Consider the following 55,528-nt stretch of genomic DNA (forward strand, 5'->3'; position numbering starts at 1 on the left):
CTTGTTAGGGTTTGTACTCATTGCATTGACTCTATAAAAAGCTAAACTTGGAATGTTTTTGTGAAAATCGTGCAATGTGTGATTTTCACAATAACAAATTTACTACGATGTATCGTATATTTCAACAGGAAACTATCATGAATAGTAACTTTTCTGATTTAAATCGGGGAAATCGTTTAAAAGAAGAAAGAAAACGATTAAAACTTACTCAAAAACAAGCTGCTGACATTATTGAGATGCAAGAACAAAGCTGGATACGGTTTGAAAAGCGGGGAGAACCATTTGATTTAAGAGCTCTCCAGTCTTTGGGGGAAAACGGTTTCGATATGATGTATGTGGTTTTTGGCATACATAAAAATGACGAGCTACAAAATATAAAGCCTGAGCATTTGGAAATACTCAGGCTCTTAAATAACGCCAGTGATCATAAACTAGCGAAGATTATTCAGATGATTCAATTGATGGCTTCTGAGGATTAAGCTCAATACCTTTTAAGATTTCTTGGATTTGATCATCTAATTCGTTAAAAATGGTGGATATTTGTTCCTTGGTAACCACATCGTATTCATGTGATTCGATACCTGCATCGCTTAACTTGCGAATAAATGCCACCTTATTTTTTAAACGATTCAATTCAGAATAAGCATCTTCATTTATTTGATACATTTCTATCCCCTTTAATTAAAATACTAGAGAAACCATCATTTATAAGGTCGGTCATCTCATTAAATAAAATCCAACTTTGTTCTGTATTTTCCATAATTAAAATGGCTTGAACGGCACAAATACTTAAATTATATGTATCGACCTTTTTACTGAAGTGGTAGTCGATATCTTCTCTAAGTCGTGACCATAATACATTTGTTTCCAGAAATGTCTTATATGAAACGTCACTGTCTAATAGCCTATGCAGTTTTTTTGCACTGATAAAAAGCTGGCGTTTTTTTGTTTTCGGATTTTGAACTCGGACAATTATTTTTTCTATTTTCATCGTTATTCCTCAATCTATTAAATGGTGTGGGAGAATTTGAGCCGGGGTGTGCCAATGCCATTTGATGATGTCGAGTCGGGACGATGCTGAAGCAACATAGGCGGTGATCATAGAGGCATGGTGGACCCATATTTCTAGTAATGGCTCTGTAGGGGAGATGTCCAGTTTTAAGGTGCGTAACTGGTTATAGAGTCGCCTTTGCTTGTCTGGCATGGCTTTTAATTGTTCAACCGTTGCAGGTGGGTTTTGTGGCTCTTGAGTACCAACAATTTTATCCTGGTGCGGAGCAGCTGCTGGCTTCGGTGCAGGTGTGTCGTTGACAGGGATATCGATGCAGAAAAGCGACTTTAATTTCTTATAATCGATCGTGTAGTAGTTCACCCGATCTGACTTCACATCCGATAGCTTTGCTACCTGAATCAAGCCAAGGGCGCGTAGCTTCGCTACGGCCCTTTTAATCGTTGATACGCTAAACATGCCGAGGGTTTCTTTCCATTCTTCGTAAGTATGGAACCACCATTTACGGCCTTTGTACGTTGTTAAATTTTTCTTTGTTTTGCGTTTTCTTGTTTCGTTGATCAAGAAATACAGCTTTTGGAGGAACGTGGCAGCGGTGATCCCCAGTACCTTCGCCATTTCTGGCGAGGCAATGAGGGGATATTCATTGTGTTGAAGAAGTAGTTTCATGCGACAGCCCCCCGATATAGTTCGGCATAGCAAGCTTTGCATTTTGAGGTCCATTGCTGGACCCCGTGTCTAAAACCATTTTTATTGAAGAACTCACCATCGAATGGGTAGTACTCGCCGCAACTGGAGCATAACCGTTCGGTGCCCAGCTCAGTATTAATCAAGATTCTGGACATTACACACCTGCGATTTTAAACAGGATGTAGGCGATGATCAGGATGGCTAAATATGCGAGAGAGTCGTGGAATTTTTTGAGCCTTGCAGCTTTCTTTTTTGATGCCAGATATGCAGGCAAATCATGGATAGGGGTGTGTTCGATAGGTGTGGCAGGCGTGCGTGCGTATGCACTATAAGAACGTGTGTTCATAGTCGTTTTCTCTTGGTAAGTTTTACAACTCACCACCATTCTTTCCACGGAATGGTGGCAGCCTAAGCAGGGGTGGAAATACCGCCCAAGAGTGCGGCCAGTCTTGCGACTGCCCTGAATAGACTGCCATAACGAAAGCATGACTATGCAGTGGGCAAAAAAAAGGCCGCATATAGCGACTTAGTTCTGCGCTCTTGGATGATAAGACAGGTTTCCACGCCTGCTCACAGATTTTGCTGTGATTTTTGAAATATAACGATATCTTTTTTTTAAAGCAATATCTTTTAAGAGATAAATACATATTTTGGCTATCTGCTAAACGATAAAAAAGTCAATGTGTTAGCTAATTCGATGATTATGAAGGGACAAACGTTTTTGCAACATTAGATTATGAAGGGATGGTCTGAGGGTATGGTTATGGATTATCAAGCGGCTAATGTTTCAGAATCATTTGATTATGTACTTGGGTTAATGTTTTTCATTCTTTTATCACTCTACTGCTTATTTTATTTATATAAGGAAAGATCGTACCAGTCTGGTCCTATGCAATAGATCATCATGATCCCATGGATAGTTTCACATTGAGCCAATGCATAGTGTCAAACTATTTATATAATGTAATATCAATTCTTTAATAAAAATTATGGGGAGTTTATGGACTTTATATTTGGATTAGCTGGTTTAGCATTAATTGCATTATGGGTATTGTCATTTATTGGATTACTCTTTCCGGCAAAATTTCAGAAATTTAAGAAATCGGCACCAATTACAAGAAAGGATGTATTTCTAGTTTTATTGTTTGGATCAATCATTCTTATTTTACTTATGGTCTTTAACGCGCCTGATCCTGAAAGTAATGGAACAAGTCCTGTTGCGCATTCTTTACCAGAAGCAAAGCCAGTATATGAAATCGTAGCGGATGAAAAAAGGGGGAATATCACTCGTAAAATAGAAGTCGAATTACCAACAAGATTAAATAAATCACAGTTAGAAACTATTGCGAATGAAATAAAAAATGCAGACAGTAATAAATATGAGCGCACATTTATTATGTATCGAATTAAGAGGGAGAATAGTGTCGCGGCGTGGGCTACCACGCATTTTGATCCTGATCTAAGTGTCAAATTTATTGGTTTAAGTGCGGATGATTTTAAAAAGTTATTGGCCATTAAACTGGATATTGATGGGGAAGTGGTTGGGCAATGGCTCTCACCGAATGGCCTTACTGATCACATCGATGTAATCTATAAAAAAGGTCAGCAGTACTTTAAGAAAGATTTTTATCTGGATGCGACTATGAAGCCAGACGAAATGGTGAAAGAGGGGAATACCTTCAGATATAAAGATCCAGCAGAAACACAATATTTTGTGATCAACTCCAATGGTGATCTGGAGTACAAAGGCTCAACCAGTCTGACCTTCCTAGCCAAAAAACTCGAAAATTATTGATCAGCAAATTAAATGAAGAACCACTCGATTGAGTGGTTTTTCTATGTCTTAATAAATCGTATATTATGAAATACTCACATTACTAATTAGAAGAATTTCATGAACATTGTTCAAACTCTCAAAGCATTAGGGGGCATGACCGGCTTAAAAGCTGCAATGCATAAACAAGCTATGACAGATTATTTTTGCCCTGAAAATGGTAAATGGTATATCGAGGGATATTGGTTTCATAATCCTGAAACCAGCACTTTAAGGGGTTATTCGCTTCAAGAAATTTTAAGCAAAACTCCAATGGACACCACACACTGTAATGGATCATTCCTATGCAAAATTGATATGTTAGATAGGGTATGTATATGGAAACCTGAAATTGGTAAATGGGTATGTGAAGGTTGGCTGCCTAAAGATGAATTAGAACCGCTCGATTGAGTGTTTTTTATTTCTTTTTAAGAACCTACGATGTATAGTAGTTTTATACCAAGAAACCAAGTTCCTAATTTCCCCACCGTTCCCCATACGGTGGTTTTTTTTGTCTAAAAAAACATAACAAATTTGATATATTTTATTGTCAATATAACAAAAATGTTATATTATTAGTTCATTGTTTAGACAGGAGCTGGCGATGAGCTATAGCGAGTTTAAACGGTGGCTCATTGAGCAGGGTGTGATATTTGTTAGACGTGGTAAGGGTTCACACTGGATTATCCAGTTAAACGATAAACGTAGTGTTTTCCCCGACCATGGCAGTAAAGAGATACCCAATGGAACCCGTTTAAAGATCAAAAAGGACTTGGGGCTATAAGCCCCCAGACCCTTAAATAGCAAGGCGTTCAGTTTATAATTAGTTAGTAATTTATTTAGTAATATAGAGGTCCTAGATATGGAATATGCAGTACAAATAGATCGCGAAGGCGATGCGTTTGTAGTGTCATCCCGTGATCTACCAGAACTTAACAGCGTTGGATATTCTTTGGACGAGGCACTTACCGAAGCCTTGGACGGAATTGAAACCGCATTAATGATTTATTATATGGATGGTAAACAGGCGATTCCTTTACCAACTGAAGCACGCGAAGGCGAGCATTTAATAAATCTACCTGCCCAAGTAGCTGTAAAAATTGCTTTATACAATGAGATGATAAAGCAAAAAATCACTAGAGCAGAGTTAGGACGTAGATTGCACTGGCAGCAGGCGCAAGTAAACCGATTATGGTCGTTAGATCATTCGACAAAATTAGAATCTATCGAGGCTGCCTTTAAGGCGCTTGATAAAAAGATCGAGTTGGTAGTAGCGTAGCCGACTTGCTCAAAACAAAGCCACCTGCGGGTGGCTTTGTCGTTTTTAAATGATTAAAAATCTGTATGTTAGTTCTTTATCAATTTTTTCTATTTCAATATGGATGAGCAAAATTTTATGCTAACTTGAATATTGTAACGATTTCAAGATTATGAATACTATCCTAAAACATGGCGGTGCACGTGCAGGTGCAGGCCGCAAAAGGACCAGCGAAGAAACGCAAGTGATCCGCGTTCCTGCTTCACAAGTCCTTTATATTCGTAAATATATCGAGCAGGTCAAACAGCAGGCGGCAGGGGATATTTATCCCGGTTCCTTGATCCAAGTCGACCCCCAGACACTTCTGGCCATTCCTGTGGCTGAAGAACGTTTATCGGCCGGGTTTCCTTCACCGGCGCAAGATTATGTCGATAAATCTATCGATATGAATCAGCACTTGATCATGAATCCGACCGCGACCTTTATCGCTAAAGTGAACTCATCTTCATTGCGTGACATTGGCATCGACATTGATGACGAGGTCATTGTCGATCGCTCACTGGAAGCAAAGCACAGAGATATTGTCCTGGCACTGATCGATAATGATTTCACCCTTAAACGTTTGATGATCGAAGGCAATAAACGCTGGTTGAAAGCTGAAAATCCGGAGTATCCAGATATCCATCTGAAAGATGGCCAACAGCTCATTATTTGGGGTGTTGTTACGCGCTGCGTGAAGAAATTTAAATGAAAAATCGTGTGTTTTATCTCGTTGACGTCAATAACTGTTACGTGAGCTGTGAGCGTGTGTTTCAGCCGCAACTGATTGGCAAGCCTGTCATAGTGCTGTCGAATAACGATGGCTGCGCTGTCGCACGTAGCAATGAAGCCAAGCTGCTCGGGATAAAAATGGGAGTACCACGGTTTAAAATTGATGATGTAATCAAAAAAAATAATGTGATCGTTCTCTCCAGTAACTACGCTGTTTATGCGGAAATGTCTAAGAGGTTCATGACAATACTTGGCATGTACGTACATAAACAAGATCAGGAAATTTACTCGATTGATGAATGCTTTTTAGAGCTGACGCATTATCAGAAAATAATTAAAAACACTGAATATGCACATCAAATGAAAGCGCAGATCCTGAAGTGGATCGGGCTGCCGGTATGTGTTGGGATCGGATTTTCAAAAACGCAGGCTAAGCTGGCGAATCACATAGCTAAAACCTACCCACATTTAGATGGGGTTTGCAATCTGGATGAAATCGACAGGGGAGTCCTGAAGCACGTTTTTAGGCAGATCGATGTATCAGAAATTTGGGGCATTGGTCGTCAACATGCGAAGAAGTTAAATGCATTGGGCATCTACTCAGTGCTTGATTTTATCTTTGCCAATGAGAAATTAATCCGGAATCAATTCTCCATCGTTACCCACCGCACCTGGCTTGAACTGCGTGGCCAAGCATGTATCGAAATAGAAGATACACCCCCCAACAAAAAGCAGATTATCTCGAGCAGATCCTTTGGCCAGAAAGTGACTGAGTTAAATGATTTGAAAGCAGCTGTAAGTCTATATGCCGAAAAGGCAATCGAGCGTTTAGCAGCTGAAGAACAGCTATGCGGGTGCATAATGGTTTTTGCATATTCCAGCCCATTCGATGAACGTGAAAAATTTTATAAAGGTGAAGCGACCTTCGGCTTTCCTGAAGCGACAGACAATGTAATGACGATTGTGAAAAAAGCCACTGAACTCATGGAAGGGGTGTATAGAAAAGGGGTCAAGTTTAAAAAATGCGGTGTGATCCTAACCGGGTTAGAGCCTAAGGCCGGTCATATTTATGACTTGCTTTCTGACATGGAGCAGATTGAAAAAGCAGACAAATTACTGAAGGCATGGAGCCAGATCCGGGATAAATATGGCAGCAAGGGTATATCGGTAGGGGCAGGGGGCTTGGGTGGCGACTGGACAATGCAGAGATCCAATCTCACCCCGAATTACTTTACAGCTGAAGGCATGATCAAAATTAATAATTAATACTGTACACACTGCAGGCAAATACTCACCTGGATATTATTGTGAATATTGTTTGCAGTGCATCCGGATAGCGTACCCATAAAAATTAATAAGTAGATTGTTTTCATAGTGTGGCTTCCAGATTCACCTGGGTAATCAGACCATTATCTGCATAGGTATGAACGGCCTTTTCTACAATCCAATTTAGTTTGTCCACTTGAGGTTTAAATCCCTCCAGTTGGACAGGTGACTCGGTTGAAATATCCGGAATGCCATTGGCCATGGTTATGCTGAACTTGGCTTTCTGGCGTTTGATTTCGGCCATTTTTGCATCCGCTGCGCGTTGTGCTTCTTCAGCTGAAGCAAAGGTCCCTTTAAGTACTTTGGTTTTTGTGGCTGGATCGTTGCCACCTCCACGTGTTTCAGGATTGCCAGAGGTCACCCGTTTACGGGTTGCCTTGCCTTGGTCATGATAGCTTGCTGATACGCCTGTATAGTCCGAATCCCGGTCCTGTTCCGAGTATCTGAATTGATCGCCATCCGCCCTGGTAATTTTGATTGTAGGAAGTTTTTTACCTGAGGCAGTTTGAGCGGTGCCGGCTCTGAAAATGAGTAAGCGATCTTTTTTTATTGCCATTTCTGCACCGTTTTGTTTTGAGATCCGATTCAATAAATTGAGATCTGATTCATTGGTTTGATCTACATGGCGAAGATCGATATTTTTTAAATCATCTGTCATTACCAGCGTCAGTTTATGATTCTGTGCGATCTCTGAAGCAATTTCTCCGAATTTTTTGCGGTGGTAGGATTTAGATTTTGCCTCTTTGATATTGCTCTTAAAGTTAGCGCTGGAGGCTTTAATTGTGATTGTGTCTGGCGTGCCGGACCATTCCGTTTCATCCACAATAAAATCGCCTTTATCGTGTAAGCCTTCACCCTCAAAACCAAGCTGACAATTAATTTTTACCCCACGTCGTGGCAGCTCCAGAACGCCATCAGTGTCGTTTAAAATGATATCAAGCTGGTCAGCTTCATTGGCCCGGTTATCTGTCACTGTGACGCTGGTAATGCGTGTGGTGATCTGGTCGTTTAGTGGTTTGTTGTCTGCAGTTAAAATACAGACTGGAATCTTAGGCATATTTAGGACTCCGCTGCTGTTTGTTGCTCGATGCGCTCATCGTCCACCCGGGTGAGTTTAATGGTGAAATCGACCTTTCGAGGAACGCCATTGAATAGTAAAACCTGTTTGGTTTCGTCAATGTTGTCGATCGTATAAACCCCATATAGATATCCACTGCCATCGACTAGAACAAAGCCTTGGCCAGAATCCGCCATCGATGCCAGCTCATCAATAGAAAATCTATTACCGAAGCCATACTCCTGATAAATCACTCCTGGGAGCGTGATGATGTCATCGCCAGAACCAATAAACTGGCGTTTCTTGCGACCCTTGGCCACTGCATTGTCCGCATATTGCCATGAGCGTTGACGCTGGATCTCGGTAAAGGTCAGCGTATCAGTCGTAAAGGGAAATTGTCCTAAGCACATCAACATGTAATCAGTCTCTATCGTTGTAAGTACGTTGCTGTTGAGCTGTGAGCGCACTTTGATGCTGTTTAAGTTTCTGGTCCACCAATGCAGCCACTTGTTTTGGATCATTTACTCCAGAGATGGTGATCTGTGCACCCATGAAATGATTTGTTGTTTGAACCGCTCTATTAGGAACAGAGATCGGGGCGGTAGGGGTCACTTTCTTGGTTGGAATGGTTGCGGCTGGAGGTGCAAAAGTTGGAACCTGCGGGATCTTGGGAATATTGATACTCGGGATTTTATTCATTCCACTGATCAAAATATTCACGGCATCGATCACCAGGCGTAATGGTGTCAGTAGAAAATTAATGAATGTTGCGCCGGCTTCTTTCACATAGGTTTTTAAAGCATTGAATGCAGCGCTTGCACGTTCCGGAATAAGGGATAACCATCCGAAGAACTCTCCGATCGCTGTACCGACATTCACCAGGATAGCCATGGATAATTTTACGAAGATCAAAATCAGTTCACCAATTACACCGAGAACAGAGCCGAATACTTGGCCAAGGGTTGAGCCGTATGCTGTGGCATTGGCTAGTTCCTGGTTTGTGGCCTGAAATGGCCCGAGGGCTTCAGCAAGTACCCCTTTAAAGATGGTCCATACGGCAACCAAAGCATCCCATACCGGTTTCAGTGGCGCGAGGGTCGCTTTTAAGGTGGTAAACAAGCTGCTGATTGAATCTTTAAACGGAGCTAGGCCAATCATAAGCCCTGACCAGAAACCTTGGAAAAATGCCTTGATAGGTCCCCAATAACGATAGATTACGAAGGCAACGGCAATAATGGCCGCGATGATCAATGTTAAGGGGTTGGTCAATGCTGCTATGGCCAGAGCACGCAGGCCAGCAATAACAAGCGGGATCGCTTGGCGTGCCAGGAAAGTAAATACCCGGCTGAGTAACTGGATGGATTTAGAAATGACAGTCAATCGGGACGGTAAACCGATACCGAATTTATTGGCGATCTTGTGGGCCACCCACATCACAATGGCGAATTTAGTGATGCCGGCAATGATACTGACAATGCCACCGAGGAAAAGATTTGCAGTGTACTTGGCCCCAAGTAGGCCGACTTTGAGCATGAGCAGCTTAATGGCCACATTGGCCAGTGTTTTCACCAGTTCTGGATTTGCTTCGACCCAATCTTTAATACGGCCAATAATTTCGGCCACTTGCTGAATGAATTTTCGCATGTCATTCCCAAGTACTTTTTGAATAGCAATACTCAGGTCCTGCCATTCACCGCCCATATTTTCGATATCGCCGGCAAGGTTGTCTTTTAAAATTTTTGCGGCTTCAGCTGCTGCGCCTTGAGAGTTTTCTAGTTCTTCAGTGAGCTGTTTAATTTTATTGACGACTTTCCCTGTTTTTTCATCGACCATACCCGTTTGGTCGACGAGCACGGCCATGGCTGAAGCGGCTTCTGTTCCCGAGATATCAGACAACAATGCCAGACGTTCTTCAGATCCCATTTTGTTGGTTTTTACCCGGAGATCATTCATAACATCGGATAGGTCACGCAAGTTGCCTTTTGTGTCGGCTGTTTTAACGCCCAGGCGATCTAAGGCATCCTGTGCCGCTTTGGGTGGTGCAGCAAGGCGAAGCATGATACCGCGTAAGGCTGTGCCGGCTTGGGTATCGAGAATATTGTTATTTCCAAGTAAGCCGGTCATGGCCGTGACTTGTTCGATGGATGCACCGTATTGTTTTGCTACTGGAGCCACATATTTCATGGTTTCACCAAGGCCGCCTACACTTGTGGCCGTGGCATTGGTGGCTTGAACAAAAACGTCATTCACCCGGGTGATTTCACTTGCAACTAAACCAAAGCCATTCAAGGTACCGACAGCAATCTGTGCAGCTTGCTCCAGTTCAACCTTTCCAGCTTCTGCCAATTGAAGGGTACCGCCTAAAGCCTGGCGGATCTGATCGACGTTGAAGCCACCAGAACCCAAAGCGAATTGTGCTTGTGCGGCTTCAGTCGGACTGAAGGATGAAGCTGCTCCCCATTTACGGGCGTCAGCTTCGAGTTGTTTCATTGCTTCACTGGTTTTTTCAAGATTTAAAACGGCCTGAACGCCACTGACCTGTTTTTCAAAGTCGATAGCAGGCTGGAAAAATTTGTATAACCCGGCACCCGCTATAACCCCACCAACTGCAATATTTTTAAATTCTTGGCGCATATTTTGGCGGCTTTGAGCCAGTTTTGCATTCCATTGATCTGCTTTTAGAAGCAATGATGATAAGGCACGATCAATATGGCCATATTCAGTGACGAGCAAACGAGATGCGGTTCGGGCCGCGTTGGTATTTTTTTCTGTTTGTTTTAAAGCCTGGTTATATCGTTGGCCATCGTTTCTATTTAGTGTGCTGTTGAGCTGTTTAATGCTCTGATCTAATTCGGTAATGGAGTCTGAGCTTGATTCACTGTAATTCTGAATCATCTTCAGTGGCTTGGTTGCCTCATCAATAATCATCAAAACTGCGCTTAAAGTTAAATTGCTCATCCGCCATTACCTATTTTTTACTTTTGTACTTCACTTCGGGCCTTTGCACGTTCATTCCAGCGCATCAGCTCATCAATTTCGAAATCCTCGCATTCCTTTGGTGTCCATCCGAATATCACCGCAAGATTGGCAATAACTTCATCTACACAACTTGGGATTTCGCCTTTGCACTCACCAAAAAATTGGTTAATTCCACGGCCAAGGATGTGTAATCTGCGATGTCCATGCCGTTCAGGTCAGCAATGCTTAATGTTGGGTATGAAATACGAGTCAGAACCGTGTTGGTCGCTTCAACATTCCATTTCAAAACATCCTGCAGGCTTAAATTGCGGAGCGTTCCTACGTTAGGTTTACGCAATGTGATCTGGGTAATTGAGTCAGATCCGCGAATAATTGGATTTTCTAGTTCGACAATGCGAACGTTTGGATCGACTGGAGTTTGTACTGGTTGCTCTGGAGTAGAAGTCTGGGTTTGATCTTGCTTTGCTGAAGTCATGATTTTTTCCTGTTTGGATTTTTTTAGGGGGGGAGGGGGATTACCCGGCTTATAAACCGAGTAATTCACGTATTGCCTGGGCGACGTCGCTATCGCCAAAACGTTCAATGCCATTCACTAAATCGAGCTCAACCTCGACCACACCATCTACCTCCATGCGGTAGTAAGTAAGGTTGTAGGACATTTTGATTTCGGTACGTTCACCGTTTTTTGTTTCACCCGGATCGAGCTCAATCGCTTGGCCACGCATGTAAATTTCTACATTTTGAGTGGTGCAGTTGTCCTGGCGTTCGTATACGCCGACAAAGCGAATGGGTAAATCGGAAGTTCCGCAGACACCTAACTGGCGATACTGACGCACATCAAAGCCGGCATAGGTCACTTCGCTTTCAAGCTTTTCGTAGCCCATTGAGAGAGCAACATCACCGATCATGCCAGCGCCACGGTAGTCATCCGTTTTTTTTGTGATTTTCGGGATTGTGATCGTCTCGGCAACGGTTGCCCAAGAATGGGTATTAACAAAAACATTAAAGTTTTTAAGGGTACGTGGAAGCATTTATGACTCCTTATTATTCCGTTGCGGTACCGCCACCAAGCAATTTGCTGAAATCCACTAAATAGCGGTCAGTGATGCGTTGGTTTACGCCTAGATTTTCTAGCGTCGGGACAGGGGTGTAGTCATAGTCGACCCACAATTGTCCTTGCTGTAAGTTTTGAATCGAGTTCTCAGCAGGGTCATACCAGACTGAAGCCCCCAACAGGTGACGAGCTGTTACGTGCTCTTGTAGCTCTGCATTGATCGAATCGATGATGTCTTTGGCCAGATAAGGGGTCAGCGGTTGGTCCACGAACGGAAAACAGCCATTGATGATCGTATCCAGGATAAATTGCGCTGTACGTGTTGCGACCTCAAATGAGAAGCGAGGATCGTCAGAACAATTGCGGTTGCCCCAGAATCGGAAACCTTGATGCTGGATCATGGTTGTAATGTCTTTGCTGTTTAAGAAGCCGACGTCTGTGTCTGGGTCCTCAAGATCCCAAGTCAAAGGCATGCTGATACCAGTTGGACCAGTCACCGGGATATTCGAGAGTGATTTGTGCCAGCCGACTTTTTCGTCGGTTTCGGCCCGGAGAGCCGCTGCAGCGACCACGGCAGTGAAAATGCCTGGTCCATACAGTTCTGCAAGGTTAGGTTGTGGCATGAAATTTCCCATTTCATAAGTGATGGGTCAATCATGCTGTGATCGTTCAGGCTGCGCTATTTGCGTAATCCTGATTAAAAGCTATTCAGGATTTGAGGATTTAAAAAAACCACCCGAAGGTGGTTTTTTTGTCAGGACATTTTATGGAACAATATATTCGATAATGTCTATTAAGATAGGGTCGCTATATTGAGGAAATACCTTAAGCGCAGCAATGCAGATCTTATCGCCAGAATTACCCGGGAGAGTAAAATCCCCATTCGAGAATCCATCTAATGCCGTCCAAAACTGTGCAATATCGAAGATATTGAGGGTGTTGAACGTCATGCCATTGGCATAATAAATATCCTGTTTGACATAGTTTTCGCCATTCGGATTTGCATTGAAGGTTTTTACTCCAGTCACAGACAATGTTGGAGGAACCAGATAATCTGCTGCCGATTTAACATCGACTTGAGCCGAGTAATTTTCATTACTATCTAAAACATTCGCATATACATGGTAGATCCCGCCGCTCTTAAAGGTTTGGACTCTTAAATTAAAGTTTCCGCTGGCATCAGAGCTAATCGTGATTTTATCGTCGACAAAATCAACCAGGACAACATTAATAAAAACAGACTGGTTAGGTAAAAGCGTCTTTCCAGAAATAACGACATCGCCATTCGCATTGTCGTAAACAACGTTAAACATTGAAATCTGTTGTTCTTTTGGGGTCAACCAGAAGGTCGCCACTTTACCAATTTGGCTGAAGCTTTTATTTCCATTTTCAACTTCGACGTCCTGATTAATCAGAGTGCCATCAGTCATCGTGGTCATTTTTACTAAAATGTCAGTCGCGGCTTTTGATTCAAACGTAAATGCATAATTTGCATCATCAGAAATGGCATCCGTGATCTGTGCATAATCGAAGAAATGCATATTGAACCATTCAAGAAAGCCGACATCATTCCCCGACCATTCATAAAGGGCCGATACTGAGCCGATTTCAAGTTGAACATTTCCCCTCAAAAAATGATCGTCATATAAACGAATAGTGGATGTGGCATCATCCCGACCATTTTGACTGGCTGCAGATAAACATGTACCCACATGTTTGTGTGCATTATCGAGCTCAACCACTGTCGGGTTGTCATACATGAAGATCAGCAGATCATCACTTTTGGATTTGAACTCCAGTCGGTGGCTAACAGAGTCTAAATTTCTGGCTTGAGCCACGCCTTGACCTACCGAGAAGCCTGCAGGCACCGGAAAAGGATAATTTTCATTAAGAACAGAATGCTGATACCACGGTAATGGTGCAGAGTTCTCCGGGACTTCGACGCCATCAACTACGACATACATAGCATCAGGCGGAGGCTCGGTACCATCACGGATCGCAAGTACAAACTTAAATGAATTTGTCGCTCCCTCACAGCTTATGACGCTGTGGGGAGCAGGGGCTCCCCCAGGAATACATTCCCACTTGTCCATTCTGGCCAGATTATTTCAATTTCCCGATGGGCCAGTTGATCCCGATATAAAGCCACTTCTTCAGCTGTTTCTAGCATTTGCGCGCTCGCAGCATCGCGTGGGGTAACGTACGCATAAGCACGAAGCTTTTTACATACTGAAGCGAGGGACTCGACTACTGCTGGGGTTTCAACATCAGGGGCGATTAAAATTTTTGGAGCAATGCCAAGAATGGATTTGGCTGTGAGAAACGCCAAAATACCGGTGCGTTGACCTGTTTCAGACACATATCCTGCTACGGCATTTGTTTGGAAAATTTCTCCACCAAACGGGTTTGGAATACGAACGACAATCAGCGTTGGGTTGGTGATCATTGCTATGGTTTCGAGGCTTTTGCGTAGATTACCTGTTAGGCCAGCTGCAGGAAGTGCTCGGTTAATAGAAGAAACACGAACCGGGGTATTTTCCGGAAAGACGAGAGGATCTGCATCATCAGCAAAGGCAATCAATCCGATGATATTGGTTTGGGCGTCCTTCATCGGAATGATTCCGGACTGAACTTCACGACCGGTAATGCCGTGGTGTTGTGTGGCCATAAAAAAACTCCAAAAGGTTATGTGGCTTTTGGAGATATTGAAGGGTGAAATTAAAGAGTGCGAATGTTCGAATCCTGATTAAAAGCTAATCGGGATTGTGTTTATTTGATAACGAGCTCGCCCATTATAGTAGGTAGAATCGAAACAGGGTTAAATCTGTTGCTTGCATTTGCGCCTAAAACAATTGTTTGTACTGAAGTCTGTGCTTCCGCTTCATTTCTACTATTACCAGTTGCATTAAATGACATATCAATCGAAAGGCCATCACTAAACATTGCCTTAATATAATTGATTCTCCTTACATTGAATCCTGACGCTCCAATGATGATATGTGATTTATAAAGCGGATTTGTAATTGTAAAAGCATCAATAGGTGAGGATGAGACAGCCGAAATATTGAAATATCCTTTAATATAAAGAAGTCCATTGATGCGGGCTAATTGTACATTTACTCCAGTAATTGAGGGATGTACGTTAGCGACTGTGGTGATATCGACCCAGACAGCATTCAGCTTTTTGATCTGAGCCTGCAACTTCCCCAGTGACGACAAAACGATATCTTGAGCTGTAATTTCAGTGGCCGAGCTGGTATCTAATCCCACTATTTGAGCATTTAGAGCCGCTTGCTGTGCGCGACTGACTTTAAAATAAAGATTCTCCTGGCCTTCGGGCATTTCATCCGTGTTTAAAGCTACATGGACCTCCTGAATGATCCATTTATGGTCATCGCTATCCCAGATTGCAGCCATACGTCCGAAATTGACGCCACCGTCGACATGGGCATAGTCGCCATTGATCGCAGCAGGTAAGGCAGCAGTTAGAGCCGCATAGCTACTGAATAAGCCGCGAAAATGTTGTACATAATCAGCTTTATCAAGTTTTGAATCGCCTACTTGTGCAATCAAATTTTCGAGCTGTTCTTTAACCTGGAGCGCAGATCCTGCTGGATCTGCATCCACATCCTGCGCATTTAATTCCACTGATCCCTTTTTCCCATTTACCTCTGTAACTTGAGGTTCAAGGGAGGTAAATAAGCCTAAGGGCACATCGAAAATATAATCGGGCTGTGCAAAAAGCTGATCGATGGGGATAGGATTATTGGACCAATGCATTTCTAAAACGAGATCAATCATCAGCTTATGCTCTTTTCAATCTTGAATGAATAATTTCCTGAATTACGTTCCTGGCCATTGATGGCAAGTTTGATGTCAGCGACTGCGGTTCCAGCTTTCCACCTTTTAGTAACGGTTTGGTCGACCTTAAAAAGTACACCACCTTTCTTGGTCACTTGGTCACAAATGACCACCTCACATTCCGCGATTACATGCCCCAGATTATTAATAATGGTGGACGTAAAATGCATTTCGTCAGTGATTTCTACTGGCTCTCGGGTTTTGCCATTTCTGAGTATGAAAAGCAGGCTAAATGGGTTGCCAGTTTTGATCAGGTATTCATTTACGTTCATAGGCTTAAACCATGCTCCCACAATTCATTAACCCGGTTTTCATCTAACTGGAGTAAGTTGGCCATAAATAAAATAGATTCGCTCAAACGTTCAAAGCTTTGGCCATCATTGAACTCAATTTCGATCTTTTTACGTTGTTTGATGTCCGCGATTTCACTTATGGCAGTTTTAATCTGATCATCCAGTTCAAATTCAACCAGTGTGAGCATGAATTGACGACGGGTTAAAGGTCGTAAACTGCTGAGATAGGCGGCTTTTTTTTCATCTTCAGTCAAATAATTTTTAGGATATAAATGGCGGTCTATATCGGATTTTGTCATTTTTTCCATTTCGTTGGTGATCAAATGGTCCTGTGATCCATCTAGTTCGAATGCATAAACTTCGCCATTAATATGTTTAAAATATTTCATATTCCCATCTCCATCCACTTAATCAAAGTCCCGCCTCTGGTTCTGTTCGCCTCTACTTTATAACTTTGGCCATTAGGAATAATTGTCATTCCTCCCATAATAATGTCCCAATTATCATAGGTATTTTGACTGTTCCAGACTTGTAACCCATTCACAGTAATGTTTACTTCGGCATCTCGACCCTGTGTAACAACTGAAATTGCTCTAGGTCCACCGGAGTTATTGAAATAATTAGTATCTAAAGCTCGAAGATGGGTTACATCCTGCCAATTTTGATTTACCCCAAGAGATGGGCTTATAGGCGCATTTTCAAGGAGATAAATACGGTCGGATAAATCTTTATCTCCATTTAATCGAGCTAAATTAGCTTGATCAATTTTTTCATTTAATAGATTATCACTGTAAATGCGGGCATCTTTTTCATTGTTTAATGCTTCTTCAAATGTTGAAATCCGGACAAAATTATCAATTACCCATTTTTTATTTGCCGTCACAACATTAGGATCTATTTCGATTAGAGCATCTTTTCCTGATTCTGCAGTGATATCAATTACGATAGTAAGTTCACCACCTGCACCCTCTGCAATAATCGGTTTATATCCCCCATGATAATTACCAATATAAACAAGCTTGCCAGTATCATCTTTTAAACCGATTTCATGGATGTTAAAACCGCCGAGATTTGCGGCAATGGTTGCTGTAACTGTGGTAACTGCGCCATTGATTTGAACAGATTGAACGGGAACTGTGGCACGTTGATTTACTAAAGCTGTCTGACTCTTTTTATCGATGGGATCATAAGGAATATTATTCGCATCACCAATCACCAATTGCGATAATAAAATTGACGTGGAGTCGTGTGCTTGGGCAACCCGGGTAGCTCCGTAATCCGTTAGCGTTACATAGTATTTTGCGGTCATTAAAATATCCTAAAGCGTACTTAAATAAACGGTTTCACCTGAGTGACTTGCACCGGTTGTTTTGATTTGGCCACTGCTTAAAACTTTGGCTGCAATTGAAAAATTATCTCGAGCTGACTTGGTGGCTTCTACAGCAGTCTGGATCTGCAAAAGTTGTTCAATAGAAATGATCATTTCGTTAATGATCACGACAAAGGTGAAAGGAGGCTGCGGAGGTGAGTACTCATGCCAAGCCTTCAGTTCAAAATTATTCACAAACTTACTAAGCAAACTTTCAATCGATGAGCGGGTCCCACGTTGGGCATTGAATTCTTTACTTTCTGAAATTGCCTGGCGTTTTTCTGCTGCAGTCCAGTCAGATCTCCAGTATTCGACACGATGGTCCCATGCAAGCCAGGCGAGGTGCTTTTCAGGACAAAGTTCTACCCGGTGCAATTCGATAAAAGGCACGGGTAAATTACTGAGACGATCGCCAAGCTGCTCCAGATTTCTTTCTAGTTTGGTGGCGTTCGGTGGGAGTAGGCTATACATCGCGGAACTCCGTAATTGAAATATTCATACCGATATTTTTTGCATATCGGCTCTTTGGAATAACGATGTCGGCAGCGGGGCTATTTAAAATCACGTTTTGTACACCGCCTTGATGTAATGCTTTAAATAGGGCGCTGCGTGTTACGTCGTAACCTTGCGAATTTACAAGCTTGCTATATTCTAGGACCGCTTCTTCAGCTGCTTTAAGTACGACTTCAGAATCAGGACCCGGGAATAGAATCAAGTCTGCATTTAATGTCCATTCCCATGGGGTTGAGGCTTTTACATATACTTTGTCTGTGAATGGTCGGCGTTTACCTGGTGTAATTGTTTGGTCCACGATATCGAGTAAAGACTGTGGGGCAACTTCATCAACATGACTTTGTACCCATATTTCCACGACGCCTTCAGTCGGGCTGGTGACTGAAATATCTTTCACATGGCCATGAGCCGATAATCCCCAAAACTGATAGCAACCTTCAGATCCTGCCGACATGGATTCAGGTTGAAGCTGGACTCGTCGACGCAAGTCCTCATCTTCTTCCATGACCGCTTCAGTCGGAGGATTAGCGTTCGGATTGGCTTCAATGATGGTTTTACGGTAAACATCCCGATTTGCCGCTAAATGATCGAGGTCAGAACCTTTAGCATAGGCAAGCATCAGCGCCTTGGCTTTCTCATTGATCTGGCCAGTTTTTAAAAGTGTTCGATAGGCAAATGCTTGTAGCAACTTCACCATGGGTTCACTTTCAAAATTTAAAGCTTCTTCTAGTTCTGGATCTCGGGCTATAACCTCAGCTTTGCATGCTTGCAATTCAGCTTCAAAATCCAGCGTTTCTAAAACATTGGGAAAAGGTAAGGCTGATAAATCGATACGGGTAGAACTCATGCAGCTGCTCCAATAAGAAAATTTTCGCTAAAAGGTTTTTCAGCTGTGGCCATAATGCGTTTGCCCAAAATAAAGAAATCCCATTTACCTGGTGTTTGTGCAGATTGATGAACACGGATCTGGCTTACTTTGATACGGGGTTCAAACTTGATAAGTGAGGTGGCCGCGGTCGACATCAGTAAAACCTGCGTTATTTCATTACAGGGCTGATCGATGTAATGGGGGACTAAAGAGCCATAATTTCGGCGGCATAAACGTGTGCCAATAAGCGTGCTCAAAATGTCATGGATGGACTGCATCAGGTGCGTGTACTCCTGATCCTCATCATCTGTAATGGCTTTGCCGTTTATTCTGGACATACCTTTCATTGTTATTCTCCAGTGGCCAGTGCTGGTCCAGACTCATCCGTTCCACTGCGTACGAAGCCATGAGGATGCTGTACAAGGCTCACTTTTGCCGCAATCACATCGACATCTGAGGTTATTTCTTTTTCAGAGTGAATCTTTCCCTTAAAAAGGGTTTCAGGGCAATCGAATACACATTTAGAAAAAGTGAAAGTGGCCACGCCAGTGGTGATATTGACCACAAAACTATAGTCACCAATCTCGAAATAAACTTCGTCCGGGTTATCTGTTGGTGGCGGGTTTTCTTCAGAAAATAAACTGACTTGAGGGATGGCACTGGTCAGCTCACCGCCTTGAGCTGTAACGGAAAATTGTTCGCCCATGGAAGGGCAGCGCCACATTTTGACTACTCCCGCGGCCATAGTTGGAATGGGTATCCAGTCGGTTTCGTTCTCGTCAATTTTTAAGCGCATTTTCCCTGCAGGCGGATCGAGGGCGATGACGGTGCCAATCCCTGCCAAGTTTTGAAATTGTCTTGTTAAATTGCTCATATTGAAACTAAAAAGCCCATGATGGTTGAATCATGGGCTTTTTGTTTTAGGCTCGCTATTTGGCCGATCCTGATTAAAACCTATTCAGGAATAACACCTATTTGCATAGAAATTCTTTTACCAATCCAATTCATCACAGGAACAGCCATGGAATTTCCTAGTGCAGCATATCTCGGTCCATCAGGTGCCAGATCCTTTGATTTATTCCGATAAGGGATCTGTGTGTAATTGTCTGGGAAACCTTGCAGGCGCTCACACTCAATAGGCATCAATCGACGTGGTTTACCTATGTTCTGAGAAGCATAAATAGCATGGGGATTTGTTGTTGTCAGCGTGTATGAATAATCTTGAAGTATTCCTAAACCACGTCCACCATTGCGCTCACTCTTATTAATGGTTTGGCCATTAATGCAGTAAGTCGTCTTAGGATAATGGGGAGGGCACGGATTGTCCTGAACAATAACATGCCCTGCAGTAACAGATTGAAATGTGGCTTTCTGATATCCGCATTGCGTATCCAAAGTGCCCACAATTAAAGTTTCGCTTCCCCCTTGTGCAGATCCGCCACTTTTAGTCAGTGTTGAAGAAATCACGTTTTCCCTGAAACTACTGAATCCTGAACTATTGAAACAATAGGGTACTTTAAAATTATTGGATTCTAAACTGAAGCTTGTTCCAGCGCTTGCTCCAGAACTAGGGGTAACTTTTTGTTTTTCGCTTGGGCTCGTCTCAAGATTCCCTGACATGATTTTGGACTCAAATAATACTTGGCAGGGATTGAATCCCTCTCTAGCACTTGCGATAACAAACACACGCTTGCGTCGTTGGGCCAAGCCAAAAAATTGAGCATCAAGGATCCGCCAAGCGATTTTTCGTTGTGATCCAAACACACAACCAGCGTTTTTCCATCGTCCCCCTGGTGGTTGAAGTGCAGTCCCTTCACCTGCAAGTGCTGCCAAAAAGTTTCCGAAAGCATTGTCTTGTGTTGTAAGGACACCAGGCACGTTTTCCCAGACAATAATTGCAGGCGGTTGTCCTTTTGATTTTCGATTTTCGTCAATTTCATTTGCTAATCTCACATATTCAAGTGTTAATTCACCACGAGAATCACTTAATGATTTTCGTAATCCAGATATTGAAAAAGCCTGACAGGGTGAGCCACCCACAAGAACGTCAGGTGCAACAACCTCACCAGTAGAGATTTTTTGTCGTATAAGGGTCATGTCGCCAAGGTTTATGACCTTGGGGTAATGATGTGACAAAACAGCAGAAGTGAATTTATCGATTTCAGAAAACCATGCAGGTTTCCATCCTAGTGAATGCCAAGCTACGGAGGCAGCTTCTATTCCTGAAAAAACAGAGCCATACCGCAGGCTGTTTTGATTGGATTGAGTTTTTAGGCGCATATCATGCTCCATTGGTAGCTCTAGGCTATCTAACCCGACGTTCTAGACGTTCCAATGGTTCACCACGCGGCAGCGTGGGCATTTAATTTCTATTTTTACTGAGACTTTTTCAATTTTCCCAAGTAATTTTCCACAATTACATCTAAGTTCGATCATAGTGTAAAAAACTTCTGAATCTCTGATTTAACCCATTGTTCATCATCTTTGCTAAACCCTGCTAATTCACGGATCGGGTAGCGCGTTGGCTTTGCATTCTTGCTCGGCCTAATAGTTTTTCCCTCCTGGTGTACTGAGGCAACAAAACCCGTACGGCCACCGAAACCGACAGCTGCATGATTTTCTGAATATTCAGTTTTTAATTGCCTGCCAATCTTTTGGAACATAGCTGCATTGCGTTTAATTTTTCCAATTTGGTCGCGTTTACGTGGAATAAATTTATTCCCATTGGGATCTCGTTGCCCCTTGATACGTTCACGAAAACGTATTCTTAAACCTTGTGAAAGTTTACGGGTTAGTTCTCTGCGTTGGGATGGTTCAAGTAAAACAGCAAATTGATCCAGCCAATGATTTAATCCCTTAGCTGCGTCCATTACTCACCTACAGGGAAAAACCCGCCACGGGTATTGCACCATACGAGAGGTGGACAAATATGATAACCAGACTGATCAAAAACGATTTTATCGCGTTGAGGGAAATCAATTTCTAAGTCGAAAGTATCAGAATCAACTACCTCGGAGCTAAATGAAATCTGGATGTCTTTACCTGCTGCATCTAAATGTAAATTTTTAGATTTAAGCCAGTTCAGGATCTGCATAATCACTTCGATCGGATCTCCGCGATAATCAAGCAACATGACCCGGGCGGTATAATCAAAATAGCCCTCTTTCTGGCTGCCATTTACGATCAAAAGATGACACTTGTCTGGTGTCAGTAAAGAAAGTTTCTGAGCCAAAAATGTTTTTAGGGGGGCGAGGGCTTTCATAATTAACCTGCGAAACGTTTGTATGCGTTGGCCAGCTTGATGTCATAGCTATTAGCTTTATAGTTTGGCCCGTTATAGCCATTTGCAAAGGCCTTCCAATCTTTGTTTTTCAGAGCATTAATTAAATTATTTACTTTGATATAGCGGCACATTGCATCCAATTGATGGGCCTCATTCTTGTACATCGCATTTATAAAATCTTGAATTGATTCATAGCCAAGCGTGTACCAGTGATATCCCATGACTTGGCCAAGTCCCCAACTACAAGACTCCAATGCACTTACACGGTCAAATTTGACTGCATCCTGAAGCTTTAAGTGCTGTACTGACTCTAACCCATACCCCCCCGAAGTTTTCGAGCAAAGGTCGGGCCGTTTTCGCATCATTTCGTCAGCGATCTTTGACTTTTTATTTTCAATTAATCGACGACGCATGATGTGGCGTTCAAACAAAATAACGGGGGAACCATCTTTGTTAAAACCTGAGCTCTTACATTCGACCTCAATAACTGCACGTAATGCCGCAGTTTCAATCTGGAGGTTTTTAGCCTGTTGCTCAATTTGTTCCAAGGAAATTTTTAAACTCATTTGGTCCACCATTCATTTAAAAATCGCAGTGAATGCTGCTTTAATTTCAGAAATGAGTTCGCTAGGCTTTTTACCATCCATCAACTTAAAGGATTGATATAAAATTCCCACGAATAAAAGACCAAAAACGGCAAAGAAAAGCATTACAACGCCTTGAGCCGAGTGGGAATAATGAGTCAAATTGAAGTACTCAATAAAAGCAGCTCCACCATAGATACTGATAGCAACACTGAAAGCAAACTTGATGATCACTCCAGTTGTGATTTTTAAACGACCTTCCATGTCAATATCACCGCTAAGAGTCAGAGCAAAAATGGCCCCGATGATGGCTGCAATAATTTTGATAAACCATGGTAGGCCTTTGATACTAATCGGGTCATTCATGCCCATCCCCTTAATCCCAAAGTTTCAGCATTTGTGGTGCAGTGGCCTTGGTTAATTCTGGTAATTGTATTTTTTGAAGTTCGTTCAAAAAGATTTGATTTATTGACGCATTTGCCTCAAGTAAAGCCGGGAGCATTTCAACCGCTTTGGTACCGTAATAACGATAGGCAATTGACTCCAAGGTATCTCCCTGGATTGCTTTGACTTCTCTCATACAAGTCGTACCCGGTTACGTGGCCGGTTGGTTAAATCGGCTATTGTGTGTTGAACAATCCGGCGGAGTGAGTCAGCTTTATCGCGTTGGTTTTCACCACGCACCTGGCCTGTGGTCGTAGTATCAAAATCGAGGTTATCTTCACAAATGAGGGCTGCGGCTTCATAACTCACAGCACGTTTATATTTGCGGATCTGTTCCTCTGTTTCGATTACGTTTCCTTTTAAATCGCCATTGATGATATCCATGGCCAAAAGGATTTTTTCAGACAGCAGCTGCTCACCCTTGGATTGATCCAAACGCACTTGCCCAAGTAGATCCGTAATACTGATATTCGGATATTCAGGTATTGGATTTTCGACTTCAGCATTTTGAACAGGTGCGTTTAGTAACATGGATTACTCCTGTGCCTGAGAGTCGGTGGACGCAGGATCAGATCCAGCAGCATTTGTATCTGCCGTTGAATCTGCCTGCGAGCCGACAGTGGCGTCGGGAGACGACCCGGTTGCATTTTGACGCAATCGCTTTTCAAGCTGCTCTAATGTTTTTTTACAGCCTGCTTTGGGATTGTATCGAAGTGCATTCTTGTAAGCCGTTACAGCTTCATTTGGTTGTGCCTGGTTCAATGCATCGCCGAGGGCACGATAAATTTTGGCGCGTACTTCATCGACAATCTGCTCGCCTTCGCCAAGACTAATGATGCGCTGAATGATTGAAGCATTTGCAATCGCTAGATCCTCATCATCGATAAAGACTTCAGCGCATTGCTCGGTGACAAATTCAGCGGTTGAGCGTGAATAACCTTCAGGCATCACCATGTCATTCAAAACAACGTATTCAGCAATTTTGACAGCCAGTTCAAAATCGTTGACATCGCACGCCCAGATCATCAAATGAACCAGCGTCGTGTTTTGTGGGGCAGGTGAGACAGCCAGACAGCCATCGATGAAACCCCCATATTCAGGAAGCCATTCCGCTTTTTTAGCAATCCGTTCCTGAATGGATTTCATGCTGGCCAGTGTATTCAAATGATTGAACATTCGTAATTCAATATTTGGCTGATTGCCCTGAGTTAACAGTTCAGCAGGAATCTGGACGGTTTGATCTGGGCCCGAGGCCAAGTCAACCGCAATAGTGCGTTTGACTCGTGGATCGGGGCTTTGTTGGGCTTTCACAGCCCGTTCTGCCAGCATCTTTTCTCGATACTGGCGCATAGAATTAACTGGCATGATTACTCGACCTCAATGTTTTCGATGAGAACAGCCTTTGTATAATCTTCAACTACAAAGTCCTCGTTCACAGATTGATAATCCACCGCACGATCCCATGATGGTTGATCTTGAATTGAACGATTGAAAGTACCGTTCTGCATATAGATCGACAGGTTGTCTGGAGTTGTGATCAGCATGGTTTTAGCCGGGAATTTAGGAACATGCATGGCACGTAAAGTACCTAATTGTTTGTTCGCATAAATTGTTCGGGCAGCCAGTTGTTGAGTTGGGTCCTGGATAGTGTTCAAAAGCGGTAAATATTTATCACTCAAGATTCCACGACCACAAATAACGACTAGGCCACTGTCTTTATGTTGGTCAGCGATAAATTCCTCGACCGCATATTCCACTAAACCATCAACAGTTTTGTATTCATGACCAGCGCCAATAAGGGTTTTTTTGACGACTGTACCGCCGACATTTACATCTTCACCGGCATAGTGTTGTTCTGGAGCAATTTCACGGATTTTTTGCAGCCAGCCACGCTTTACATCCTGTAAAAGTGGGTTCGCTACACGGTCTGAAGTTGGAGCACGGTATAAACCATTCCAGCCGATACAGAGTTTATCTAAGGCAACAGCGCGAACTACAAGTTCCTGAAGCATTTGCTTGAAATTCGGGTGATGACGCCATGCATTCAGTAATGCCCATTTCATCGCGACATCGTAGTTGGTTTGCGTACAATCGTACTCATCCAAGTGCTCTAGATTTCCGACTGGAGTCGGTTGACGCTCCTGAACATTGGTATTGGTATTACCAGCAATACTTGTCCCGATACTTAAAGCAATTTTTTCACCACGGGCATTATCAACAGGGAAATAATTGATCAACTTTAAAAAGTCGGCTTGCTCCTGATATGCCTTAATGATTTTTTGCTGTGGTACTGGATTAACAGCAAATGTATTGAGAACACTCTCAACACCGTTGGCGCGTGCGATGTCAGCTTTATAGGATTCAAATAGCTGACGTGCTTGTGGTTGTAAAACTACAGACATATTTATTTAATTCCTATTAGTAATCGACAGTATTTGCTGCGCCACCAGTTTGTGCTGGAGGAGGGTTCATCGGGGTTGTGCTGAGTGTGTTGAACTGATTTTTTAAATCGTTCAGGCCTTGTGAAAGTTGCTGCAAAATTGGTGTCAGTTCAGGACTTACAGCTGGAACTGGATTTGTTTGCTGATTTGACTGTTGTTCAGGGGCAGCAGCTGCTGGAGTTTGAACACTAGGAACTGCTGGAGTTTGTACTTCAGGAGCTACTGCAGGCGGATTGCTTAATGATTGTTTAAGTCCACTCACTTCTTGAGCTAATGTTTTAATGCCGTTCAAGCACTGGACGACGCCTTGAGTTAAAGCACCTGCCAATTCTTCACTAACAGCGGATGAATCTTGAGGCTTTGGCGTCGGGGTTAAAGCTTCTTTGAGCTGATCAATAAAGCTTTTCCCTTCATTTGTTTTTTCAGACATGGTGATATAAATCTCCGAATCAGGTTGGGTTCTGAGCGAATGAGGGTTTGCAGAAAACTTGATGGCTTGGGTACCCAACGAAGCAGGGGTATCGGTCATTCCCAACCCGACAAGGTAGGCTTTACCAGTCCCGGCAAAATTGCGGTAGAACTCAATTGAAGGGTAAATTTTTTGCCCTTTTTTGTTCATTTCCACAAAATTTGGTAAAGCTGAAATGGTCACGTATAGATGAAGTTTTCCATCAATTTCCTCCGCTTCAGCTTTTAAAATATCGCCATAAGCATTAAACGGAGGCTCAGGGGACCAGCCGCCAAAATGTTCGATATTGATACGACCCGCATAATGCTCCGGGTTGTATGTATCTGCCATTTCTTGGATTTCTTGACGTAATAATTCACGTCCATCGACAGTTTGCCCTTCACGAGCAACACGAAAACGTTTAATTACTCGTCCTTCTCCTGGTAGCTCCATTTAATATTCCGCAATTCATTTTTAAGATGCTTGCAGTCTGCTTTGATGGTAGGTATGCGTGCAATCTGACCTATCCTGATTAACGCTTAATCAGGAATACATCACTCAAAGAATTTCAGTGCTTAACGCAACATTAGGCACATGAATACAAATGCACCGACGTTCCTAGAACTCATGAACCCAAGACAGCAGGGAAGAATACTTTTCTCGATGGGTATGTCTGTCTCAGAAATCGCCAACCATACTGGGGAGAATCGTTCGACTGTCGAAAGCTGGAAGCAGCGCGACCAATGGGCAAAATCGGATGTATTTGATGACATCACAATTGCATTAAAAATCCGTTATATGTCCTTAACTTTTATGGAAAATAAAAGTAATGCCAATTACAAAGAAATGGAACGGATCTCTAAAGAGTTTGAACGATGGGCGAGGATCAATAAATATTTAGAGTCGGGTAAACAAACGGATCTCAATCCTAATCTTGAGAACAGAAATGCAGGACCTAAAAAGCGAAAACTTAAAAATGAAATTACGCTCGAGGATCTGGAAAAACTTGAAGAAGCATTCAAGGAATTTTTATACGTTTATCAACAGGAATGGATGGATGCCGTTTCATGGTCTCGTATTTTTATTTTATTAAAGTCCCGTCAGATTGGTGCCACATATATTTTTGCGCTTTGGGCTCTAATCGATTTACTCAAAACGGGCAAAAATAAAATCTTTATGTCTGCATCAAAGGCGCAGGCATATCAGTTCGTTGAATATATCAAGGCTTTTGTTCTCGATGTGATCGGATTGGATCTGACTGGTGATCCGATTGTGATTAATGGCCCGAATGGCCAAGCTACAGTTTATTACCTAGGGACCAATGCCCTTACTGCCCAAGGCCGCCATGGTGATGTCATCATGGATGAATTCTTTTGGATTCGTAAATTTTTGCAGTTTAAAAAAGTTGCTTCAGCGATGGCATCCCAAAAGATGTATAAGCAAATTTACATGTCCACTCCCTCAAGTATTTTGCATGAGGCATATTCATTCTGGACAGGTAAAGACAGCAAACGAAAGTTACCTATTGAGATCGATGTCAGTAAGTCAGCTTTGAAAGCTCCAGTTAAATGTGCTGATCGAAAAACCCGCCAGATAGTTACGCTCAGTGATGCGGAGGAAAAAGGGTGTGACCTGTTTGATCGTGAGGATCTGCTGGCTGAATATGGCGACGAGGAATTTGCCAATCTATTCGATTGTGAGTTTATTGATGATTCGGGATCTTATTTCCCGCTTAAAGATATCGTCCCTAACATGGTCGACAGTTGGGAAGTGTGGAAGGACTTTTTTCCGAATCAAAACCCTCGTTATGCCGGGGAAGTTTGGCTCGGCTACGATCCATCATTCACAGGAGATAATGCAGCCCTTGCAGTGATTGCCCCGCCTACTACGCCACTTGAGCCATATCGCATATTAGAAATTAAACAATTTCAAGGTATGAAGGCCAGCGAACAGGCCTTGTATATCAAAAAGGTTTGTGGTCGTTACAACGTCACTTTTATCGGGATTGATAATACCGGGAACGGCTTGGCCGTGGCTGAACATGTAGAGATATTTTTCCCGCAACTCACACGATTGAACTACACACCAGAATTAAAAATTCGTATGGGCCTCCGGGTAAAAGAATTATTCCAAAAACGCAGACTGCATTTTGATGCTGGTTTGCAAATTGTGGCTAAGTCATTTTTGTCGATCAAAAAAGCATTAACTGGTGGCGGGGGGAATAAAACACTTGTCACCAGTCGAAACGCTGAAACTGGTCACGGTGACATAGCCTGGGCAGTAATGAATGGTTTGGAGAAAGCCCCGATTATTCATATTCCAGATCCAGAACATCAAGGCGCACGTCAAAGCCGTATCAGAGTATTTAATTCATGAAAATATTGGACAAAGTTGTTTCAAGCCTATTTCCAAGTCTGGAGCAAATGTCTGTGGACCACTCTCCAGTAAACAATCCATCAAGTGCCATTGCCGATCAATCACCGGCACCGAAAATGCTAACTCGAAGTTTTGGAGATCCAGAGCCAGTACTTGATGGCCATACGCTATTTGAATATGGTTATTGTCCTGAATGGCAGGAGTGGTATGAACTACCCTATGACATTGTTGCTACGTCAAAGCTGTACCGAGGAACAAGTCACCATACCAGTGCTATCGTCATCAAAAGAAATATTCTTTCTAATGATTTTATTCCTCATCCGTTGTTAAGCCGCCATGACTTCAATTCATTGGCTTTGAATCTCATCACTTTTGCAAACTCTTATGCTCATATTCAATACAACCGTTTTCGTGGAGTACTTAAAATTACTTCACGGCCAGCGATCAATATGCGCAAAGGGCTTGATCTAAAATCGTTTTATCAATTAGATGGATTTCAGGCAAAACAGCATCAGTTTGAACCGCATGAAATTATCCATATTTCGGATGTAGATATTACTCAGGAAATCTATGGAGTACCGAATTACTTGAGCAGTATTAATGCAATTCTCTTAAATGAAGCAGCAACCTTGTTCCGTCGACGTTATTACAAGAATGGTGCACATGCAGGTTTTATTCTGCATATTACCGATGCCCTAAAATCACAAAAGGATATTGATGACCTTGAAGATTCACTGGCAAACTCCAAAGGTGCCGGCAATTTTAAAAACTTATTGGTTTATACACCTGGTGGAAAAGAGAAAGGTCTCAATGTAATTCCATTGGCTGAAGTCGCTGCAAAAGATGAATTTTATAATATTAAGATTGCCAGCCGCGATGACCAACTAGCCGGGCATCGAATACCGCCACAACTCATGGGCGTGGTACCGCAAAACTCAGGTGGATTCGGAGATATTGAGAAGGCTGCCCGAGTCTTTTACTACAATGAAATTGTTTATTATCAGAATCTATTAAAACAAATAAATGATCAGCTCGGGATAGAGGTGATTCGTTTTAAAGAATATGACTTAATTTCATCTGAATCAAAGTCATAGATACCTGAATTATATCAAGAAAAGTATAAAAATTATATATTTATTTTAGTTTTCTCAGGCCACGTATTCATTGCGTGGCTTTTTTTTCGCTTGAATTTAACCTGTGATCGACATGGAAGTGAAAGGGGGAAATCTCCTTAGGACCTAAGCAAGCTAAGACTGGAGCAGGAGGGGCAAACGCAGTCTCCTCTCCCGCCTGCGCAGTTACTAAATGTCTCATTTTTGATGCACAGAGAAATTATGTTCAAACGTTATGTTTCATAAGGTTTAGAGCACTTTTTTAATTTCATACTAGATGCGCTTTGATGCAATCCGATGCACTAAATAAAAATAATGAAAAATAAGAAATATTTTAAACCTGAAAACTATAGGTTTTTAGAGGTTACAACTTAAAAATAATAGAAGTTACAAGTATTAAATATATGTTTTATAAGACTTTATCTTGTAACTTTATAGAGGTTACATGAGGTTACGGAAATTTTAATAAACATTAAATATCTATATAAATCATATATATAAGGGGTTACATGTTGTAACCTCTAAAACTGGTTACATGTAACCTTGTAGTAACTTGTATGTAACTTTATAAATATTAGTAATTATTATTAATAAACATATATTTAACTATATAAATAGAAATCTGTAACTTTTGTAACCTCTTTTTTTCATGACCTAAAGTTTAAAAAGAAACTAGATAAACAACCCTTAAACCCTTGTTTCTATGTTCCTGATATTTCGCTTATTTATCGGAGATTTGCACACTATTTCCACACTTATACATCTAACTATCTGAATCATTTGCATTATTGTGATCCCGACCCTCGGGACCAAGATTCAAAGACCCCAAGCTGGTATTAAAGGCTTGGGGTTTTTTAATACTTATTATTTATATGGTTTATTATAAAATTTTTGCTTCTATATTTAGATAAATTTGCTGAAATATTGCAGGTTAAAAAGAATTCTGTGGTGCGTTATGAAAAGCATAGTGCACCATTGGATATGGACCAGTTAGATCGTCTTGAAGATCGTAGATTTAATATTCCATTTATTCTGTGGGGAACAACAGAGGTGAAGGGAAGTGAGTTGTCGGAACAAGAACAGAAGCTGGTGCAGTTATACAGACAGACGCGTGAAGAAATGCGTGGGGGCTTAGTTTCACTTGTTGAAACTTATGCGAATCAATTTAAATAATTGAAAAATAAATGTAATTGAGTGATAAAAATGGGACTAAATAATACCCAAAAAGTTGTTTTAGCTATTGTTGTATTTATTATTTTACTGATCGGATGGGGTCTGTTTCCATTATTTTTTAAATGGGTAATGACCGGTATAGGTTCAACAAAAGTAAATATAGAAGATTTTGGTACGATGGGGGATATCTATGGAAGTTTGAATACCCTATTTACATCTGCAACATTAATAATTGTTATGTATTCAGCATATTTGCAGAGACAGGCCAATGAAGATGCAAGAACAGCAATGGCAGATCAGCTTAGAGAAGCTAGAAATGCCACAACGAATCAGTTGAACCAAGCAAGAGATGCTTTAGAACAACAGTTGGCTCAAGCTAGAGAGGCAACAGAGCGACAAATTGAGAATGCCAAGGAGTTGTCTAAAATTGAACTTTCACAGATGCAAGATGCAACAAAACAACAGCTAGATTTAGCTCAAGCAACTCATGATGCTCAGATGAGAGAGTCTAAACATGCTATTTTTTCTAATATGTTTAATATTTTATTGAATCAAAAAAATCAAGCACAAGAACGATTGAGCCTTAGATTAGGCACAACTAACTTACAGTCTTTATTTGTACATTTGTCTAATAAATTTGAAGAGTTGGTGAGTGATGAGAATGAGTGGAAAAATTTCAAAATTTCTACAGAAAGTCATCAAATAATAATGGCTGAGAGGTGTGCGGATGAAATTGAAAAATTTACTGGAAAAACAGGAGTGTATGATGAATTGGTGAGCTATTTTTATAATTATTGTTCTTTGATTACTTTAATAAAAAAGGATGAATATAAGGAATTTGATACAAAATTCTATTTTAGAATTTTAAGTAACTTAATGACTCAAGCTGAACAAGAAACCTTATTATGGATTTGCTCAACAGCAGATTATATAAAAGATGCAATAGAAGTATCTAAACTTCTAGATGCTCATTTTTTCGATGGAATTATCCATTTCATGTTTAGAAATTTTAAAAAATCAATTTGTAATCATTCGGATATCTTGAGGGATTGGGATAAATATTTAAAAGAACAAAACCCAGCATAAACTGGGTTTTTTATTACTTAGTCTGAACCGCTCTGGAGATGTTGCATACTTGATGGTGGATCGTATTGATAATCGCCGGAAATTCCTTTTCTGTTAGATGATCATCTACTTTCATTTTTGTCATTGGGAATAAAAAGCTTTCTAAGTTTTCCAATTGAAATTCAATCTGTTCCAATATTTTTTATTGCTGTTAAGTTAAATAGATAAATACTAAAACAAAGAGAGACATGTTATTTAAAAGCATCTTTCAAAATTTATTCTAGGTTTAAATTCAATGAAATTTCACGTTTTGTTGCGAATTGATTAAATCAACAATTGCCTTTTCTGTTAAAGTTTGTTAATACTAAGTGATAGTTTTCACATTTTTTCTATAAAACGTAAAGAACCGTATAACGAAAATATTCGAGAGGCGGGAATGGCGATTCAATTATTAGAACTACAGCAAGCCGAGAAGCTAAGCGCTTGTAAAATCTCTCTTTCTTTGGGGCTAAACTCAGAGCAGAACCTGCTTGAGCAATTTTTACAGTTTAACCGTAAACTGATGCAAGCCAGTACGGCATTACTCGCTTTTCATCAGGAACCTTACCTTTGGCATCGTTGCCCTGAAAAATTACAAGCAATAGATACCTCCAAAATTAGCAAAAGCCTAAATACACTTTTCGTCAATGGCGATCTGGTCGACTGTGATCATCCACAATATCAGACCTTATTGGCATTTTTACATCCGATTAAAAAGAAAGTCCAGTCAGCGATTGCCTTACATCTCAGGCATCCGGACCAAACCTCACTCGGTTATATCATTCTGTTTGATGAAGCGGCACAAGGCTTTACTGAATTACAAAAACAATTGCTACAAGAGCATTGCATTAACTTCATGCAACAGCTGGAACTGAAATTTAATCACGATGAACTCAAAGAATTATACGAACAAGAAGCCGCACTGAATTTTAGTAAAACCAAATTCTTTTCCATTATTTCCCATGACCTGCGTGCACCATTTCATGGTTTGCTCGGTTTTGCGGAAATATTGGCCAAAGAACGTGACACCCTGGACGAGTCGAGCATCCAGAATATTGCCGACTATCTTTATGATACTTCACAGTCGACCTATAACTTGCTGGAAAGCTTACTGAATTGGGCAATGGCAGAGGGTGGGCGCTTTGTCTATCATCCGATTAACTTCAAGTTGCGCCAGATTACCAATATTGTGACCGATATCCTGAAAACATTGGCGATCAAGAAGAATATTGAACTGATTAATGAAGTCGATGAAAACCTGAAAGTCTATGCCGATATGAACATGATCACCTCGGTGATTCAGAATCTGGTGTCCAATGCCTTGAAATTTACCGATGTGGATGGCTCAGGCAAAGTCTATATCCAAGCACAACATAAAGGTACCTATGTTGAGGTTTATGTCAAGGATACGGGATTGGGCATGACCCCGGAACAAATCAAGAATTTATTCCAGCCGCGCATTACCATGAGCTATAAAGGCACCGCAGGAGAAAAAGGTGCCGGACTGGGTTTAAGCCTGTGCAAACGCTTTGTGGAAATGAATCTGGGGGAAATCAATGTGACTTCCAGTGAAGGGGAAGGCACGGTATTTACGGTACTGCTCCCGATAGAGCGTGAGCAGGTTGATTTGTGTACAACTCAAGCGAAAACCAAAGCAAAATTAGTCTAAAGTGATTTTAAAGATAAGCTTGTAACTGATATAACTAACCAAGATGAGATGACGTCAGTCGAGCCTTTTGATATGAATTCGCAACAGCTACAAAAAACCTTGGTCGCAAGCCAATATGCTGAACAGGTTTTAAATTTATACCAAGCAGAATTAGAACAAGACTATCACCAAGATCAATTCCTTGAGTCATTATCGACTGAAACCATCTATCAAAAAGTTCAACAGGCTGTGGCTGAAATCAGCAATGAACAAGCCTGGATGAAAGCCTTGCGTGTGCTGCGTGCCAAGTTAATGTTCCGCTGGATCTGGCAGGATGCCAATCAATTGACCAATGTGGTCACGCTAACCCGTGAACTGTCTGATTTTGCCGATGCCAGTATCTGTGCTGCCAAAGCTTTTGCCTTACCGCCTTTATTGGCCAAACATGGTGAACCGATCGGTTATTCAGGCCAGTTGCAGGATTTGATTGTCATCGGAATGGGCAAGCTGGGTGCACAAGAACTGAATCTGTCCAGTGATATTGATCTGATTTTTGCCTTCGATGAACAGGGCGAAAGCAATGGGCGTAAATGTATTGATGTGCAGCAGTTCTGCATTTTGTGGGGACAGAAACTGATTTATCTACTCGATCACATTACTGCCGATGGTTTTGTATTCCGAGTCGATATGCGCTTGCGTCCGTGGGGCGATGGTTCGGCTTTGGCCATCAGCCATAGCGGGCTGGAAAAATATCTGAGCCAGCATGGGCGTGAATGGGAACGCTATGCCTGGATTAAGGCACGCGTAATTACGGGTGGCAAAGCAGGTGCAGATTTACTGGACATGTCGCGTCCATTCGTATTCCGCCGTTATGTCGATTATTCCGCTTTCGCTGCCATGCGTGAAATGAAGGCGATGATTGAGCGTGAAGTCATGCGCCGTAATATCGAAGAAGATATTAAGCTCGGTGCCGGCGGGATTCGTGAAATCGAATTTATTGTACAGGTGTTCCAGCTGATCTACGGGGGATCGAAGCGTGAACTGCAAGATCGTCAATGTCTAGTCAATTTACATCATTTAGGTGAAGCGGAGTTGCTGGATCAGCAAGCGGTGATTGATCTGGAAGATGCCTATCTGTTTTTAAGACGGGTGGAACATGCGATTCAGGCCTTGAATGATCAGCAAACCCAATCCTTGCCTACCGAACCCGAACTAAGACAGCGGATGCTGGATACCTTGGGCTTTAGCGATTGGGCAGCATTTCTTGAAGCGTTAAACCAGAAGCGCGACAGGGTCAAAGTCCAGTTTAAGCAATTAATTCAGGAAAAAGAGTTTGCTGAGCCGGTGGATGATTTTGTCCAGCTTGAACAAAAACTCAATGCGGTGCTGGATGACAATGCCAGAAACCTGATCCAGAACTTCTGGCATGGGCAAGCTTTACGTAAAATTCCTGCCAGTGCTTTGGAACGGTTAAAGAAATTCTGGCCGCATTTGATTGAAGCGATTTTACAGTCAGATCAGCCGCAAGTGGCTTTGTTGCGCTTGATGCCATTGGTCGAGTCGGTACTGCGCCGTACCGTATACTTGGTGATGTTAATGGAAAGCCGCGGTGCCTTGCAGCGACTGGTGAAAATGTCGACCGTCAGCCCATGGATTTGTGAAGAACTGGCGCAGTATCCAGTCTTACTCGATGAATTCCTGTCGATGGATTTTGGTCTGCCACAACGCAAAGACCTCGAAGACTCTTTACGTCAGCAATTACTGCGCATCGAGATTGACCAAGTTGAAGACCAGATGCGGGTATTGCGCTTATTTAAAAAGAGCAATGTCCTGACCGTTGCTGCCAGTGATGTGCTGGCAGAAAGTCCGTTGATGAAAGTATCGGATGCACTGACCGATATTGCTGAGGTGAGTGTACAGGCAACCTTACGTTTAGCCTATGAAGCGGTCGCAGCACGGCATGGTTATCCTTTGGGAAATGATGGGCAACGTTGTAGTCTGGATCGTAAAGGCTTTGCGGTGATTGCATATGGTAAATTAGGCGGCATCGAGCTGGGTTATGGTTCAGATCTGGATCTGGTGTTTATCCATGCGCTTGAAGAGCAAGGTGAAACCGATGGCCGTAAGGGCATTAGTGGAGCGGAATTTGCCATTCGGGTGGCACAGAAGTTTATGTCACTGATGACCACGCAAACCCTGGATGGACGTGTTTATGAAATTGATACGCGCCTTCGACCTTCAGGTGAAGCCGGCATGCTGGTGACCAGTTTAAAAGCCTATGAACAGTATCAGCAGAAAAACGCATGGTTATGGGAACATCAGGCTTTAGTCCGCGCCCGTTCGATTGCGGGTGATCAAAGTTTATGCCAGCAATTTGAGCAGATTCGCTGCCAAATCCTGACGCAAGTTCGTGATGAAAATGAAGTGCGTGAAGAAGTGTTAAAAATGCGTCAAAAGATGAAAGATCATTTGGGATCATCTTCTGAGCAAAAAAAACATGGTATTTTTCATTTAAAACAGGACTCAGGTGGTATCGTTGATATCGAATTTATGGCACAGTATGTTGTGCTTGCATGGAGTGGGACGAATACAGATCTCGCCCATTTTTCCGATAATGTAAGAATTCTAGAAGATGCTGCTAAAGCAGGCTGCTTATCCAGTGAAGATGCCACAGCATTAATACACGCTTATCTCCGTGAACGAACTGAGAGCCACCGTCTAGCGCTTGCAAATCAATCTATGCAAGTCAATGCTGCGGATTGGCGCGATACCCGGGAGATCGTTTGCAAGTTATGGCAAAGATTAATTGATCCAACTGCGCAAGCATTGGAAAGTGAATAATTGTGTAAAAAAGAAAATGGAGTATGTGCGATGAGTTTGGCTGATCGTGATGGTTTTATTTGGCAAGATGGAAAATTGGTTGATTGGCGTGATGCAAAAATTCACGTCCTGACTCATACACTACACTACAGCATGGGTGTCTTCGAAGGCGTCAGAGCTTATGAAACACCGAATGGTACCGCAATCTTCCGTTTGCAAGATCACACTAAGCGCTTATTAAATTCAGCAAAAATTTATCAAATGAATGTTCCATTTGATCAAGCGACATTAGAACAGGCACAAATCGATGTTGTGCGTGAAAATAAACTGGCATCTTGCTACTTGCGTCCACTGATCTGGATTGGTTCTGAAAAGCTTGGCATTGCAGCGACAGAAAATACCATTCATGCCGCAGTCGCAGCATGGGGCTGGGGTGCCTACCTCGGTGAAGAAGCCATGGCACGTGGTATTCGTGTAAAAACCTCTTCATTCACGCACCATCATCCGAACGTGACCATGTGTAAGGCAAAAGCATGTGGTAACTATACGGTATCGATTTTGGCGCATCAGGAAGTGGCACGCTCGGGTTATGACGAAGCCATGTTGCTTGACCCGCAAGGCTTTGTTTGCCAAGGTGCAGGCGAGAACGTATTCCTGATCAAGGATGGTGTGTTACATACCCCTGACCTGGCGGGTGGTGCACTGGAAGGGATTACCCGTCAAACCGTGATTACCATTGCTAAAGACTTGGGCTATGAAGTGGTTGAGCGCCGTATCACCCGTGATGAATTCTACATTGCAGATGAAGCATTCTTTACCGGTACTGCGGCTGAAGTGACGCCAATCCGTGAGTATGATGACCGTGAAATCGGTTGTGGTTCACGTGGTCCGATCACCACTGAAATCCAGAAGACGTTCTTTGATGCGGTTCAAGGCCGTAATGACAAATATGCCCACTGGTTAACTTATATCAAATAAGTTCAAAGCAGTGCAAAGGCGGAGCTTCGGCTTCGCTTTTTTATTGACGAATTAATAGTAAAAAAATGCCTAGGCTGTATGCTAAGATGGCACTATATTCAGTGCATATGTCTGAACGTTTTTAAGTTTTATCATAAAGCGGGACAGCATATCTCAAGCAATTAAGGTTATCAGATGGTAGATATTCAACAAGATTCGGCAACTCCTGAAGACAATGTCATTTTGTGTATGAAATGGGGAACCAAATATGGTGCCGAGTACGTTAACCGTCTCTATAACATGGTCAAACGTCATCTGACGTTGCCATTTAAAATGGTCTGTCTAACGGACCGTACCGAAGGGATTGACCCTGCTATTCAATGTTTCCCGATTCCATCGCTGGATCTGCCGGCAGGCAGTCCTGAACGCGGCTGGAACAAGCTTTCGACCTTTGAACCTGATTTGTATGGTTTAAAAGGCAATGCGTTGTTTATCGATCTGGACGTGGTCATTGTCGATAATATTGATTGCTTCTTTCAGGCCGAAGGTGAGTTTCTGGTGATTCATGACTGGAAACGTCCATGGCGGATTACCGGCAACAGCTCGGTTTATCGTTTTAAACTCGGTGCGTTTCCTGACGTTCTGCCATATTTCCGCGAGCACTTCGATGAAATTCGCGAGAAGTTCCGTAACGAGCAGGAATATCTGTCTTGGTTTATGCACAAAGAAGGCAAGCTCAGCTATTGGGATAAAGACTGGTGCAAGAGTTATAAATACCATTGCTTAAGAAAAGTTCCTTTTGCTTACTTCCAGCCACCAGTAAAGCCGAAAGGCGCAAAAATTATTATTTTCCATGGTGAGATCAATCCACCGGACGCGATCAGCGGTGGTGGCGGTAAATGGTATCGCTATGTGTTGCCATCGGACTGGATCAAAGAGTCTTGGCAGTAAGTCTAGTACCGGTCATTTCTAAAGCAGGGATGACAAGCATAAAAAAAATCAGGCGTTCTGCCTGATTTTTTTGTATTTAGGGATTTAGATATTGTGATACTGGCGATACCAGTCCACAAAGTTTTTCACGCCATCCACAACCGAAGTTGCTGGCTTGTAGTTAACATAGTTTTCCAGTGCCGAACTATCCGCAAAGGTATCTGGTACATCACCAGGCTGTAGCGGAAGCAGCTCTAAAATCGCCTCTTTACCCGCAGCTTGTTCAATGGCCTGAATATATTCAATCAGCTTCACGGTACGATTGTTGCCAATATTAAAGATTCTAAACGGGGCATTGCTGGTTGCAGGGTTCGGATGGTTGCTGTCCCAGTTTTCATCCGGTGTCGCGATCTTATCGCTGGTGCGGATAATGCCTTCCACAATATCATCGATATAGGTGAAATCACGGGTATGGTTGCCATGATTAAACACTGGAATCGGTTTGCCTTCAAAAATATGCTTGGTGAACTTGAACAAGGCCATATCTGGGCGTGTCCACGGTCCATAGACGGTAAAGAAACGTAGGCCTGTGGTCGGGAGTTTAAATAAATGGCTATAGCTATGCGCCATCAATTCATTGGCACGCTTGGTTGCTGCATAGAATTGTAGCGGATGGTCAACGCCGTGCTGTTCGCTAAAGGGCATGGTGGTATTGGCGCCATAGACACTGCTGGTACTGGCATAGGTCAGGTGAGGCGTTGCTGCGTAGCGGCATGCTTCCAAGATATTGGTAAAGGCAATCAGGTTGCTTTCCACATAACTATGCGGATTTTCCAGCGAATAGCGCACGCCGGCCTGTGCCGCCAAATGAATCACACGGTCAAAAGCATGTTCTTTAAAACACTGATCCACCGCTGCTTTATTGGCAAGGTTTTCCCTGATCAGGGTAAAACTGCCTGTATCGTTGCGTTCAGCCAGTAACTGTAATTGCTGGGCACGTGCCTCTTTCAGGGATGGATCATAATAATCATTAAAATTATCAAAACCGACCACATCATCACCGCGTTCAAGCAGTTTTTGTGCAACACTAAAGCCGATGAATCCAGCAGCACCTGTGACTAGAACTTTCATTCATCGCCTCCAAAAATATCTCGGGTATAAACTTTATCTTGTACATCTAGTAAGTCATTCGACAGGCGATTGGCAATAATCACATCACATGATTGCTTGAATTCGTTTAGATCCTGGGTAACTTTCGATTTAAAGAAGCTATCTTCATGAAAGGTCGGTTCATAAATGATGATTTCAATGCCTTTGGCTTTCAGGCGTTTCATCACCCCTTGAATCGCCGAGGCACGGTAATTGTCCGAACCGCTTTTCATCACCAGACGATAAATACCGACCGTACTCGGGTTTCTTGCGATAATCGAATCGGCAATAAAGTCTTTACGGGTACGGTTGGCATCGACAATCGCTTTGATCAGGTTGCTTGGCACATTGTTATAGTTGGCCAATAACTGTTTGGTGTCTTTTGGCAGGCAATAGCCGCCGTAACCAAACGAGGGATTGTTATAATGACTGCCAATACGCGGATCAAGACAGACGCCTTCAATCACTTGCTTGCTGTCCAGTCCGAAGCTTTGTGCATAAGTGTCCAGTTCATTGAAGAAGGCCACTCGCATCGCCAGATAGGTATTGGCAAACAGCTTAATTGCTTCAGCTTCAGTTGAATGGGTCAGTAATACTGGAATATCCTGCTTGAGTGCACCCTCTACCAGCAAATCTGCAAATTGCTGGGCACGTTCAGACTGCTCTCCCACAATGATGCGGGATGGATAGAGATTATCGTGCAAGGCTTTGCCTTCACGTAAAAATTCAGGTGAGAAAATAATATTTTCGGTCTGGTATTTCTGTTTGACTTGCTCGGTGAAACCTACAGGAACCGTTGACTTGACGATCATGGTCGCGTTTGGGTTAATGGCCAGTACATCCTGAATCACACTCTCAACACTTTGGGTATTAAAGTAATTGGTCTGTGGGTCGTAATCGGTGGGCGTGGCAATAATAATAAAATCAGCAGCTTGAAAAGCCTGCTGCTGATCTGTGGTCGCTGTAAAATTAAGTTGTTTTTCTTTTAAGAACAGGGAAATATCATGATCTTGAATCGGTGATACCTTGTTGTTCAGTAAATCTACTTTACTTTGTAGGATATCAAGGGCAACGGTTTCATGGTGTTGTGCAAATAGCATTGCATTTGACAACCCGACATACCCAGTTCCAGCAATCGCTATTTTCATAAGTACCTAACAGATTCGACATACATGATGGACGGTTAATAGGATAACCACAGTGAACCGAGTTTTAAATCCCATTCTACCGGTGTAATGACCATTCGTCCTGCATTTGGGGTGAGCGTAATTTCACTGAAGTAAACGTGATCCTGAGATAATAAGAAATCTACTCGACTATAACCATACGCAAAACAGAGTTTTTCTGACAATTCAATAATTTTTTCCAACTGTTGAGGTTTGGCTAAAGCATCGGGTGAGTTATCTTTCAGATCGACACGAAAGGGCTGTAAGTTCCATTCAGTATCATACATGTTTGAATAGTCTTTACCTTGGGGATCTTGTACATCAATTTCCAGATATTCTGGACGGCCTTCAAAGCAGTGAACCCGACAGGTGGTAATGGTGGATTTACTGACAGGATCAACATAGAGTTCTACATATTTTTCAATCAGAATTTTGGGGCAAATGTCTTTGTAGTGCCACTCACGTTTTCTGAAATACATGTTCTTTTTCATGTGATCTTTGATTTTAGCCTTGGCCGTGGTGACATCAAGTTTGCTTTTATCACGGCAAATCTTGGCACTGCCACTGTCATGCGTACATTTCAACACAAACTGATTCGGTAGTTGCTCAAAATCGATTTCATCAGCACAGGCATAGACGCCAAGCAGAGGAACCAAATAGTCATTTCCTACTTTTGCTGAAATTAAATCTCTGACGGCACATTTATCTGCCAGCTTGGTCAGTAACGGACTTCTTTCATAGATCATGCGCGCCGTAACTTTTTCATTAAAGCTTTTGGGCGCGCCAAAGTCAGGCGCATAGCCCAACTTACACATAAAACGTTTAGTGAGATATTTTTTATCTGAAACAAATTTAGTTCTAATTACTTTGGCTTGATATTCAAAATAGTCATAGTTAATCATTTTAAAAAAAGGTGTAATCCCGAAAAAGTAATCGATAATTATAGTAAATATGCTTAAATTCGTCTAATAAAAATATACAGATTTTCTTTACTATCTTATTCCAAAAGGTTTGATTTTGTTAAGGATTGTGAGATTTAAGCTTGGCTTCATAGATAGGGAAAATACGATAAACACATGATGGAACGATACGGTGTAAAACAATAAAATACTCAATAAATATAATATATTGATTTATATGAAATGATTCATCTTTTAGCGTCGAACACTCTTACGAAAAGAGGCTGACGTTAAACAGATCAGTGGTGTTATCATAGGAGATGAGATTAAACATCTTTAGCCGTATTTTCGTGCTTTCTAATTGTTTAAGAGTGAATTGATGAGTGAAATGATGCAACCGGTTGATGTGGTGATTGCCTGGGTAGATGGTAATGATCCAAAATTAAAGCAAAAACGCCTACAGTATCAGGGAAAAACACAAGCCTCTGATGCGGTAAGTGATACCCGCTTTGCCAGTAACCATGAAATTTACTATAACGTTGCATCTATTTTAAAGTACGTTCCATTTTGCCGTCATATTTACATTGTGACCGATGCTCAGCAACCGCAATGGATTGATGACTTTGTCACGGACGGCATTTGTGAAGCCGGCAAGATCCGGATTGTGGATCACCGTGAAATTTTTGCCGGTTATGAACAATATTTACCCACCTTCAATACCCGTTCGATTGAAACCATGCTGTGGAATATCCAGGGTCTATCGGATTACTTCTTCTATTTGAATGACGATTTTTTCTTTAATGCGCCAGCGCAGTTAGAGGATATTATTGTCGACCAGAAAATGGTGATTTATGGTCATTGGCAAAGTAGTTTTGCGCTCAAGGCCAAACTCTGGTACCGCCAATTGTTAAATCAGTATTTTGCCAAGCCGATTCAACCCAAACATATGATTGCGCAAATGTTGGGAGCGGATATGCTTGGATTTAAAAAGTTTTTTGAAATTCACCATTATCCGCATGCAGTGGACCGTAACATCCTGCAAGACTATTTACTTGCGCATCCAGAGTTTCTGGAAAAACAGATTCAGTATAAATTCCGCAGTGTCGAGCAGATTAACCCGATTTCATTGATGAATCATTTAAAGATTAAGCATAATGAAGCAGTGTTAAAATCTGATCTTGAGATTGCTTATTTAAAGAATGAAAGTAGTTTAAATAGCTTCTTGCACAGCCTGAACAATGCGCAGATCAAATATGGCTGCATGCAAAGTCTGGATCAGTTGAGCGATGCTGCAGCACAGCAGATTTATACGGCTTTAAATCAGAAATTGGCGGGCTACTTACCCCATGTTTTATTGGCGCAAACAGCCGAAGGATAAAGAATGAAAGTTGTAACTTATCTGATTAACCTGGATGGTAGTGATCAACGTCTGGCGAGTGCAACCGCACAGTTGCAGCAACAAGATTGGCCGTTTATTCGTTTTTCTGCCTACGATGGCCGTGGCAAAGCGCTGTCTGAGTTTAAACAATATGATGATGCCGAGGCACAACGCATTTTAGGACGTAGCCTGATCAATTCCGAGCTTGGGTGTTATCTGAGCCATTATGGTTGTGTGGAAAAATTCCTTCAGACAGATGCCGATTATCTGGTGGTGCTGGAAGATGATATTCAGGTTTTACCGAACTTTAAAAATAATCTGCAATCACTGCTGAACTATCTGGATCAACATAAAGAGTTGGACTGGTATGTGGTGAATCTGGCGGCGAAAAAGAAGAAGCTTGCCAAAGATATTGTACAGATCGAGCAATATAACTTATGGCATGCCTACTATTTCCCGATCCGGGGGGTGGGGCTGGTCTGGTCAAGAAAAGGCGCTGAGGAGTTTGTCAAACTCGGTAAAGAGATTCATGTGCCTGTCGATATCTTCTTTCAGGGCTGGCTCAGTAAAAATGGCAAAGGACTTGGGGTCTGGCAGCCGTTTGTGAAACCTGCGGGTCTGGATAGTGATATTCTGGGCACAGTTGCAACACAGGGCATTCAGCGTAAGGATCTGGAAAAGCGTGATGCCTCACATGGCTTAAAAAAACAGAAACGTATGTGGCGTGATCGCTTTTACGCATTCAAGCATCTTTATTTTTAATTAATATTGTCCGGTCAAATCACTTGAGTAAAAAGCTGAGGTGATTTGAAGATATGGCTGAGTAACCTGTATGAAAATATTTAAAAAAATATTCTATCTCTTGAAGTTCTATACGATGTATTCGAACCAGAAGAGAGGGGTGAATCCAGCCATCGACAATGAAGCAGATTTGATCGTGCTTAATCCGACCACCCCTGATGCGGTTATTCCCAAGAAAATCTGGATGTATTGGGAAGGCCCACTGGCTGGATTTGTAGAAAAATGTGTGGAACAGGTCAAAAAGACCAATCCGGATTATGAAGTCCATTTTCTTACGCCAGATACCGTCAAAAACTTCTGTGATATTGATTTTGGTCGCTTCCCTAAGGCAACACCGCAACAAAAGGCCGATCTGCTCCGTTTTGAACTAATTTATCAATATGGCGGAATCTGGTTAGATGCCAGTACAATTGTCTATGAAAGTCTGGACTGGATTCAGGCATTGGTCAAAAAGACTCAGACCCATAGCTTTGCTTATTATCGGGCCAAGAATACTACGATCAAAACCTTTCCTGTTTTAGAAAACTGGTTATTGGCAAGTGCAGCAAAAAATCCATTTTTCAAGTACTGGTTTGATGAGCTGGTGACTGCGATTGAATTAAGCCCGAAAGCTTATCTGCAAAAACTGAAAGAAACAGAACCCAATTATCAGGACTTGTTTCAGCATATTGGTCGTCTGGAGTATCTGGTGGCGTATGTGGCTTGTCAGAAGGTGATGCGTCAGCATTTGCCTAGTATGTGCCTCATTAACTGCGATAAAAATGCACTGTATTTTCAGGTGAAACACCAATGGGTCAAAGAGAAAGTACTGATTGATATGGCAATTCATCACCCGCCTGCTGAAATGCCAAAGCTAATCAAGCTTGCAGGTAAGGAAAGAAAAACCCTGAGCCATTATTATGAAAAAGGCATGTATCTGGAAGGTTCATTGCTCGATATCTAAAACAAGAGCGAGCAGGGCTTAAAGCAATGTTTTCGGATCAATCTTCTCAAAGGCTTGAACTGCACTACCTTGAGATAGATTAAACACATGAATTCCTTTTTGATGAAACAGTGCTGCAGCGACATCAAAGGCTTGAAATACTTCATTAACATGACGATTTAAAGTCGTCGGTTGTTGATGCTCATGATTTTCATAGAAACGGGGTTGTGTGAAATTGTTCATATCCAGACCCGCAATATAAATTTCTTTATAACTTAGGGTATAAATCACCTGAAGAGCCACATACGCGACCGTAAAATAGTCGAAAGTTCCCTTGAAGATATCTTGTGAAAAGCCAAAACCCTTCTGGATAAAAAAGTCCTGTTCATTTTGATCAAAATGTTTGGCACGATCTAAAAAAAATTCAATGACATTATCTGTAATGGTTTCAATGATCTTGATCTGACAGCGGATCTCTTCTATCCGAACTTGTCTGAGAATCATATCTAGACAACGGGGTGTGGTGAAAAAGGTGCAGTCTGTATTCAGGACTTTTAGAACCAAATCAAAGCGACAGTCAACAAAGTTATGGTCAATAATGATGTAGCTGGAAAATGTGATCGACTCAAATGCGATAGCGCCGTTGACCCCAATATAGTCTATGTCTGGGCGATGCAGAATTTCGGGATCGAGTTGCTGAATAGAAGGACCCGCCGCCACCAGCATACATTTCTTGTGGTTTATCTGTTGTGGGGCAAGATTATTAGAAACCAGTTGTTTTTTATAATAAATCCGTTCAATGCGATAGTGCTGGTCTCTTGTTACAGTATAAAGTGGCCAGTAACGACGGTTATGTTTTGCTGCTTTAGGAAAGAAAATTTTATAAATTAATTTATAAATACTTCTAGAAATTGAACCTGAGAAGAAGTGAACCATTTAAACGGACCATTTATAAAATATCGTCAAGAACAATGGAACCAGATGCTCGCAGGAGACAGTCCAGTTCCATGTATATTAGTCATCTAAAGAAAAACTTTTCTTTTTAAACTTGGCTTTTAAATTATGCAGAGAGCGGGCAAACCAGTTTTTATCTTCAGGGCGGGTCACTTTGTTTCCACGATAATGAATTTGAGTGGCTTTAGAAAAGTCACCAAAGGGTTCAATCTGGTAATTTTCCGGACGATAGCCTGCTGCTAATGCTTCTTCATAATACTGGTCAAAGAGTTGCGTCAGGTCATTTCTTGGATGAGGCATGATTTTACCGTCAAACCAGTGTTTTTGACCTGCAGCTTCTAAGCGCGGTAAAGAATATTTATGGCTGAACTGAGTGCCCATATCTGAATAATGCAGAATTTTGATCTGATCAATCGCTAATTCTTCGCCATCAATATTATTGTATGAATCTTGATACGGCTGAACCAGTTTCGGCTTATCTTTTAACAAACGCATCAGTTTTTTGTGGCTTTCTAGATCTGCCTGTATGTCTTTTAATGGCGGTAAGTAGGCTTTCGCCTTTTCGCAATCCCATACACAGGTACACAGTCGGGCCGAGTTCTTGCCCCCTTTGGCAATCACGATGGCTTCATCTTGCTTGGGATGTGCCCATAATTCTGCGATATCACATAACACCACCACATCCGCATCCATATAAATGGCACGGCCCTGAAAATTACATGACTCTGGAATTGCCCATCTAAACCCTGAAAAAGGGGTCGCCCAATGCTCAGTGTGCCAGCCTTCACCCGACTGTTGATTGGTATACCATGGACTGTTTGGGTCGTGGCTGAGCTGCATCCATATGATTTCAACTGGATGTTTGGTATGCTTGCGGACACTATAGTCCAGTACCATCATTTGTTCTAGATCACAGTTATTGGGATCGCAACCGACAAAAATTTTAATTGGGGAGTTAGACATTCCTAGCTTCCATTTTTAAGGCTGTATTCATAATTATAGTCTAAAAAGAGTGGGTGTTTTTGAAATATTTCTCTAGTCGTGATTAATTTACAAAGTGTTTATGTGAGGCAATGTAGTGATAACAAATACATTTATTGAAAAAACCAAAAAAAAGATTGCCAGAGCTGAAGTTGTTTCTTTTGATATATTCGATACTTTGTTATTACGTCCTTACCTTTCGCCTCGTGATTTATTCCTACATATTGAAATTGATCAATGTCTGGAAGGATTTGCTTTTGCGCGAAGAGAAGCAGAGTTGAGCGCCAGAAAGAAAAATCCTGATAAACAGGAAATTTGTTATGATGATATTTATAATGAAATTGAAGCTCGATTTGCAACTGCTAAAAAAATTGAATTAGATTGGGAGTTTATGGTGCTCCAGCCGAATCCTGAAATGAAAATACTTTGGGATTATGCGCTTGAGTTAAATAAGAAAGTAATTGTCATATCAGACATGTATCACTCATACGAAGACCTTAGCCAATTACTTATTAAAAATAAATTTCATGCTTTTGCGCATCTCTATGTATCTAGCCGCTATGGTAAAACCAAGAAAAAAGGGACTTTATTTGAACAGGTCTTCCATGATCTACAGGTGAAGCCACAGGATATTGTCCATATAGGGGACAATAAAAAGGGGGATTTTAGAACGCCCGCAAAATTAGGCATGCAGGCCATTTTATATAAACAGGTTACACATCAGTTTTTAGCCATAAATGAGCGAGCAAGACGGTTTACTGAACAGAATGTCTCAAGTTTAGGCAAAAGCATTTTAGTGGCTATGTTGGCTATGAGATGGCGTAAGCAAACTTTGCAACAAGAACGCGCTCAATATTGGGAAGATATTGGCTATGCCTATGCAGCACCTCTGGCTTATGGTTATAGCAAATGGATTGAAACAACAGCTCAGCAGAAACAACTGGATCATCTTTTATTTGTTGCTCGAGATGGATTTTTATTACAAAAAGCTTTTGAGCACTTCCATTGTGGTGAGATTAAGACAAGTTATGTGTATGCACCACGTTTACTGAATCTGGTTTATCGTCTGGATTATGACAAACGTAATATTGAGCATGTCCAAACGATTGTGGATTTCTATAGCCAGAAATATACAGATATCCGTGAGTTAAGAGAGACTCAATCACTGATTAAAGCAAATGATTATCACCAGTTTATTCAATCACATAAGCATATATTTGAGCGTTATGCCAAAGAAATGTATGCTGATTATCATGCCTACATTGATACAATTGTCGATCCACAGCAAAATATTGGTCTGATTGATAGCAAGACTGTCGCATTTACTTCGCAAAAAATGTTGGAAGATGTCTTACAGCGACCAATTCAGGGATTTTACTGGTCGACGCTATTGCCTTATCGAACCAAGAAGTATGCTTTTGATGCTTTTATACCTAATAATTTAAATACGCTTGATCCGAATGTGTTTACTAAAAACTGGAAATTTGTTGAGTTACTTTTAAGTTCTCCAGAGTTTTCCATTCAGGGTGTTTCACAAGAGGGACGAGCAATTTATAAAGCTGACCCAGGTACAGATGAGTATGTAATTAAAGAGAATTATACCCAAATTACAAAAGGGGCTGAAATTTTCTATGCCGATCTTAAAGCTATTTTTGGTCAAACCCCTGTTTATATAGAAGGTCAGGAACTTGTTTCCTGGATGAATATCTTTTGTGATCATCCTAACAGTCATGACATCAAACAAATGACCAAGATCAAACTGGCTGTCGATGCATCTCATGATCGTAATATGCCTTTATTCTCGATGCAAACTTCATGCTTGGATTTCTTTAAACAACCCAAGGTGACCTTGAATGCGTTAAAGAACATCGCTTGGAGAACACCTTTACAGACCTTGATCTTACATATACTTCGACCTATCAAAGTAAAAAGAAAACCAGCGAAACAACTTAAAATCAGTTTTTTCCCCTACCTTAAAGTGCAATATTTTGTGTGGACATTTTCACTGTTTAAGCGGCTTTCTTGCCAACTGAGTTTAGGTGATGATAAGAAACATAGTTCTTAGCATTGGAGTTTTTACTAATCCCTTTGGTTGGGGACGAGTGTTTAAAATAGAGCGTTTAATTTTGATCAGTATTTTGTTTAAAAAAACATAGGTTGAGTAATCTTAGTATGAGAGAGTGAAAATTAATGTTTTTAAGTGTTTGAATTTAATTGCATTGTTGAGTATGTCTTTGCAGAAAAATCAGATTTCTAACTTAAATATTATTTTTTATCCTATATTTAAAAGATTTTATCTGATCTCGATTTATGCCTATCTGAAATAATGTACAACATAATCAAAAACAAGTATTCTTAGCGCCTACAGGCATGTGGCCTAAATTGTATGAATTATTACTATTCCGATATGAAAAAGTTTGTTGTAAGTCTCTCAAGCGCAATCGAGCGTCGTAAACATATTTCAGCTCAATTTGAGAAACAGGGCATCGAATTTAGCTTTTTCGATGCTGTGACACCTGATATTGCAGCTTCAGATGCGCAATTAATGAAACTCAACGTGCATGAAAATCATATTGCTCGGGGAGAGCTGGCCTGTTTCATGAGTCATGTCCACTTATGGAAAAAAATTGTTGAAGATAATATTGCTTATATGGCGATCTTCGAAGACGATATTCATCTCGGTGAAAAAGCAAATGTCTTTTTAAATCAATCAGATTGGATTGAAAAAGATTGGCATTTAGTCAAATTAGAAGCTTTTACCCCTAAAGTGATACTTGGACCTAAATATAAGGATTTCCCTCAGGAAGGTCGCGAAATATACAAATTAACGGGAAAAAACTTAGGTACGGCAGGTTATATCCTTTCACGCAAAGGGGCAGAATTTCTATTAAATGAAATTAAGAAAATGGATTATATTATACCATTAGATAATTTCATGTTTGAATATGCTGTTAAAAATCATAATTTTATGATGTATCAAATGCAACCAGCGTTATGTATTCAAGACACGATCTTGCATTATCGTTCGACCAGTATTCAGCTCAAAAGCCAGTTGACCTCAGAAAGAAAGAAAAGAATGCACGCAAATAAAGCCAGTGGCTTGCAAAAAGTATTGGTTGAGTTGACGCGAATTGTCGCACAGTTAAAAATGTTCTTTTTGGCGCGTCGGGTAACCTATAAATAACTTTAATACACTGCTTAGCCATAACAGTTCTTAAGTATGTGATACTCATGAGACAACCAGCTTATCGACTTAGCTGATCAGCTGGTTAAGTTAAATTTTTAATATTTAACAAGCAATAATCAGGCTAAGCCTATATGTCTCTCAAGATCCTTTCAAGGATGGTCAGGCATGCCTAGATAATGATCTATGCTCAGCAGTCAAAATTTTTATAAAGTTTTTTGATTTCTTCAAGATCCAAATAATAGGAACTATGAATATCATTCGGATTGTCTGATGAAGTGGTAATGAATTTAAGATCACACTCATTCAATGTGGCTAAGGTGGAGAAAATAGAAAATTTTGCTAGATGGTTGGGTAACCAGCTAATTGCTTTGCAGCCAGAAGAACAGAAAATGATATTCGACCATGCCGCCCCACTCGGACCAACGATAAACTCTGCATTATTAAAGATAGCAACTTGTTCATTAAAATCATAATCCTCCAAATAAAGAGGTGTGAAGTTTAAATTTTTGAAATATATTAAAATTTCTTCTTGGTTATAGCCTCTAGCAGCAGTCTCTTTTCTAGCCAAAAAGATTTTTTTAGGAAAATCCTTTGTTTGGCATGTATTGGATTCTAAGATTATTTCTCGTATTTCTTTAATCAGTGTACTAGAAATAATAGAAAAATCTGGAGAGGAAAGTATTTCCTTTGAGTTGAAAACGATATTATTTTCATTGTTGACATAAAATAATTCATCAACATGTAAATCAACTCGATGGTCTACATAAATAATTTCTAAATCTAGATTTCTTTCTTTCAGGTAGAGCGCTAAAATCTTTTGAAAAGATGGTATCTTTTTAACTCTTTCATCGAGTATAAGCGTTTTAATATTATATTTATTAAATAAATCTGAATTTAATAAAAGAATTTTAGGAGATATTTCTATAAGCCAATGATAATAGTTAAAAACACCATTTCCACCTAGAAAAATAGCGTGCGGAATATTTTTTTTTCTTTTGTTGTAACGGAAGATTGTATTTTCATGATTATGCCATTTAATAATTCCAGTCGAGTAATTACAGTACCTAATATCGGCATGCTTTATTCGTTCAAATACTGCATTTGTAGCTGTAATCAGATGGCTTGAGTTAGTATTTATAATGACATTGCTGAATCTATATAAATTAATTTCAGGTATTTCAGCTTCGAAATCAACTTTTTGATTCAAGTTAAGAATTTTAGGTTGAAAATTTAGGTTATTTTTACAATATTTAAATGTCAGAATTTTTTCATGATCGAGCTCATCAAGCCATATAATTTTTCTGGTTTCGATCCTTTTTATCTTCTTTAATAAAACCTTAACGTATTGAGATGTATATGTATTCTTTTTTATTAAATACTTAATAAGGAGGCGACCAAGCATTTTAGCAACTCTATGAAAATCATCTAGACATTAAATAAATCAGATAGTACTTTAATCTAAGAACCAGCGCTTTTAAAGGATTTTTCTTCTGATAGGGGCGGACTTTATATTTTTTCTGAATGCGATAAACCGCTTTGGCATAATCAGGTTCATCTTTATATTGGTCCACAATTTTGAGAACCTCTTGATACATCAACTCTAAATTCTTACTGATATTATGTTCATGAGATCTATAACCAATTAAAGCATGAGGAATATAGATGATCTTTTTATCTAATTTACTGAGCTTTAACCATAAGTCCCAATCCTCAACTTTGGTGTTTGGATTGAATCCGCCCACTTCACGCAGTGTCGCAGTTTTAATCATTTGAGAAGATGCAGGTAAGTCAAATCGATGCATAAAAATTCGATGGAATTTATATTCACCATAACCATTCACATTGCACTTAATCGTTTGATTTTGGGCATCTATAGAGTGATTTCCGCCACAAATACACACAATATCTGGGTCTTGTTGAAATGCTTCAAGTTGTAGACGTGTCTTTTCTGGGAACATGATGTCGTCTGATGCTAAAGTACAAAAAAATTGTCCCTCAGCCCATTCAAGTGCCTCATTAAGCGTATTACATAATCCTCGATTAGCTCTATATCTAAATTCAAAACGGACAAAGCGCTCCTTACATTGAGCAATAAGAGGTTTGATTTTTTCAATAGAGGTATCTGTTGAGCCATCATCAATGATGATGAGCTCAATGTTTTCATAGCTTTGGTTTAAAGCACTTTTAATTGCATCTTGGATATATTGCCCATGATTATAACTGGGAATTGCAATAGTGACTAAAGGGTGAAATGCCGAATGACTCATACAGGATTAAACTCATTACAAAGCTGAATAATCCTTTGAACTTCATCCAATTGAAGGGTAGGTCCAATCGGTAGACTCATCACTTCTGCATGCATTTGCTCTGAAATAGGATAACTTTGATCATTCCACTCTTTATAGGCTTGTTGTTTATGTGGTGGAATAGGGTAATGAATAAGTGTTTGAACCCCATGCTCCGCTAAATAGTTCTGTAAAAGATCTCTATATTCAGTTCGAATGACGAACAGATGCCAAACATGCTGCTGATACTCTTCTGCATTGATCTGGCTTAATGGCAGTTTGATAAAGGGAGTTTTGATATTATCCAGATATAAGCGTGCGATTTTGCGACGATGTTGCACTTCCTGCTCTAAAAAGCTTAATTTAATATCAAGCATGGCGGCTTGAATTTCATCTAGGCGACTGTTTACACCAGGCACTAAATTTTTATATTTTTCATGCGAGCCATAGTTGCGAAGTGCGCGTAGCATTTGGGCCAGCTCTTCATTATTGGTTGTGATTGCACCTGCATCACCTAGTGCACCTAGGTTTTTACCAGGGTAAAAGCTGAAGCCAGAAGCATCGCCCCAATTACCTGCTTTAATACCATGAATTTCTGCACCGTGACTTTGTGCAGAGTCTTCAAGCACCAATAGATTATTTGTTTTTGCAATTTCCATAATTTCAGGCATTGCAGCAAGTTGTCCATAAAGGTGAACAGGTAAAATAACTTTGGTTTTTTCTGTAATAACCGCTTCAATTTTCTTTGGATCAAGGTTAAAAGTCTGTGGGTCCGGCTCAACCAAAACTGGTGTAAGCTGGTTGGCACTGATGGCCAAAATACTTGCGATATAAGTATTTGAAGGGACGATGACTTCATCACCTTCTTTGAGTTGACCAAGCTCTTTCCAGGCTCTTAAGGTTAAGATAAGCGCATCTAAACCATTGGCTACACCAATCGCATACTTCGTACCGCAAAATTTGGCGAAATTCAGCTCAAATTGTTCGAGTTCTTTTCCGCCAATATACCAACCCGAATCGATCACGCGTGTACAGGCTTCAATTAGTTGTTGTCGATATTGTTGATTGATACTTTTAAGATCAAGAAAAGGAATCATTGCTCAATATAACCTTTAATTATTGCTGGATTGCCTACCATAATTGCATTTTCTGGCACATCTTTTGTTACGACCGCACCAGCACCAATCAAGGCATTTTTTCCGATACGAATACCCGGTAAGATGGTTGCATTCGCCCCAATACTGGCCCCTTGCTCTACAACCGTTTTTGCAAAACTGTCAGGATATTGTTTAGAACGTGGTTTTTTATCGTTGGTAAAGGCCACGGATGGGCCAATAAACACATTATCTTCTAGGGTAATGCCATCCCAAAGATAGACACCAGATTTTACCGTGACATTGTCACCAATGTGCACATCATTCTCGATTAGGGTATGGGCACAAATATTACAACCAGCACCAATCACCGCATTTTTGAGAATAACGCTATATTGCCAAACACGTGTATTTTGACCGATATGAGGGCTATGCACATCAGATAATGGGTGAATAAATGGACGATTCACAACACTGATAAATTCATCATAACTGCGGATATAATCGCTTTCATCATAATGTTCACTTGCCAACACTAATAACACACAATCTTCTGAAAAGTCGTGCATTTCACGCCAAGTCATACTTTCGATAATCAAGCCTTGGGTTGGAGAGTTAAGTAAAACTTCTTCTTTACTATATCCATCATCTAAAATGAAACGGCATTGTCCATGTAGGCAAATTGCTAGCTGTTTTAAGTCTTTATGGGCGTGAAAGCCTCTAGGTTTATCCTTTGAAGCGGAAAAAATATAATAAATACGTTTAATCTCAAAAGGAATATGTTGGTTCGCTTCAATTGCGACCAGTCCACCACGCTGATCACCCAAATCAGGCAGATCAATAAGTTTCTTTAAGCTCATATTTCATGCACCAAAGAAATTAAATATCGACCATAGTCATTTTTATTCATACTTTGGCCAATTTCTAGCACTTGCTGTTTGCTTAACCAGCCATTATTAAAGGCAATTTCCTCTAAACACGCCACTTTATAACCTTGACGTTTCTCCAAGGTTTCTACAAATTGAGCAGCCTCAAGCAAGCTTTCATGTGTTCCGGTGTCAAGCCAAGCAAAACCTCGACCCAGTAATTCAACATTTAAGTCACCACGTTCTAGATACATCTGATTAACAGTCGTGATTTCTAATTCACCCCGTTCGGATGGTTTGACCTGTTTCGCGATTTCAACCACATCATTGTCATAGAAATAAAGACCAGTGACCGCAAAATGTGATTTTGGCTGTTTGGGTTTTTCTTCAAGAGAAATGGCACGTTTTTGCTCATCAAATTCAACTACGCCAAAGCGTTCTGGATCTTTAACTTGATATCCAAAAACTGTCGCGCCTTTTTGGCGGGCAACGGCTTGACGTAACATGGGCGTAAAACCCTGACCATAAAAAATATTATCGCCAAGAACCAGACACACGTTACTTTTACCAATAAACTGTTCGCCAATGATAAAGGCTTGGGCCAATCCATCTGGGCTTGGCTGGACGGCATAACTCAGCTCTATCCCCAATTGAGAGCCATCGCCAAGTAAGCGTTTAAACCCATCGATATCGTCAGGTGTACTAATAATCAGGACTTCACGAATCCCTGCCAGCATCAGTACTGAAAGCGGATAGTACACCATGGGCTTATCGTAAATCGGGAGTAACTGTTTCGAAATGCCTTTGGTAATAGGATAGAGGCGAGTACCTGAACCCCCAGCAAGAATAATACCTTTTGTTGACATTATAGGTGTACCCCTAATCTTTCACGTTGATAGCTGCCATCTTGGACATGGCGACACCATTCTAAATTATCTAAATACCATTCAACTGTTTTACGGATACCTGTTTCAAATGTTTCTTGAGGTTTCCAGCCCAGTTCACGTTCTATTTTTGTGGCATCAATAGCATAACGCAAATCATGTCCTGGTCGGTCTTTCACGAACGTAATAAGGTTTTCATAAGATTGAATATTATCTTGTGGACGTAATTCATCCAAAATTCTACAAATGGTCTTCACCACTTCGATATTTTGTTTTTCATTATGTCCGCCGATATTATACGTTTCCCCAACAGTACCTTGAGTGACAACTTGATATAAGGCGCGAGCATGGTCTTCGACAAATAACCAATCTCGAATCTGGTTTCCGGTGCCGTAGATTGGCAGGGCTTTACCATCTAAGGCATTCAGAATGACTAATGGAATCAATTTTTCAGGAAAGTGATATGGACCATAATTATTAGAGCAATTGGTTACAATAGTTGGCAGGCCATAAGTTCGTTGCCACGCCCGAACCAAGTGATCCGAACTGGCTTTACTGGCTGAGTAAGGTGAACTTGGTGCGTATGCTGTTGTTTCGGTAAATAAGTCTGTGGTACTTTCTAAATCACCATACACTTCATCAGTTGAAATGTGGTGAAAGCGAAATTTCACTTTTTTATTTTGATCTAATGTCTGCCAATATTGGCGAGTGGCTTCTAATAAGCTGTAAGTTCCTACAATATTGGTTTGAATAAATGCACTCGGCCCATCAATAGAACGGT

General features: G+C 41.2%; 64 protein-coding genes (2 of these 64 running past the window's edge). 20 read left to right on the forward strand and 44 right to left on the reverse strand.

All coding sequences use genetic code 11. From position 1 onward, the window contains the following. Positions 1 to 21: the 5' end (the start) of a toxin-antitoxin system HicB family antitoxin gene (locus IEV39_RS12410; RefSeq protein WP_005289198.1), read on the reverse strand. The gene continues 144 nt to the left of window position 1, outside the view; 21 of the gene's 165 nt are visible here — the first part of the coding sequence; its start codon is at positions 19 to 21; its stop codon lies beyond the left edge, outside the window. A 116-nt stretch (positions 22 to 137) separates the two neighbouring features. Between IEV39_RS12410 and IEV39_RS12415 the strand changes: the two genes are divergently transcribed. Then, complete coding sequence (locus tag IEV39_RS12415) at positions 138 to 479, forward strand: helix-turn-helix domain-containing protein (RefSeq protein ID WP_005289194.1); 342 nt, start codon at positions 138 to 140, stop codon at positions 477 to 479. Here the strand turns inward: IEV39_RS12415 and IEV39_RS12420 are convergent. From IEV39_RS12420 to IEV39_RS12435, 4 genes are all read right to left on the reverse strand, one after another. Then, entirely contained in the window at positions 442 to 666 is a 225-nt protein-coding gene (locus IEV39_RS12420; protein WP_005289191.1) for a hypothetical protein, read from the reverse strand. The two genes, IEV39_RS12415 and IEV39_RS12420, sit on opposite strands and share 38 nt — an antisense overlap. Then, complete coding sequence (locus IEV39_RS12425) at positions 650 to 991, reverse strand: hypothetical protein (protein WP_005289187.1); 342 nt, start codon at positions 989 to 991, stop codon at positions 650 to 652. Before IEV39_RS12425 ends, IEV39_RS12420 begins: the two co-directional genes overlap by 17 nt. Positions 992 to 1,000: 9 nt before the next feature. After that, complete coding sequence (locus IEV39_RS12430) at positions 1,001 to 1,678, reverse strand: hypothetical protein (protein WP_032883205.1); 678 nt, start codon at positions 1,676 to 1,678, stop codon at positions 1,001 to 1,003. A gap of 175 nt (positions 1,679 to 1,853) precedes the next feature. Next, complete coding sequence (locus tag IEV39_RS12435) at positions 1,854 to 2,045, reverse strand: hypothetical protein (protein ID WP_005289181.1); 192 nt, start codon at positions 2,043 to 2,045, stop codon at positions 1,854 to 1,856. 654 nt (positions 2,046 to 2,699) lie between these two features. Between IEV39_RS12435 and IEV39_RS12440 the strand changes: the two genes are divergently transcribed. From IEV39_RS12440 to IEV39_RS12465, 6 genes are all read left to right on the forward strand, one after another. Beyond that, positions 2,700 to 3,494, forward strand: coding sequence for a hypothetical protein (locus IEV39_RS12440; RefSeq protein WP_005289175.1), 795 nt, complete (start codon positions 2,700 to 2,702; stop codon positions 3,492 to 3,494). Positions 3,495 to 3,593: 99 nt separating this feature from the next. Next, positions 3,594 to 3,923 carry a hypothetical protein gene (locus tag IEV39_RS12445; protein WP_005289171.1) on the forward strand — a complete coding sequence of 110 codons (330 nt, stop codon included), beginning with the start codon at positions 3,594 to 3,596 and terminating at the stop codon, positions 3,921 to 3,923. Between the two features lie 193 nt (positions 3,924 to 4,116). Further along, positions 4,117 to 4,296, forward strand: a complete 180-nt coding sequence (locus IEV39_RS12450) for a type II toxin-antitoxin system HicA family toxin (protein ID WP_005289169.1) — start codon at positions 4,117 to 4,119, stop codon at positions 4,294 to 4,296. A 78-nt stretch (positions 4,297 to 4,374) separates the two neighbouring features. Next, complete coding sequence (locus tag IEV39_RS12455) at positions 4,375 to 4,791, forward strand: type II toxin-antitoxin system HicB family antitoxin (RefSeq protein WP_005289166.1); 417 nt, start codon at positions 4,375 to 4,377, stop codon at positions 4,789 to 4,791. Between the two features lie 151 nt (positions 4,792 to 4,942). Further along, positions 4,943 to 5,521, forward strand: coding sequence for a LexA family protein (locus tag IEV39_RS12460; RefSeq protein ID WP_005289163.1), 579 nt, complete (start codon positions 4,943 to 4,945; stop codon positions 5,519 to 5,521). Continuing rightward, positions 5,518 to 6,807, forward strand: a complete 1,290-nt coding sequence (locus IEV39_RS12465) for a Y-family DNA polymerase (RefSeq protein ID WP_005289160.1) — start codon at positions 5,518 to 5,520, stop codon at positions 6,805 to 6,807. The genes IEV39_RS12460 and IEV39_RS12465 overlap by 4 nt, the downstream gene beginning before the upstream one ends. A gap of 103 nt (positions 6,808 to 6,910) precedes the next feature. On the opposite strand, the gene IEV39_RS12470 is transcribed toward IEV39_RS12465, so the two are convergent. The 28 genes from IEV39_RS12470 to IEV39_RS12605 all read right to left on the reverse strand — a co-directional run bounded on the left by IEV39_RS12470 (position 6,911) and on the right by IEV39_RS12605 (position 26,514). Beyond that, a complete protein-coding gene (locus IEV39_RS12470) occupies positions 6,911 to 7,924 on the reverse strand; it encodes a contractile injection system protein, VgrG/Pvc8 family (RefSeq protein WP_005289156.1) in 1,014 nt (337 codons plus the stop codon). 2 nt (positions 7,925 to 7,926) lie between these two features. Next, positions 7,927 to 8,340, reverse strand: coding sequence for a phage tail protein (locus IEV39_RS12475; RefSeq protein ID WP_005289153.1), 414 nt, complete (start codon positions 8,338 to 8,340; stop codon positions 7,927 to 7,929). A gap of 4 nt (positions 8,341 to 8,344) precedes the next feature. Next, the gene (locus IEV39_RS12480; RefSeq protein ID WP_005289150.1) at positions 8,345 to 10,882 is read right to left on the reverse strand and encodes a phage tail tape measure protein; all 2,538 of its coding nucleotides are present in this window, start codon (positions 10,880 to 10,882) and stop codon (positions 8,345 to 8,347) included. Between the two features lie 17 nt (positions 10,883 to 10,899). After that, positions 10,900 to 11,088 carry a GpE family phage tail protein gene (locus IEV39_RS18645; protein ID WP_308464648.1) on the reverse strand — a complete coding sequence of 63 codons (189 nt, stop codon included), beginning with the start codon at positions 11,086 to 11,088 and terminating at the stop codon, positions 10,900 to 10,902. Beyond that, a complete protein-coding gene (locus IEV39_RS12490) occupies positions 11,025 to 11,378 on the reverse strand; it encodes a phage tail assembly protein (RefSeq protein ID WP_005289146.1) in 354 nt (117 codons plus the stop codon). Before IEV39_RS12490 ends, IEV39_RS18645 begins: the two co-directional genes overlap by 64 nt. Before the next feature lie 49 nt (positions 11,379 to 11,427). Continuing rightward, complete coding sequence (locus IEV39_RS12495; RefSeq protein ID WP_005289143.1) at positions 11,428 to 11,934, reverse strand: phage major tail tube protein; 507 nt, start codon at positions 11,932 to 11,934, stop codon at positions 11,428 to 11,430. A 13-nt stretch (positions 11,935 to 11,947) separates the two neighbouring features. Further along, positions 11,948 to 12,580 carry a phage tail sheath subtilisin-like domain-containing protein gene (locus tag IEV39_RS12500; protein WP_005289140.1) on the reverse strand — a complete coding sequence of 211 codons (633 nt, stop codon included), beginning with the start codon at positions 12,578 to 12,580 and terminating at the stop codon, positions 11,948 to 11,950. Positions 12,581 to 12,721: 141 nt separating this feature from the next. Further along, positions 12,722 to 14,050 carry a hypothetical protein gene (locus IEV39_RS12505; RefSeq protein ID WP_005289138.1) on the reverse strand — a complete coding sequence of 443 codons (1,329 nt, stop codon included), beginning with the start codon at positions 14,048 to 14,050 and terminating at the stop codon, positions 12,722 to 12,724. After that, positions 13,996 to 14,625 carry a phage tail sheath protein gene (locus tag IEV39_RS12510; protein WP_005289135.1) on the reverse strand — a complete coding sequence of 210 codons (630 nt, stop codon included), beginning with the start codon at positions 14,623 to 14,625 and terminating at the stop codon, positions 13,996 to 13,998. The genes IEV39_RS12505 and IEV39_RS12510 overlap by 55 nt, the downstream gene beginning before the upstream one ends. Positions 14,626 to 14,726: 101 nt before the next feature. Further along, on the reverse strand, positions 14,727 to 15,758 hold the full coding sequence (locus IEV39_RS12515; protein WP_005289132.1) for a hypothetical protein: 1,032 nt from the start codon (positions 15,756 to 15,758) through the stop codon (positions 14,727 to 14,729). Then, a complete protein-coding gene (locus IEV39_RS12520) occupies positions 15,758 to 16,090 on the reverse strand; it encodes a hypothetical protein (protein WP_005289130.1) in 333 nt (110 codons plus the stop codon). The genes IEV39_RS12515 and IEV39_RS12520 overlap by 1 nt, the downstream gene beginning before the upstream one ends. Further along, positions 16,087 to 16,500, reverse strand: coding sequence for a hypothetical protein (locus tag IEV39_RS12525; protein WP_005289127.1), 414 nt, complete (start codon positions 16,498 to 16,500; stop codon positions 16,087 to 16,089). The genes IEV39_RS12520 and IEV39_RS12525 overlap by 4 nt, the downstream gene beginning before the upstream one ends. After that, positions 16,497 to 17,420, reverse strand: a complete 924-nt coding sequence (locus tag IEV39_RS12530) for a phage tail protein (protein WP_005289125.1) — start codon at positions 17,418 to 17,420, stop codon at positions 16,497 to 16,499. The genes IEV39_RS12525 and IEV39_RS12530 overlap by 4 nt, the downstream gene beginning before the upstream one ends. Positions 17,421 to 17,429: 9 nt before the next feature. Then, positions 17,430 to 17,951, reverse strand: a complete 522-nt coding sequence (locus IEV39_RS12535) for a phage tail protein I (protein WP_005289122.1) — start codon at positions 17,949 to 17,951, stop codon at positions 17,430 to 17,432. After that, the gene (locus IEV39_RS12540) at positions 17,944 to 18,840 is read right to left on the reverse strand and encodes a baseplate assembly protein (RefSeq protein ID WP_005289119.1); all 897 of its coding nucleotides are present in this window, start codon (positions 18,838 to 18,840) and stop codon (positions 17,944 to 17,946) included. Before IEV39_RS12540 ends, IEV39_RS12535 begins: the two co-directional genes overlap by 8 nt. Continuing rightward, positions 18,837 to 19,208 (reverse strand): GPW/gp25 family protein, encoded by a 372-nt coding sequence (locus IEV39_RS12545; RefSeq protein WP_005289116.1) that lies wholly within the window; start codon positions 19,206 to 19,208, stop codon positions 18,837 to 18,839. The genes IEV39_RS12540 and IEV39_RS12545 overlap by 4 nt, the downstream gene beginning before the upstream one ends. Before the next feature lie 2 nt (positions 19,209 to 19,210). After that, positions 19,211 to 19,735: a phage baseplate assembly protein V gene (locus tag IEV39_RS12550; RefSeq protein ID WP_005289113.1), complete on the reverse strand. Its 525-nt coding sequence runs from the start codon at positions 19,733 to 19,735 to the stop codon at positions 19,211 to 19,213. Positions 19,736 to 19,815: 80 nt separating this feature from the next. Further along, positions 19,816 to 21,108 (reverse strand): DNA cytosine methyltransferase, encoded by a 1,293-nt coding sequence (locus IEV39_RS12555; protein WP_032883299.1) that lies wholly within the window; start codon positions 21,106 to 21,108, stop codon positions 19,816 to 19,818. A 75-nt stretch (positions 21,109 to 21,183) separates the two neighbouring features. Then, complete coding sequence (locus tag IEV39_RS18670; protein WP_081401884.1) at positions 21,184 to 21,297, reverse strand: Com family DNA-binding transcriptional regulator; 114 nt, start codon at positions 21,295 to 21,297, stop codon at positions 21,184 to 21,186. Then, positions 21,294 to 21,731, reverse strand: coding sequence for a phage virion morphogenesis protein (locus tag IEV39_RS12565; RefSeq protein WP_005289107.1), 438 nt, complete (start codon positions 21,729 to 21,731; stop codon positions 21,294 to 21,296). Before IEV39_RS12565 ends, IEV39_RS18670 begins: the two co-directional genes overlap by 4 nt. Continuing rightward, positions 21,731 to 22,123: a phage tail protein gene (locus tag IEV39_RS12570; RefSeq protein ID WP_005289104.1), complete on the reverse strand. Its 393-nt coding sequence runs from the start codon at positions 22,121 to 22,123 to the stop codon at positions 21,731 to 21,733. The genes IEV39_RS12565 and IEV39_RS12570 overlap by 1 nt, the downstream gene beginning before the upstream one ends. Before the next feature lie 2 nt (positions 22,124 to 22,125). Continuing rightward, positions 22,126 to 22,710: an N-acetylmuramidase family protein gene (locus tag IEV39_RS12575; RefSeq protein WP_032883298.1), complete on the reverse strand. Its 585-nt coding sequence runs from the start codon at positions 22,708 to 22,710 to the stop codon at positions 22,126 to 22,128. A gap of 12 nt (positions 22,711 to 22,722) precedes the next feature. After that, entirely contained in the window at positions 22,723 to 23,094 is a 372-nt protein-coding gene (locus IEV39_RS12580) for a hypothetical protein (RefSeq protein ID WP_032883204.1), read from the reverse strand. 10 nt (positions 23,095 to 23,104) lie between these two features. Continuing rightward, positions 23,105 to 23,308: a tail protein X gene (locus IEV39_RS12585; RefSeq protein WP_005289094.1), complete on the reverse strand. Its 204-nt coding sequence runs from the start codon at positions 23,306 to 23,308 to the stop codon at positions 23,105 to 23,107. Beyond that, positions 23,305 to 23,703: a head completion/stabilization protein gene (locus IEV39_RS12590; protein ID WP_005289091.1), complete on the reverse strand. Its 399-nt coding sequence runs from the start codon at positions 23,701 to 23,703 to the stop codon at positions 23,305 to 23,307. The genes IEV39_RS12585 and IEV39_RS12590 overlap by 4 nt, the downstream gene beginning before the upstream one ends. 3 nt (positions 23,704 to 23,706) lie before the next feature. Further along, the gene (gpM, locus tag IEV39_RS12595) at positions 23,707 to 24,537 is read right to left on the reverse strand and encodes a phage terminase small subunit (protein WP_005289087.1); all 831 of its coding nucleotides are present in this window, start codon (positions 24,535 to 24,537) and stop codon (positions 23,707 to 23,709) included. 2 nt (positions 24,538 to 24,539) lie between these two features. Beyond that, on the reverse strand, positions 24,540 to 25,574 hold the full coding sequence (locus IEV39_RS12600) for a phage major capsid protein, P2 family (RefSeq protein WP_005289084.1): 1,035 nt from the start codon (positions 25,572 to 25,574) through the stop codon (positions 24,540 to 24,542). A 16-nt stretch (positions 25,575 to 25,590) separates the two neighbouring features. Continuing rightward, entirely contained in the window at positions 25,591 to 26,514 is a 924-nt protein-coding gene (locus tag IEV39_RS12605; RefSeq protein ID WP_005289081.1) for a GPO family capsid scaffolding protein, read from the reverse strand. Between the two features lie 141 nt (positions 26,515 to 26,655). Between IEV39_RS12605 and IEV39_RS12610 the strand changes: the two genes are divergently transcribed. The 8 genes from IEV39_RS12610 (at position 26,656) to IEV39_RS12645 (ending at position 38,202) form a co-directional block, all read left to right on the forward strand. Continuing rightward, a complete protein-coding gene (locus IEV39_RS12610; protein ID WP_005289079.1) occupies positions 26,656 to 28,437 on the forward strand; it encodes a terminase large subunit domain-containing protein in 1,782 nt (593 codons plus the stop codon). Beyond that, a complete protein-coding gene (locus tag IEV39_RS12615; RefSeq protein WP_005289076.1) occupies positions 28,434 to 29,531 on the forward strand; it encodes a phage portal protein in 1,098 nt (365 codons plus the stop codon). Before IEV39_RS12610 ends, IEV39_RS12615 begins: the two co-directional genes overlap by 4 nt. Before the next feature lie 909 nt (positions 29,532 to 30,440). Beyond that, positions 30,441 to 30,722: a hypothetical protein gene (locus IEV39_RS12620; protein WP_005289074.1), complete on the forward strand. Its 282-nt coding sequence runs from the start codon at positions 30,441 to 30,443 to the stop codon at positions 30,720 to 30,722. Positions 30,723 to 30,752: 30 nt separating this feature from the next. Next, entirely contained in the window at positions 30,753 to 31,808 is a 1,056-nt protein-coding gene (locus IEV39_RS12625) for a hypothetical protein (protein ID WP_005289071.1), read from the forward strand. A gap of 415 nt (positions 31,809 to 32,223) precedes the next feature. Further along, a complete protein-coding gene (locus IEV39_RS12630; RefSeq protein WP_005289068.1) occupies positions 32,224 to 33,495 on the forward strand; it encodes a sensor histidine kinase in 1,272 nt (423 codons plus the stop codon). Positions 33,496 to 33,543: 48 nt separating this feature from the next. Then, on the forward strand, positions 33,544 to 36,315 hold the full coding sequence (glnE, locus tag IEV39_RS12635; RefSeq protein ID WP_081401883.1) for a bifunctional [glutamate--ammonia ligase]-adenylyl-L-tyrosine phosphorylase/[glutamate--ammonia-ligase] adenylyltransferase: 2,772 nt from the start codon (positions 33,544 to 33,546) through the stop codon (positions 36,313 to 36,315). A 30-nt stretch (positions 36,316 to 36,345) separates the two neighbouring features. Continuing rightward, complete coding sequence (locus tag IEV39_RS12640) at positions 36,346 to 37,272, forward strand: branched-chain amino acid transaminase (protein ID WP_005226840.1); 927 nt, start codon at positions 36,346 to 36,348, stop codon at positions 37,270 to 37,272. A gap of 174 nt (positions 37,273 to 37,446) precedes the next feature. Then, the gene (locus IEV39_RS12645) at positions 37,447 to 38,202 is read left to right on the forward strand and encodes a hypothetical protein (protein WP_005226841.1); all 756 of its coding nucleotides are present in this window, start codon (positions 37,447 to 37,449) and stop codon (positions 38,200 to 38,202) included. A gap of 84 nt (positions 38,203 to 38,286) precedes the next feature. On the opposite strand, the gene IEV39_RS12650 is transcribed toward IEV39_RS12645, so the two are convergent. The 3 genes from IEV39_RS12650 to IEV39_RS12660 are packed head-to-tail and all read right to left on the reverse strand — an operon-like array spanning position 38,287 to position 41,398. Beyond that, the gene (locus tag IEV39_RS12650) at positions 38,287 to 39,312 is read right to left on the reverse strand and encodes an NAD-dependent epimerase (protein ID WP_005289062.1); all 1,026 of its coding nucleotides are present in this window, start codon (positions 39,310 to 39,312) and stop codon (positions 38,287 to 38,289) included. After that, positions 39,309 to 40,478: a nucleotide sugar dehydrogenase gene (locus tag IEV39_RS12655; RefSeq protein ID WP_005226845.1), complete on the reverse strand. Its 1,170-nt coding sequence runs from the start codon at positions 40,476 to 40,478 to the stop codon at positions 39,309 to 39,311. Before IEV39_RS12655 ends, IEV39_RS12650 begins: the two co-directional genes overlap by 4 nt. A gap of 35 nt (positions 40,479 to 40,513) precedes the next feature. Continuing rightward, the gene (locus IEV39_RS12660; protein ID WP_005289059.1) at positions 40,514 to 41,398 is read right to left on the reverse strand and encodes an ATP-grasp fold amidoligase family protein; all 885 of its coding nucleotides are present in this window, start codon (positions 41,396 to 41,398) and stop codon (positions 40,514 to 40,516) included. A gap of 376 nt (positions 41,399 to 41,774) precedes the next feature. Between IEV39_RS12660 and IEV39_RS12665 the strand changes: the two genes are divergently transcribed. From IEV39_RS12665 to IEV39_RS12675, 3 genes are all read left to right on the forward strand, one after another. Beyond that, on the forward strand, positions 41,775 to 42,773 hold the full coding sequence (locus IEV39_RS12665) for a stealth family protein (protein WP_005289056.1): 999 nt from the start codon (positions 41,775 to 41,777) through the stop codon (positions 42,771 to 42,773). 3 nt (positions 42,774 to 42,776) lie between these two features. Next, entirely contained in the window at positions 42,777 to 43,535 is a 759-nt protein-coding gene (locus IEV39_RS12670) for a glycosyltransferase family 25 protein (RefSeq protein ID WP_005289053.1), read from the forward strand. Between the two features lie 70 nt (positions 43,536 to 43,605). Next, positions 43,606 to 44,517 (forward strand): glycosyltransferase family 32 protein, encoded by a 912-nt coding sequence (locus IEV39_RS12675; protein WP_005289051.1) that lies wholly within the window; start codon positions 43,606 to 43,608, stop codon positions 44,515 to 44,517. Between the two features lie 18 nt (positions 44,518 to 44,535). On the opposite strand, the gene IEV39_RS12680 is transcribed toward IEV39_RS12675, so the two are convergent. Both IEV39_RS12680 and IEV39_RS12685 read right to left on the reverse strand, forming a co-directional pair. Then, entirely contained in the window at positions 44,536 to 45,432 is an 897-nt protein-coding gene (locus IEV39_RS12680) for a WaaZ-like lipopolysaccharide core biosynthesis protein (protein ID WP_005289048.1), read from the reverse strand. A gap of 78 nt (positions 45,433 to 45,510) precedes the next feature. Beyond that, positions 45,511 to 46,413 (reverse strand): hypothetical protein, encoded by a 903-nt coding sequence (locus IEV39_RS12685; protein ID WP_005289045.1) that lies wholly within the window; start codon positions 46,411 to 46,413, stop codon positions 45,511 to 45,513. Positions 46,414 to 46,528: 115 nt separating this feature from the next. On the opposite strand from IEV39_RS12685, the gene IEV39_RS12690 reads away from it, so the two are divergent. Beyond that, positions 46,529 to 48,496, forward strand: a complete 1,968-nt coding sequence (locus tag IEV39_RS12690; RefSeq protein ID WP_005289042.1) for an HAD-IA family hydrolase — start codon at positions 46,529 to 46,531, stop codon at positions 48,494 to 48,496. 321 nt (positions 48,497 to 48,817) lie between these two features. Beyond that, entirely contained in the window at positions 48,818 to 49,615 is a 798-nt protein-coding gene (locus IEV39_RS12695; RefSeq protein WP_005289039.1) for a glycosyltransferase family 25 protein, read from the forward strand. 190 nt (positions 49,616 to 49,805) lie between these two features. Here the strand turns inward: IEV39_RS12695 and IEV39_RS12700 are convergent, their stop codons facing one another. The 6 genes in view from IEV39_RS12700 to rfbB are tightly spaced (at most 19 nt apart) and all read right to left on the reverse strand, a layout consistent with a single transcriptional unit that may run on beyond the window. After that, entirely contained in the window at positions 49,806 to 51,020 is a 1,215-nt protein-coding gene (locus IEV39_RS12700) for a glycosyltransferase family 61 protein (protein ID WP_005289036.1), read from the reverse strand. 19 nt (positions 51,021 to 51,039) lie between these two features. Then, entirely contained in the window at positions 51,040 to 51,885 is an 846-nt protein-coding gene (locus tag IEV39_RS12705; RefSeq protein ID WP_005289033.1) for a glycosyltransferase family 2 protein, read from the reverse strand. Continuing rightward, positions 51,882 to 53,000, reverse strand: a complete 1,119-nt coding sequence (locus IEV39_RS12710; protein ID WP_005289030.1) for a DegT/DnrJ/EryC1/StrS family aminotransferase — start codon at positions 52,998 to 53,000, stop codon at positions 51,882 to 51,884. Before IEV39_RS12710 ends, IEV39_RS12705 begins: the two co-directional genes overlap by 4 nt. Continuing rightward, positions 52,997 to 53,857 carry a WxcM-like domain-containing protein gene (locus tag IEV39_RS12715; protein WP_005289027.1) on the reverse strand — a complete coding sequence of 287 codons (861 nt, stop codon included), beginning with the start codon at positions 53,855 to 53,857 and terminating at the stop codon, positions 52,997 to 52,999. Before IEV39_RS12715 ends, IEV39_RS12710 begins: the two co-directional genes overlap by 4 nt. Continuing rightward, the gene (gene rfbA / locus IEV39_RS12720; protein WP_005289024.1) at positions 53,854 to 54,729 is read right to left on the reverse strand and encodes a glucose-1-phosphate thymidylyltransferase RfbA; all 876 of its coding nucleotides are present in this window, start codon (positions 54,727 to 54,729) and stop codon (positions 53,854 to 53,856) included. The genes IEV39_RS12715 and rfbA overlap by 4 nt, the downstream gene beginning before the upstream one ends. Continuing rightward, positions 54,729 to 55,528, reverse strand: partial view of a dTDP-glucose 4,6-dehydratase gene (gene rfbB, locus IEV39_RS12725; protein WP_005289021.1) — the 3' portion only. 259 nt of this gene lie beyond the right edge of the window; the window shows 800 of its 1,059 coding nt (coding positions 260-1,059); the start codon falls outside the window, past its right edge — the gene reads right to left on this strand; it ends in the stop codon at positions 54,729 to 54,731. Before rfbB ends, rfbA begins: the two co-directional genes overlap by 1 nt.

Source organism: Acinetobacter courvalinii, assembly GCF_014635545.1.
Classification (GTDB): Bacteria; Pseudomonadota; Gammaproteobacteria; order Pseudomonadales; family Moraxellaceae; genus Acinetobacter; species Acinetobacter courvalinii.

What these genes read in the sequence shown, in the direction of transcription:
- IEV39_RS12520 (WP_005289130.1), bottom strand. Translation starts at nt 16,090, where the DNA reads ATGAACGTAAATGAATACCTGATCAAAACTGGCAACCCATTTAGCCTG.
- IEV39_RS12665 (WP_005289056.1), top strand. Translation starts at nt 41,775, where the DNA reads ATGAGTGAAATGATGCAACCGGTTGATGTGGTGATTGCCTGGGTAGAT.
- IEV39_RS12640 (WP_005226840.1), top strand. Translation starts at nt 36,346, where the DNA reads ATGAGTTTGGCTGATCGTGATGGTTTTATTTGGCAAGATGGAAAATTG.
- IEV39_RS12605 (WP_005289081.1), bottom strand. Translation starts at nt 26,514, where the DNA reads ATGGAGCTACCAGGAGAAGGACGAGTAATTAAACGTTTTCGTGTTGCT.
- IEV39_RS12510 (WP_005289135.1), bottom strand. Translation starts at nt 14,625, where the DNA reads ATGGCCACACAACACCACGGCATTACCGGTCGTGAAGTTCAGTCCGGA.
- IEV39_RS12660 (WP_005289059.1), bottom strand. Translation starts at nt 41,398, where the DNA reads ATGATTAACTATGACTATTTTGAATATCAAGCCAAAGTAATTAGAACT.
- IEV39_RS12515 (WP_005289132.1), bottom strand. Translation starts at nt 15,758, where the DNA reads ATGATTGATCTCGTTTTAGAAATGCATTGGTCCAATAATCCTATCCCC.
- IEV39_RS12490 (WP_005289146.1), bottom strand. Translation starts at nt 11,378, where the DNA reads ATGACTTCAGCAAAGCAAGATCAAACCCAGACTTCTACTCCAGAGCAA.
- IEV39_RS12460 (WP_005289163.1), top strand. Translation starts at nt 4,943, where the DNA reads ATGAATACTATCCTAAAACATGGCGGTGCACGTGCAGGTGCAGGCCGC.
- IEV39_RS12420 (WP_005289191.1), bottom strand. Translation starts at nt 666, where the DNA reads ATGTATCAAATAAATGAAGATGCTTATTCTGAATTGAATCGTTTAAAA.
- IEV39_RS12535 (WP_005289122.1), bottom strand. Translation starts at nt 17,951, where the DNA reads ATGTATAGCCTACTCCCACCGAACGCCACCAAACTAGAAAGAAATCTG.
- IEV39_RS12590 (WP_005289091.1), bottom strand. Translation starts at nt 23,703, where the DNA reads ATGTTACTAAACGCACCTGTTCAAAATGCTGAAGTCGAAAATCCAATA.
- IEV39_RS12505 (WP_005289138.1), bottom strand. Translation starts at nt 14,050, where the DNA reads ATGGACAAGTGGGAATGTATTCCTGGGGGAGCCCCTGCTCCCCACAGC.
- IEV39_RS12565 (WP_005289107.1), bottom strand. Translation starts at nt 21,731, where the DNA reads ATGGACGCAGCTAAGGGATTAAATCATTGGCTGGATCAATTTGCTGTT.
- IEV39_RS12540 (WP_005289119.1), bottom strand. Translation starts at nt 18,840, where the DNA reads ATGAGTTCTACCCGTATCGATTTATCAGCCTTACCTTTTCCCAATGTT.
- IEV39_RS18670 (WP_081401884.1), bottom strand. Translation starts at nt 21,297, where the DNA reads ATGATCGAACTTAGATGTAATTGTGGAAAATTACTTGGGAAAATTGAA.
- IEV39_RS12700 (WP_005289036.1), bottom strand. Translation starts at nt 51,020, where the DNA reads ATGCTTGGTCGCCTCCTTATTAAGTATTTAATAAAAAAGAATACATAT.
- IEV39_RS12470 (WP_005289156.1), bottom strand. Translation starts at nt 7,924, where the DNA reads ATGCCTAAGATTCCAGTCTGTATTTTAACTGCAGACAACAAACCACTA.
- IEV39_RS12610 (WP_005289079.1), top strand. Translation starts at nt 26,656, where the DNA reads ATGAATACAAATGCACCGACGTTCCTAGAACTCATGAACCCAAGACAG.
- IEV39_RS12710 (WP_005289030.1), bottom strand. Translation starts at nt 53,000, where the DNA reads ATGATTCCTTTTCTTGATCTTAAAAGTATCAATCAACAATATCGACAA.
- IEV39_RS12500 (WP_005289140.1), bottom strand. Translation starts at nt 12,580, where the DNA reads ATGCCACAACCTAACCTTGCAGAACTGTATGGACCAGGCATTTTCACT.
- IEV39_RS12615 (WP_005289076.1), top strand. Translation starts at nt 28,434, where the DNA reads ATGAAAATATTGGACAAAGTTGTTTCAAGCCTATTTCCAAGTCTGGAG.
- IEV39_RS12530 (WP_005289125.1), bottom strand. Translation starts at nt 17,420, where the DNA reads ATGACCGCAAAATACTATGTAACGCTAACGGATTACGGAGCTACCCGG.
- IEV39_RS12430 (WP_032883205.1), bottom strand. Translation starts at nt 1,678, where the DNA reads ATGAAACTACTTCTTCAACACAATGAATATCCCCTCATTGCCTCGCCA.
- IEV39_RS12465 (WP_005289160.1), top strand. Translation starts at nt 5,518, where the DNA reads ATGAAAAATCGTGTGTTTTATCTCGTTGACGTCAATAACTGTTACGTG.
- IEV39_RS12600 (WP_005289084.1), bottom strand. Translation starts at nt 25,574, where the DNA reads ATGTCTGTAGTTTTACAACCACAAGCACGTCAGCTATTTGAATCCTAT.
- IEV39_RS12480 (WP_005289150.1), bottom strand. Translation starts at nt 10,882, where the DNA reads ATGAGCAATTTAACTTTAAGCGCAGTTTTGATGATTATTGATGAGGCA.
- IEV39_RS12695 (WP_005289039.1), top strand. Translation starts at nt 48,818, where the DNA reads ATGAATTATTACTATTCCGATATGAAAAAGTTTGTTGTAAGTCTCTCA.
- IEV39_RS12475 (WP_005289153.1), bottom strand. Translation starts at nt 8,340, where the DNA reads ATGTTGATGTGCTTAGGACAATTTCCCTTTACGACTGATACGCTGACC.
- IEV39_RS12575 (WP_032883298.1), bottom strand. Translation starts at nt 22,710, where the DNA reads ATGAGTTTAAAAATTTCCTTGGAACAAATTGAGCAACAGGCTAAAAAC.
- IEV39_RS12545 (WP_005289116.1), bottom strand. Translation starts at nt 19,208, where the DNA reads ATGAAAGGTATGTCCAGAATAAACGGCAAAGCCATTACAGATGATGAG.
- IEV39_RS12680 (WP_005289048.1), bottom strand. Translation starts at nt 45,432, where the DNA reads ATGGTTCACTTCTTCTCAGGTTCAATTTCTAGAAGTATTTATAAATTA.
- gpM (WP_005289087.1), bottom strand. Translation starts at nt 24,537, where the DNA reads ATGCCAGTTAATTCTATGCGCCAGTATCGAGAAAAGATGCTGGCAGAA.
- rfbA (WP_005289024.1), bottom strand. Translation starts at nt 54,729, where the DNA reads ATGTCAACAAAAGGTATTATTCTTGCTGGGGGTTCAGGTACTCGCCTC.
- IEV39_RS12450 (WP_005289169.1), top strand. Translation starts at nt 4,117, where the DNA reads ATGAGCTATAGCGAGTTTAAACGGTGGCTCATTGAGCAGGGTGTGATA.
- IEV39_RS12630 (WP_005289068.1), top strand. Translation starts at nt 32,224, where the DNA reads ATGGCGATTCAATTATTAGAACTACAGCAAGCCGAGAAGCTAAGCGCT.
- IEV39_RS12440 (WP_005289175.1), top strand. Translation starts at nt 2,700, where the DNA reads ATGGACTTTATATTTGGATTAGCTGGTTTAGCATTAATTGCATTATGG.
- IEV39_RS12525 (WP_005289127.1), bottom strand. Translation starts at nt 16,500, where the DNA reads ATGAAATATTTTAAACATATTAATGGCGAAGTTTATGCATTCGAACTA.
- IEV39_RS12580 (WP_032883204.1), bottom strand. Translation starts at nt 23,094, where the DNA reads ATGAATGACCCGATTAGTATCAAAGGCCTACCATGGTTTATCAAAATT.
- IEV39_RS12705 (WP_005289033.1), bottom strand. Translation starts at nt 51,885, where the DNA reads ATGAGTCATTCGGCATTTCACCCTTTAGTCACTATTGCAATTCCCAGT.
- IEV39_RS12425 (WP_005289187.1), bottom strand. Translation starts at nt 991, where the DNA reads ATGAAAATAGAAAAAATAATTGTCCGAGTTCAAAATCCGAAAACAAAA.
- IEV39_RS12685 (WP_005289045.1), bottom strand. Translation starts at nt 46,413, where the DNA reads ATGTCTAACTCCCCAATTAAAATTTTTGTCGGTTGCGATCCCAATAAC.
- IEV39_RS12625 (WP_005289071.1), top strand. Translation starts at nt 30,753, where the DNA reads ATGGGACTAAATAATACCCAAAAAGTTGTTTTAGCTATTGTTGTATTT.
- IEV39_RS12445 (WP_005289171.1), top strand. Translation starts at nt 3,594, where the DNA reads ATGAACATTGTTCAAACTCTCAAAGCATTAGGGGGCATGACCGGCTTA.
- IEV39_RS12585 (WP_005289094.1), bottom strand. Translation starts at nt 23,308, where the DNA reads ATGAGAGAAGTCAAAGCAATCCAGGGAGATACCTTGGAGTCAATTGCC.
- IEV39_RS12570 (WP_005289104.1), bottom strand. Translation starts at nt 22,123, where the DNA reads ATGAAAGCCCTCGCCCCCCTAAAAACATTTTTGGCTCAGAAACTTTCT.
- IEV39_RS12715 (WP_005289027.1), bottom strand. Translation starts at nt 53,857, where the DNA reads ATGAGCTTAAAGAAACTTATTGATCTGCCTGATTTGGGTGATCAGCGT.
- IEV39_RS12435 (WP_005289181.1), bottom strand. Translation starts at nt 2,045, where the DNA reads ATGAACACACGTTCTTATAGTGCATACGCACGCACGCCTGCCACACCT.
- IEV39_RS12645 (WP_005226841.1), top strand. Translation starts at nt 37,447, where the DNA reads ATGGTAGATATTCAACAAGATTCGGCAACTCCTGAAGACAATGTCATT.
- IEV39_RS12455 (WP_005289166.1), top strand. Translation starts at nt 4,375, where the DNA reads ATGGAATATGCAGTACAAATAGATCGCGAAGGCGATGCGTTTGTAGTG.
- IEV39_RS12655 (WP_005226845.1), bottom strand. Translation starts at nt 40,478, where the DNA reads ATGAAAATAGCGATTGCTGGAACTGGGTATGTCGGGTTGTCAAATGCA.
- IEV39_RS12650 (WP_005289062.1), bottom strand. Translation starts at nt 39,312, where the DNA reads ATGAAAGTTCTAGTCACAGGTGCTGCTGGATTCATCGGCTTTAGTGTT.
- IEV39_RS12675 (WP_005289051.1), top strand. Translation starts at nt 43,606, where the DNA reads ATGAAAATATTTAAAAAAATATTCTATCTCTTGAAGTTCTATACGATG.
- IEV39_RS12495 (WP_005289143.1), bottom strand. Translation starts at nt 11,934, where the DNA reads ATGCTTCCACGTACCCTTAAAAACTTTAATGTTTTTGTTAATACCCAT.
- IEV39_RS12670 (WP_005289053.1), top strand. Translation starts at nt 42,777, where the DNA reads ATGAAAGTTGTAACTTATCTGATTAACCTGGATGGTAGTGATCAACGT.
- glnE (WP_081401883.1), top strand. Translation starts at nt 33,544, where the DNA reads ATGACGTCAGTCGAGCCTTTTGATATGAATTCGCAACAGCTACAAAAA.
- IEV39_RS12550 (WP_005289113.1), bottom strand. Translation starts at nt 19,735, where the DNA reads ATGAGCAATTTAACAAGACAATTTCAAAACTTGGCAGGGATTGGCACC.
- IEV39_RS12415 (WP_005289194.1), top strand. Translation starts at nt 138, where the DNA reads ATGAATAGTAACTTTTCTGATTTAAATCGGGGAAATCGTTTAAAAGAA.